General features: G+C 74.7%; 40 protein-coding genes. 22 read left to right on the top strand and 18 right to left on the bottom strand.

Features of this window, described 5'->3' with window-relative positions:
- Positions 1-136 precede the first annotated feature (136 nt).
- Together nhaA and ACFVS0_RS05840 are read right to left on the bottom strand one after the other, a co-directional pair.
- The gene (gene nhaA, locus ACFVS0_RS05835) at positions 137-1,492 is read right to left on the bottom strand and encodes a Na+/H+ antiporter NhaA (protein WP_430585012.1); all 1,356 of its coding nucleotides are present in this window, start codon (positions 1,490-1,492) and stop codon (positions 137-139) included.
- Positions 1,493-1,561: 69 nt separating this feature from the next.
- The gene (locus ACFVS0_RS05840) at positions 1,562-2,134 is read right to left on the bottom strand and encodes a DUF1697 domain-containing protein (protein WP_430587428.1); all 573 of its coding nucleotides are present in this window, start codon (positions 2,132-2,134) and stop codon (positions 1,562-1,564) included.
- Positions 2,135-2,392: 258 nt separating this feature from the next.
- Here ACFVS0_RS05840 and ACFVS0_RS05845 point away from each other — a divergent pair, with 258 nt between their 5' ends.
- Entirely contained in the window at positions 2,393-3,769 is a 1,377-nt protein-coding gene (locus tag ACFVS0_RS05845; RefSeq protein ID WP_430549618.1) for a PhoH family protein, read from the top strand.
- A 21-nt stretch (positions 3,770-3,790) separates the two neighbouring features.
- On the opposite strand, the gene ACFVS0_RS05850 is transcribed toward ACFVS0_RS05845, so the two are convergent.
- Complete coding sequence (locus tag ACFVS0_RS05850; protein WP_430587429.1) at positions 3,791-5,128, bottom strand: FUSC family protein; 1,338 nt, start codon at positions 5,126-5,128, stop codon at positions 3,791-3,793.
- A gap of 69 nt (positions 5,129-5,197) precedes the next feature.
- On the opposite strand from ACFVS0_RS05850, the gene ACFVS0_RS05855 reads away from it, so the two are divergent.
- Positions 5,198-5,686 carry a MarR family winged helix-turn-helix transcriptional regulator gene (locus ACFVS0_RS05855; protein WP_430587430.1) on the top strand — a complete coding sequence of 163 codons (489 nt, stop codon included), beginning with the start codon at positions 5,198-5,200 and terminating at the stop codon, positions 5,684-5,686.
- Positions 5,687-5,902: 216 nt separating this feature from the next.
- Here ACFVS0_RS05855 and ACFVS0_RS05860 read toward each other — a convergent pair whose 3' ends face one another.
- A complete protein-coding gene (locus ACFVS0_RS05860; RefSeq protein WP_430587431.1) occupies positions 5,903-7,339 on the bottom strand; it encodes a class II fumarate hydratase in 1,437 nt (478 codons plus the stop codon).
- Between the two features lie 118 nt (positions 7,340-7,457).
- Here ACFVS0_RS05860 and ACFVS0_RS05865 point away from each other — a divergent pair, with 118 nt between their 5' ends.
- Positions 7,458-8,027: a DUF1697 domain-containing protein gene (locus ACFVS0_RS05865; RefSeq protein ID WP_430587432.1), complete on the top strand. Its 570-nt coding sequence runs from the start codon at positions 7,458-7,460 to the stop codon at positions 8,025-8,027.
- Positions 8,028-8,065: 38 nt separating this feature from the next.
- Here the strand turns inward: ACFVS0_RS05865 and ACFVS0_RS05870 are convergent, their stop codons facing one another.
- From ACFVS0_RS05870 to ACFVS0_RS05880, 3 genes are read right to left on the bottom strand one after another with little or no spacing between them, the layout of a single operon-like run.
- Positions 8,066-8,707 (bottom strand): carbonic anhydrase, encoded by a 642-nt coding sequence (locus tag ACFVS0_RS05870; protein WP_430549623.1) that lies wholly within the window; start codon positions 8,705-8,707, stop codon positions 8,066-8,068.
- Positions 8,704-9,696, bottom strand: coding sequence for a carbohydrate kinase (locus ACFVS0_RS05875; protein ID WP_430587433.1), 993 nt, complete (start codon positions 9,694-9,696; stop codon positions 8,704-8,706). The genes ACFVS0_RS05870 and ACFVS0_RS05875 overlap by 4 nt, the downstream gene beginning before the upstream one ends.
- Positions 9,693-9,965: an exodeoxyribonuclease VII small subunit gene (locus tag ACFVS0_RS05880; RefSeq protein WP_430587434.1), complete on the bottom strand. Its 273-nt coding sequence runs from the start codon at positions 9,963-9,965 to the stop codon at positions 9,693-9,695. Before ACFVS0_RS05880 ends, ACFVS0_RS05875 begins: the two co-directional genes overlap by 4 nt.
- A gap of 102 nt (positions 9,966-10,067) precedes the next feature.
- On the opposite strand from ACFVS0_RS05880, the gene ACFVS0_RS05885 reads away from it, so the two are divergent.
- On the top strand, positions 10,068-11,687 hold the full coding sequence (locus tag ACFVS0_RS05885; protein WP_430563858.1) for an ABC-F family ATP-binding cassette domain-containing protein: 1,620 nt from the start codon (positions 10,068-10,070) through the stop codon (positions 11,685-11,687).
- Positions 11,688-11,712: 25 nt separating this feature from the next.
- On the opposite strand, the gene ACFVS0_RS05890 is transcribed toward ACFVS0_RS05885, so the two are convergent.
- Positions 11,713-12,864 carry an epoxide hydrolase family protein gene (locus tag ACFVS0_RS05890; RefSeq protein WP_430587435.1) on the bottom strand — a complete coding sequence of 384 codons (1,152 nt, stop codon included), beginning with the start codon at positions 12,862-12,864 and terminating at the stop codon, positions 11,713-11,715.
- A 61-nt stretch (positions 12,865-12,925) separates the two neighbouring features.
- Here ACFVS0_RS05890 and ACFVS0_RS05895 point away from each other — a divergent pair, with 61 nt between their 5' ends.
- Positions 12,926-13,888, top strand: coding sequence for a helix-turn-helix transcriptional regulator (locus tag ACFVS0_RS05895; protein ID WP_430549628.1), 963 nt, complete (start codon positions 12,926-12,928; stop codon positions 13,886-13,888).
- On the opposite strand, the gene xseA is transcribed toward ACFVS0_RS05895, so the two are convergent.
- A complete protein-coding gene (gene xseA / locus ACFVS0_RS05900) occupies positions 13,854-15,158 on the bottom strand; it encodes an exodeoxyribonuclease VII large subunit (protein WP_430549629.1) in 1,305 nt (434 codons plus the stop codon). The two genes, ACFVS0_RS05895 and xseA, sit on opposite strands and share 35 nt — an antisense overlap.
- An 83-nt stretch (positions 15,159-15,241) precedes the next feature.
- Here xseA and ACFVS0_RS05905 point away from each other — a divergent pair, with 83 nt between their 5' ends.
- Positions 15,242-16,285: a 4-hydroxy-3-methylbut-2-enyl diphosphate reductase gene (locus ACFVS0_RS05905; RefSeq protein ID WP_430549630.1), complete on the top strand. Its 1,044-nt coding sequence runs from the start codon at positions 15,242-15,244 to the stop codon at positions 16,283-16,285.
- Between the two features lie 18 nt (positions 16,286-16,303).
- Here the strand turns inward: ACFVS0_RS05905 and rmuC are convergent, their stop codons facing one another.
- A complete protein-coding gene (gene rmuC / locus ACFVS0_RS05910; protein ID WP_430587436.1) occupies positions 16,304-17,881 on the bottom strand; it encodes a DNA recombination protein RmuC in 1,578 nt (525 codons plus the stop codon).
- Between the two features lie 72 nt (positions 17,882-17,953).
- Between rmuC and ACFVS0_RS05915 the strand changes: the two genes are divergently transcribed.
- The 7 genes from ACFVS0_RS05915 (at position 17,954) to ACFVS0_RS05945 (ending at position 25,175) form a co-directional block, all read left to right on the top strand.
- Positions 17,954-18,778, top strand: coding sequence for an ABC transporter ATP-binding protein (locus ACFVS0_RS05915; RefSeq protein ID WP_430549632.1), 825 nt, complete (start codon positions 17,954-17,956; stop codon positions 18,776-18,778).
- Positions 18,748-20,349, top strand: a complete 1,602-nt coding sequence (locus tag ACFVS0_RS05920) for a hypothetical protein (RefSeq protein WP_430587437.1) — start codon at positions 18,748-18,750, stop codon at positions 20,347-20,349. Before ACFVS0_RS05915 ends, ACFVS0_RS05920 begins: the two co-directional genes overlap by 31 nt.
- Before the next feature lie 79 nt (positions 20,350-20,428).
- The gene (locus tag ACFVS0_RS05925; protein ID WP_430563863.1) at positions 20,429-21,469 is read left to right on the top strand and encodes a GNAT family N-acetyltransferase; all 1,041 of its coding nucleotides are present in this window, start codon (positions 20,429-20,431) and stop codon (positions 21,467-21,469) included.
- 29 nt (positions 21,470-21,498) lie between these two features.
- Positions 21,499-22,299: a DinB family protein gene (locus ACFVS0_RS05930; protein WP_430585022.1), complete on the top strand. Its 801-nt coding sequence runs from the start codon at positions 21,499-21,501 to the stop codon at positions 22,297-22,299.
- A 25-nt stretch (positions 22,300-22,324) separates the two neighbouring features.
- Positions 22,325-23,410 carry a redox-regulated ATPase YchF gene (ychF, locus tag ACFVS0_RS05935; RefSeq protein ID WP_430549636.1) on the top strand — a complete coding sequence of 362 codons (1,086 nt, stop codon included), beginning with the start codon at positions 22,325-22,327 and terminating at the stop codon, positions 23,408-23,410.
- Between the two features lie 631 nt (positions 23,411-24,041).
- Positions 24,042-24,509, top strand: a complete 468-nt coding sequence (locus ACFVS0_RS05940; protein ID WP_430587438.1) for a hypothetical protein — start codon at positions 24,042-24,044, stop codon at positions 24,507-24,509.
- 240 nt (positions 24,510-24,749) lie between these two features.
- The gene (locus tag ACFVS0_RS05945; protein ID WP_430587439.1) at positions 24,750-25,175 is read left to right on the top strand and encodes a hypothetical protein; all 426 of its coding nucleotides are present in this window, start codon (positions 24,750-24,752) and stop codon (positions 25,173-25,175) included.
- Between the two features lie 26 nt (positions 25,176-25,201).
- Here ACFVS0_RS05945 and ACFVS0_RS05950 read toward each other — a convergent pair whose 3' ends face one another.
- Together ACFVS0_RS05950 and ACFVS0_RS05955 are read right to left on the bottom strand one after the other, a co-directional pair.
- Positions 25,202-25,543: a YciI family protein gene (locus ACFVS0_RS05950; RefSeq protein WP_430587440.1), complete on the bottom strand. Its 342-nt coding sequence runs from the start codon at positions 25,541-25,543 to the stop codon at positions 25,202-25,204.
- A 43-nt stretch (positions 25,544-25,586) separates the two neighbouring features.
- On the bottom strand, positions 25,587-26,219 hold the full coding sequence (locus tag ACFVS0_RS05955) for an ArsR/SmtB family transcription factor (RefSeq protein ID WP_430585023.1): 633 nt from the start codon (positions 26,217-26,219) through the stop codon (positions 25,587-25,589).
- A 72-nt stretch (positions 26,220-26,291) separates the two neighbouring features.
- Between ACFVS0_RS05955 and ACFVS0_RS05960 the strand changes: the two genes are divergently transcribed.
- Complete coding sequence (locus ACFVS0_RS05960) at positions 26,292-26,861, top strand: dienelactone hydrolase family protein (RefSeq protein ID WP_430563866.1); 570 nt, start codon at positions 26,292-26,294, stop codon at positions 26,859-26,861.
- Positions 26,862-26,898: 37 nt separating this feature from the next.
- On the opposite strand, the gene ACFVS0_RS05965 is transcribed toward ACFVS0_RS05960, so the two are convergent.
- From ACFVS0_RS05965 to ACFVS0_RS05985, 5 genes are all read right to left on the bottom strand, one after another.
- Positions 26,899-27,975 (bottom strand): LacI family DNA-binding transcriptional regulator, encoded by a 1,077-nt coding sequence (locus ACFVS0_RS05965; protein WP_430587441.1) that lies wholly within the window; start codon positions 27,973-27,975, stop codon positions 26,899-26,901.
- A 61-nt stretch (positions 27,976-28,036) separates the two neighbouring features.
- Positions 28,037-29,338, bottom strand: a complete 1,302-nt coding sequence (locus tag ACFVS0_RS05970) for an MFS transporter (protein WP_430587442.1) — start codon at positions 29,336-29,338, stop codon at positions 28,037-28,039.
- Between the two features lie 8 nt (positions 29,339-29,346).
- Positions 29,347-29,679 carry a hypothetical protein gene (locus ACFVS0_RS05975; protein WP_430587443.1) on the bottom strand — a complete coding sequence of 111 codons (333 nt, stop codon included), beginning with the start codon at positions 29,677-29,679 and terminating at the stop codon, positions 29,347-29,349.
- Positions 29,676-30,602 (bottom strand): DUF6772 family protein, encoded by a 927-nt coding sequence (locus ACFVS0_RS05980; RefSeq protein WP_430587444.1) that lies wholly within the window; start codon positions 30,600-30,602, stop codon positions 29,676-29,678. The genes ACFVS0_RS05975 and ACFVS0_RS05980 overlap by 4 nt, the downstream gene beginning before the upstream one ends.
- A gap of 123 nt (positions 30,603-30,725) precedes the next feature.
- Positions 30,726-32,345 carry an alcohol dehydrogenase catalytic domain-containing protein gene (locus ACFVS0_RS05985; RefSeq protein ID WP_430587445.1) on the bottom strand — a complete coding sequence of 540 codons (1,620 nt, stop codon included), beginning with the start codon at positions 32,343-32,345 and terminating at the stop codon, positions 30,726-30,728.
- A gap of 131 nt (positions 32,346-32,476) precedes the next feature.
- Between ACFVS0_RS05985 and ACFVS0_RS05990 the strand changes: the two genes are divergently transcribed.
- From ACFVS0_RS05990 to ACFVS0_RS06000, 3 genes are all read left to right on the top strand, one after another.
- Positions 32,477-32,896, top strand: coding sequence for an oxidoreductase (locus tag ACFVS0_RS05990; RefSeq protein ID WP_430587446.1), 420 nt, complete (start codon positions 32,477-32,479; stop codon positions 32,894-32,896).
- A 34-nt stretch (positions 32,897-32,930) separates the two neighbouring features.
- On the top strand, positions 32,931-33,386 hold the full coding sequence (locus ACFVS0_RS05995; RefSeq protein ID WP_430563869.1) for an SRPBCC family protein: 456 nt from the start codon (positions 32,931-32,933) through the stop codon (positions 33,384-33,386).
- A gap of 80 nt (positions 33,387-33,466) precedes the next feature.
- Positions 33,467-34,234, top strand: coding sequence for a phosphatase PAP2 family protein (locus ACFVS0_RS06000; RefSeq protein WP_430587447.1), 768 nt, complete (start codon positions 33,467-33,469; stop codon positions 34,232-34,234).
- Positions 34,235-34,262: 28 nt separating this feature from the next.
- Here ACFVS0_RS06000 and ACFVS0_RS06005 read toward each other — a convergent pair whose 3' ends face one another.
- Positions 34,263-34,961: a LysE family translocator gene (locus ACFVS0_RS06005; protein ID WP_430585027.1), complete on the bottom strand. Its 699-nt coding sequence runs from the start codon at positions 34,959-34,961 to the stop codon at positions 34,263-34,265.
- Positions 34,962-35,070: 109 nt separating this feature from the next.
- On the opposite strand from ACFVS0_RS06005, the gene ACFVS0_RS06010 reads away from it, so the two are divergent.
- The 5 genes from ACFVS0_RS06010 to ACFVS0_RS06030 all read left to right on the top strand — a co-directional run.
- Positions 35,071-35,502 (top strand): GNAT family N-acetyltransferase, encoded by a 432-nt coding sequence (locus ACFVS0_RS06010; RefSeq protein ID WP_430587448.1) that lies wholly within the window; start codon positions 35,071-35,073, stop codon positions 35,500-35,502.
- A 144-nt stretch (positions 35,503-35,646) separates the two neighbouring features.
- Positions 35,647-36,456, top strand: a complete 810-nt coding sequence (locus ACFVS0_RS06015; RefSeq protein ID WP_430549646.1) for a GNAT family N-acetyltransferase — start codon at positions 35,647-35,649, stop codon at positions 36,454-36,456.
- A 10-nt stretch (positions 36,457-36,466) separates the two neighbouring features.
- Positions 36,467-36,682, top strand: coding sequence for a hypothetical protein (locus ACFVS0_RS06020; RefSeq protein ID WP_430549647.1), 216 nt, complete (start codon positions 36,467-36,469; stop codon positions 36,680-36,682).
- A gap of 37 nt (positions 36,683-36,719) precedes the next feature.
- Positions 36,720-39,692, top strand: a complete 2,973-nt coding sequence (locus ACFVS0_RS06025; RefSeq protein ID WP_430587449.1) for an FtsX-like permease family protein — start codon at positions 36,720-36,722, stop codon at positions 39,690-39,692.
- Positions 39,692-41,039 (top strand): FtsX-like permease family protein (locus ACFVS0_RS06030; protein WP_430587450.1); only part of this gene is annotated, 1,348 nt, incomplete at its 3' end. The genes ACFVS0_RS06025 and ACFVS0_RS06030, both read left to right, overlap by 1 nt.

Below are 41,039 nucleotides of genomic sequence, written 5' to 3' on the forward strand. Positions count from 1 at the left end.
ACGTCCGGGTCCTTCCGCGGTCGTCGCCCCGCACCCGTGCCGTGGATGGCGTGGGGGGCAGCCGTTGGGGGGGGGGGGGAGCTGGCGCGGGGGGGGGGCACCGAGCCGGGGGCCCTTCCCCGCGCCGCGGCCGCCCTCAGTGCTCCCTGCGGTCCTTCTCGTCCCCGATGAAGTCGGCGACGGCGTCGTCGACGCCGTCGAGGTTCATGTCGGAGGTGCGGGCCCGCCGGGCGTCCCAGCGCAGGGTGAGGGCGCCGAGCACCGCGGCGATCACCGACCCCAGCAGGATGGCGGCCTTGGCGCCCTCCGTGTGCTCCGACGCGTGCCCGAACGACAGCTCGGACACGAGCAGCGCCACCGTGAACCCGATGCCGGCGAGGAAGCCGACGGGCAGCAGGTCGCGCACGCCGATGCCCTGCGCGAGCCGGAGCGGGGTGAGGCGCGTGACCAGCGCCGTCGTGCCCAGCACCCCGATCAGCTTGCCCACCACGAGCCCGACGGTGATCGCCGGGACCACCGGCTGCCCGAGGATCTCGGTGACGCCGCCGCCGTCGACCAGGTCCACGCCGGCCGCGAAGAACGCGAAGACCGGCAGCGCGACGCCCTGCGACCACGGCTTGACCGCCCGCTCGTAGCGGTGCGTGCGCGGGACCGCCTCGCCGTGGGTGGGCCGGGCCGCCACCGTGAAGCCCATGAGCACGCCGGCCACGGTCGCGTGCACCCCGGAGGCGTGCATGAACGCCCAGGCCACCGCGAAGAGCGGCACGAGCATCCACCAGTACGGCCGCCGGGACCGGACGACCAGCCCGAACACCACGATCACGGCGAGCGAGGCGGCGAGGTAGCCGAAGTTCAGGGACTCCGTGTAGAAGACGGCGATGACGATGATCGCGAGCAGGTCGTCGACCACCGCGAGGGTGAGCAGGAACGTGCGCACCGCGGCGGGCAGGCCCTTGCCGAACACGGCCAGCACGCCGAGCGCGAAGGCGATGTCGGTGGCCGTGGGGATGGCCCACCCCTGGAGAGCTCCGGGCTCGCCCAGCGCGACGACGATCACCGAGTAGAGGACGGCGGGCACCGCCATGCCCCCGACGGCGGCGAGCATCGGCACACCCGCCTCCTTCGGGCTGCGGAGGCTGCCGGCGACGAACTCGTGCTTGAGCTCCACGCCGACGACGAAGAAGAAGATCGCGAGCAGGCCGTCCGCCGCCCACTCCGCGACCGTGAGGTCGAGGTGCACGGACAGCGGCCCCAGCCGGTCGAAGCCGAGCACCGCCTCGGACAGGGCGAAGTACCACTCGCGCCACGGGGCGTTCGCGCAGATCAGGGCGAGGAGGGCGGCGCCGATGAGGAGCGCCCCGCCCGTGGTCTCGCGGGAGGCGAAGCGGCGGAGCCGGGTGCCGAGGGGCTGGGTGGCGGTCTCGGAGGTCAGGGTTCTTTCTCCTGTCCGGTCGTGGGGTCGCTGGTCTCCCGGCGTTGCAGCCGGTGCCACCGACCAGACTTCCCGGCTCACCCGCGGGCCAGCCTAACGTCCGTGGCGGGTGCCCGGCCCCGGCGTCCGTCAGGTCGCCTCGCGGGCCATCCCGACCAGCTTGGTCAGGGTGTTCCAGTTCCGGGCGGTGGTCCAGGTACCGGCGGCCTTGTCGATCGCCGCCGGGGTGAGCTTCGACCGGCCGATGCCCGCCACGTAGTCCACGTAGAGCACGCCGTCGACGACGGCGAACCGCTCGGGCCGGCCCTCGGCGAGCCGGGCGAGGGCGTCGGCGTCCACGGGTGCGGGGGAGACGTGCACCTGCACCTGGGCCGGGTGGTCCGCGACGGCGTCCGGGAACGGGTCGGCGGCGAGGAACGCCGCCACGCGCTCCGCCGTCAGGGCGACGGCGCGCAGGTCGCCACCGAGCTGCGCGGCGAGCGCGGCGGTGACGCGCTCGGCGACGTCGGCGTCGTCCGCCGGCCCCACCGCGACCAGGTTCCCGCTGTTGGCGTAGGTGCGGGCGTCGGTGAGGCCCGACGTGGCGGCGGCGTCGCGCAGGTCGGCGGAGCTCACGCGGCGCGAGCCGCCGACGTTCACGCCGCGCAGCAGCACGACCCAGGCGGTCGGGTCGTCGGTGGGCTTGGAGGGGTTCGGGGTCACGGCTCCATGGTGCTCGCCCTGCCCGCGTGCGTCGCGGCGGGGTCCGGGGCGTGAACGCCGGGTGACAACTTCCCGACCCGCCGACGTGGGGGTGGTGGCGCGAATCACAGCGTCGTAGTTTGGCGGCAGGGACGGTGTCCAGCCGTCCTCGGGGAGGCCAGCCGATGGGGTTCACGCTCCGTGCGGGAGGGCCGGCTCCGGTCCGGCGCCGCGCGGCGCCCCCGGGGCGGCCGCCCGTCCACCTGGAGGGAGCTCGCCGTGGCCCGAACTGCACCCGTCCCTGAGCGCGACACCGTCGACGCCGTCGACCCGGACGGCACCGCCCCGCGCACGTTCGTCGTCGACACGTCCGTGCTGTTGTCCGACCCTCGGGCGATCCACCGCTTCGCCGAGCACGACGTCGTCCTGCCGGTCGTCGTCATCACGGAGCTGGAGGCCAAGCGGCACCACGCCGAGCTCGGCTACTTCGCCCGCAGCGCGCTGCGGATGCTCGACGACCTGCGCCTCAAGCACGGCCGCCTCGACGCCGCCATCCCCGTCGGCGACGCCGGCGGCACGCTCCGCGTGGAGCTCAACCACACCGACCCGCAGGTGCTGCCCGCCGGGTTCCGGCTGGGCGACAACGACACCCGGATCCTGTCCGTGGCGGCCAACCTCGCGGCCGAGGGGCGCGACGTCACCGTCGTCTCCAAGGACCTGCCGATGCGGGTCAAGGCGTCGGCGGTCGGCCTGCGCGCGGAGGAGTACCGCCACGAGCTCGCCGTCGACTCCGGCTGGACCGGGATGCGCGAGATCGACGTCGCCGACGAGCAGGTGGGCACCCTGTACGAGGGGGGCGAGGTGGAGCTGGCCGCCCTCGACCCGGAGGTGGTCGAGGCCGCGTCGCCGCTGCTGTGCCACACCGGGCTGGTGATCCACTCGCCGGGCGGCTCCGCCCTCGGGCGCGTGACGCCCGACAAGACGGTGCGGCTCGTCCGCGGCGACCAGGACGTCTTCGGCGTGCACGGTCGTTCCGCCGAGCAGCGCATCGCCATCGACCTGCTGCTCGACCCCGAGGTGGGGATCCTGTCGCTGGGCGGGCGCGCCGGCACCGGCAAGTCGGCGCTGGCGCTGTGCGCCGGGCTGGAGGCGGTGCTCGAGCGCCGGCAGCACCGCAAGGTCATCGTGTTCCGCCCGCTGTACGCCGTGGGCGGTCAGGAGCTCGGCTACCTGCCCGGGTCCGAGTCCGAGAAGATGAACCCCTGGGCCCAGGCCGTGTACGACACGCTCGGCGCGCTCGTCTCGCCCGACGTCGTCGACGAGGTGATCGACCGCGAGATGCTCGAGGTGCTGCCGCTGACGCACATCCGCGGTCGGTCGCTGCACGACGCGTTCGTCATCGTCGACGAGGCCCAGTCCCTGGAGCGCAACGTGCTCCTCACGGTGCTGTCGCGCATCGGGCAGGACTCGCGCGTGGTCCTCACGCACGACGTCGCGCAGCGCGACAACCTGCGGGTCGGGCGGCACGACGGCGTCGCGGCCGTGATCGAGGCGATGAAGGGCCACCCGCTGTTCGCGCACGTGACGCTGACGCGCTCCGAGCGGTCGCCCGTCGCGGCGCTGGTCACCGAGATGCTGGAGTCGCTGGAGATCTGACGGGGCGCGCCGCGCCGCCGGTCAGGCCTTTGCCGGCATCGCCGGCCGGCGGCGCGGGTGCACCAGGACGACGGCGAGCACGCCGACGACGGCGCCGAGCACGGTGTCGAGGGCGCGCGAGGCCGCGATCCCCGCGGGGTCGACGGACCCGCCGAGCGAGGTCATCAGCAGGGCCATCGGGGTGATGGTGAGCATCGCCAGGCCGTAGTGACGCCCGACGACGACCTCCGTGACGACCTGCAGCACCACGACGACGACGCAGGTCGCGGCGAACGACAGGTGCGCCGCGAGGAGCGGCCAGGCGAGCAGGGCCCCCAGCACGGTGCCGCCCCCGCGCTGCAGCGCGCGGACCACGGCGTGGCGGGTGCTCGCCCCCTGCAGCGTGGCCGTGGCGCCGAGCTGCGCCCACGCGGGATGGCTCAGGCCGGCGGCGAGCGTGCCCGCACCGGCGACGACGCTCGCCAGCACCACGCGGACGCCCGCGAGCCGCCAGCCGGGGACGCGCCATCCCGCGCGGACGTCGTCGCGCAGACGGCGGCGCGCCGGCAGCGCGTCGGCGGGCGCGGCCGAGGTGCTCGGCGCGGCGGCGGACGGCGCGTCCAGCGCCGCGGCGACCGCGGCCAGCTCGGCGGCGAGCACCCGCGCGGTGTCGCGGGTGCGCCGGGAGGAGAGGTCGTCCGCCAGCACGTCGCCGGCACGGGCCACAGCGGCCGACGCGGCCCGCGCGACCTCCGGGGCGTCGGGGCCGGCGTCGAGCGACCTCCGCACCGCGTCCGCCGCCCGACGGACGGCCAGGCGCGCCGGTGCGCTCGGGCGCACGAGCCAGCCGCTCATCCCGACGACCCATGCCACGGCGGCGCCGAGGGCGAACGCGACGCCCCGTTCGCCGACGTCGCTCCAGGCCAGGGGGCCGACCATGCCGCCCGCCGCGGCGAAGACGACGATGCTCGCCCCGGGAGGCCCGGTGCGGACCAGGGTGCACAGGGCCGTCGTCGCGCCGGCGACGAGCGCCACCACCGCGAGGACCACGAGCACGGGGGCGCCCGCGGCGGTGAGGGAGGCCGTAAGCAGGAAGGCCACGACGAACACGGCGGCGACGCCGGCCAGCAGCGACGCGCGGCGCCGGTACGGCTCGTACCGCCCGTACAGGATGACGAGCGCCCCGAGAGACGCGAAGGCCGCCAGGTCGGTGCGCCCCACGGCGGCGCTGAGCGCGAGGACGACGGCGGCCGCGGCGCCCACGCGCAGCGCGGCCGCGAGCGTCGCGTCGGCGGGGTTGACGCGGAGCGCGGAGCGCAGGTGCGCGGGGTCGAGCACGTCGCGGGCGCTCGTCAGGACGGGGGAGGAGGTGGGAGGCATTGCCGACCATGATAGTTCACAGGTAAATCATCATGGAAGGAGTAGCGGTGTGACCTCTATCCTGTCGCCGTGGACTACATCGAGCGCGTGCGCGCGCAGTGGGCCGAGCGGTTGCCCGGTGTCGACACGTCCCCGGCCGACGTCGGCGCGCGGGTGCGCCGGATCGCCGCCCTGCTGGAGGTCGAGGTGTCCGGGGACCTCGCGACTCGCGACGTCACGCGTGCCGAGCTCGACGTCCTCACGGCGCTGCGGCGCTCCGGCCGCCCGCTGCGGGCGGGCGAGATCACCACGATGACGGGGTCGCCGGGCGCGTCGATCACCAAGCGCCTCGACCGGCTGGAGCGGGCCGGGCTGGTGGAGCGTGCCGTGCACGAGCGCGACAAGCGGGGCGTGCTGGTGGCGCTGACCGTGGAGGGGGAGGAGCTCGTCGACGAGCTGTTCCCGCGGCAGATCGAGCACGAGCGCGCGGCCCTGGTGGACCTGTCCGAGGCGGAGCGTGCCGAGCTCGGCCGCCTGCTCGCCGTCGTGCTGCGCCGGCTGGACCCGCGCGACTACTGAGCCACCACCCGGTCGTCCGGCGTGACGACGTGCTGTGCGGGGAGGCGCCGCACGTCTCAGGTGGAACCCCCCAGCCCCGCGCCCCGAGGGGCGCCTCCCCGCGTACGCCGACAGTAGCAGGTGAGGTTAGCCTTACCAACCCTGAGTCCAGGTTGCGGGAGGACGACGACGGCGGCAGCCCCGCTCTCCGGGACTGCCGCCGTCGTCGTGCTCGGGTCAGGCCTGCGGGGGCCGCGTCATCGACAGGACGTCGAGGGCCGAGTCGAGCTGGGCCTCCGTGACCTCGCCGCGCTCCACGAAGCCGAGGTCGATCACGGCCTCGCGCACCGTGAGGCCCTGCTTGACCGAGTGCTTCGCGACCTTGGCCGCGGCCTCGTAACCGATCACGCGGTTGAGCGGCGTGACGATCGACGGCGAGGACTCGGCGAACGCGCGGGCCCGGTCCACGTTGGCGGTGATGCCGGAGACCGTCTTGTCGGCGAGCGCGCGCGACGCGTTGGCGAGCAGGCGGATCGACTCCAGCACGCCCTGCGCGATCACCGGGATCTGCACGTTGAGCTCGAACGAGCCGCTCGCGCCCGCCCAGGCGACGGTGGCGTCGTTGCCGATCACGCGGGCCGCCACCATGAGCACGGCCTCCGGGATCACCGGGTTGACCTTGCCCGGCATGATCGACGAGCCCGGCTGGAGGTCGGGGATCGCGATCTCGCCCAGGCCGGTGTTCGGGCCCGAGCCCATCCAGCGCAGGTCGTTGCAGATCTTGGTGACCGACACGGCGATGGTGCGCAGCGCGCCCGAGAGCTCGACGAGACCGTCGCGCGCCGACTGCGCCTCGAAGTGGTCGCGCGCCTCCGTCAGCGGCAGGCCCGTGTCCTCGCGGAGCAGCTCGATGACGCGCTGCGGGAAGCCGGCAGGCGTGTTGATGCCGGTGCCGACCGCGGTGCCGCCCAGCGGGACCTCGGCCGCGCGGGGCAGCGCCGCCTCGACGCGCTCGACGCCGTAGCGGATCGCGGCGGCGTACCCGCCGAACTCCTGGCCGAGCGTGACCGGGGTGGCGTCCATGAGGTGCGTGCGGCCGGACTTCACGACGGTCGCGAACTCGTCGGACTTGGCGGCCAGCGCGTCGGCCAGGTGCTTCAGCGCCGGGACCAGGTCGTGGATCGCGCCGGCGGTGGCGGCGACGTGCACCGACGTCGGGAAGACGTCGTTGGAGGACTGCGAGGCGTTGACGTGGTCGTTCGGGTGCACGTCCTTGCCGAGCGCGCGCGTGGCCAGCGTGGCCAGCACCTCGTTGGTGTTCATGTTCGACGACGTGCCCGAGCCGGTCTGGAAGACGTCGACGGGGAAGTGCGCGTCGTGCGCGCCCGAGGCGACCTCGTCGGCCGCGGCGACGATGGCGTCCGCGACGTCCTGGTCGAGCACGCCCAGCTCGGCGTTCGCCCGCGCGGCGGCCTTCTTGACGCGCGCCAGGGCCTCGATGTGCCCGCGCTCGAGGGGGGTGCCGGAGATCGGGAAGTTCTCCACGGCCCGCTGCGTCTGCGCGCGGTAGAGCGCGTGCGCGGGGACGCGCACCTCGCCCATCGTGTCGTGCTCGATGCGGTACTCGGTCTCGCCCGCGCCGGACGCGCCGGGGACGACGGTGTCGGAAGTCATGCCTCTATCGTGCCGCACCCGCGCGGGCGTTCCGTCGTGAGCCGGATCACTCAGACGCGGTGCGGTCGTCGGGGCGGTCGTCGGTGCGGTCGTCGGTGCGGCGCGGGAGGATCGCGGGGTGACGTTCACCCACGTGGTGCTCTACCGCGCGATGAACCTCGGACACCGCGGCAGCCCGGTGCGCACCGAGCTGGAGGCCGCGCTGCTGGACGCGGGCGCGCGGTCGGTGCGGTCGTTCCAGACCAACGGCACCGTGCTGCTCGACCCGGGGGAGCCCGACGGGGGCGGCGACCCCTCCGCGGCCGAGCGGGTGGTGCGGGCCGCCGCCCCGCGGCTTGCCGAGCGGTCCGGCTATGCGCACCCCGCGCTGGTGCGCCCGCTCGACGACGTGGCGGCGGCGATCGACGGCGACCCGTTCGCGCTCACCCGCGACGAGCGGACGTATCGGGACACCCTGACCTTCGTGGACGGCGGGGAGCCGCTGACCGTCGACCTGCCCTGGACGGACCCGCGCGACCTGCTCGACCTCGTCGCCGCCCGACCGGGCGTGGTGCTCGCCGTCGTGCGGGGCGGCCCGGGGACGGGCGGCGACCCGAACTCCGTCGTCGAGCGGCTCACCGGCGGGGTCGCCACGACACGCACCCTCGGCACCGTGCGGCGGCTGCTGGCGGCCGCCGCACGGGCCTGAGCGGGCGGGGCCACCCGCTCGTCACGGTCAGGCGGAGGTCAGGCGGCGGCCGGCTGCTCGCCGACCTCGCCGTCGACCGCCACGAGGCGCGCGCTGCCGTCGTCCAGGTCGTAGACGACGCCGACCACGGCCAGGCGACCCTCGTCGACGGCCGTGCCGATCGCGGCCGAGTAGCCGCGCAGCAGCGCGACGGTGTGCTTGACGTGCTCCGTGCGCAGCACGTCCGGGTCGATCGGCCCGGTGACGCCCTGTCGGCTGGTGAGCTCCGCCACCGACGGGATGACCTTGTCGACCACGGCGCGCACGAACCCCGGGGGCTGCTCGCCGGTCGCGAGGGTGTGCGCCGTCGCCGCGACGGCGCCGCACGAGTCGTGCCCCAGCACCACCACGAGCGGCGTGTGCAGCACCTCCGTGCCGTACTCGATGGAGCCGAGCACGGTCGTGTCCACCACGTGGCCGGCGGTGCGCACCACGAAGACGTCGCCCAGGCCCTGGTCGAAGATGATCTCGGCCGCCACCCGGGAGTCGGAGCACCCGAAGATCACCGTGTGCGGGTGCTGCACCGTGCGCAGCTCGTGGCGGCGGACGGCGTCCTGGTCGGGGTGCTCCGGCTCGTCGCGGACGAAGCGGCCGTTGCCGGCCCGCAGGCGGGTCCAGGCCTCGGTGGGGGTCAGGGTCATGAGTGCTCCTCTGCTCCGTGCTCGTCTGTTCCGCGCTCGTCAGTTCCGTGCTCGCCGACCCGCACGCGATCCGGCCCGATGAGATCGTGCGGCCACGGCGGGTTCGCGCCGGCCCGGGAGACGGTCACGGCGGCCACGGCCACGGCGCGCACGAGCATCCGTGCCGTCGCCGCGCGGTCGATGGCGCGCAGCGCGTCCCTCCGGGCCGCGCCCAGCAGGTCCGCGCCCCACAGCCAGTCCAGGAGGGCGCCCATGAACGAGTCGCCCGCACCGACGGTGTCGACCACGTCGACCCGCGGGGCCGCGACGGCGACCTCGCCGGCCGCCGTCACCGCCGTCGCACCCTCGCCGCCGAACGTCACCACGACGACCGCCGGCCCGGTGGCCTGCCAGGCGCGCGCGACGTCCAGCGGCTCGCGGCCCGGGTACAGCCACGCCAGGTCCTCGTCGCTGACCTTCACCACGTCCGAGAGCGCGACGATCTCCTCGACCCGCGGCCGCACGACGTCGGCGTCGCCCATGATCGCGGGCCTCGCGTTGGGGTCATAGGTCACTGTCGACGTCGCCCGGGCGACCTCCACCAGCTCCCGCACGTCGGCGTCCCCCGGCGGGAGCATCGCGGCGATGGAGCCGGTGTGCACGGCCAGCGTTTCGTCGCCGGCACCCGCGCCGGCGGGGACCTGCCAGTCGAGGTCGAACTCGTAGGTCGCGGCGCCCGCCTCGTCCAGCGTCGCCTGCGCGACGCTCGTGCGCGACGCGCCGTCGCTGCCGGGGGCCAGGACGACGCGGGACCCTGCGAGCCACGACCGGACGTCTTCGCCGCGCGTGTCCCGACCGAGCCAGGTCGCCAGCCGCACGTCACGGCCGAGGCGGCCGAGGGTGAGAGCGACGTTCGCGAGGCTGCCGCCCGGGTGCTCCTCGCTGGTCCCGTCGGGCCGGTGCACGACGTCGACCAGCGCCTCGCCCACCGCGAGGACGTGCGCGCTCACGCGTCCTCCTCCTCGTCCTCGGTGGTGGCGTCGGCAGCGGACGAGGCCGTCTGCGCCGCCGCGAGCCGCTCGCGCGCGCCGTCGAGCCACTGCTGGCAGCGCGCCGCCAGCGCCTCGCCACGCTCCCAGAGTGCGAGCGACTCCTCGAGGGGCTCGCTGCCGGCCTCCAGCCGGGCGACCACCTGGACGAGCTCGTCGCGGGCGGCTTCGTACGTCAGGGCGGAGACGTCGGCGGGCAGGTCGGGGGCACCGGGGTTCGCATCGGTCACGGGGGACAGTCAACATCACCTCGCCGACAGGCCGCCGACGTCGTCCGCGCTGCGGGCGGAAATGCCTTGCGGGCGGCCCGGCGGTCGGGCAGCGTGCGCGGCATGGGTCATCTGGAGGTGGCGCACGTCGAGCACGTGCTGCCGGACGGGCGCACGCTGCTCGACGACGTCTCGTTCCGCGTCCCCGAGGGCAGCGCCACGGCTCTCGTCGGCCCCAACGGCTCCGGGAAGACCACCCTGCTGCGCCTGCTGTCGGGCGACCTGGTACCGCAGGCGGGCTCCGTCACCGTGACGGGCGGGCTCGGCGTCATGCGGCAGTTCGTCGGCTCCGTGCGGGACGAGACGACCGTGCGCGACCTGCTCGTCGACGTCGCGCCGCCGCGGGTGCGCGACGCCGCGCGCGCCGTCGACGCTGCGGAGCTGGCGATCATGGAGGTCGACGACGAGCCCGCGCAGCTCGCCTACGCGCAGGCGCTCGCCGACTGGGCCGAGGCGCAGGGCTACGAGGCCGAGACGCTGTGGGACGTGTGCACCGTCGCCGCGCTCGGCGTCCCGTACGAGCAGGCGCGGTGGCGCGAGGTGCGCACCCTGTCCGGCGGCGAGCAGAAGCGGCTCGTCCTGGAGGCGCTGCTGCGCGGGCCGGACGAGGTGCTGCTGCTCGACGAGCCCGACAACTACCTCGACGTGCCCGGCAAGCGGTGGCTCGAGGACCAGCTGCGGGCCACCCGCAAGACCGTCCTGTTCGTCTCGCACGACCGCGAGCTGCTGGCGCGCGTCGCCGACCGCATCGTCTCCCTCGAGCCCGCGCCGTCCGGCGCCGACGCCTGGGTGCACGGCGGCGGCTTCGCCACGTTCCACGAGGCGCGGCGCGAGCGGTTCGCGCGGTTCGAGGAGCTGCGCCGGCGCTGGGACGAGAAGCACGCCCAGCTGGTGCGGCTGGTGCGCGAGCTGCGGCAGGCGGCCGCGAACAGCGACGCGATGGCGTCGCGCTACCGCGCCGCGCAGACCCGCCTGAGCAAGTTCGAGGAGGCCGGCCCGCCTCCCGAGCCCCCGCGCGAGCAGGACATCCGGATGCGCCTGCGCGGCGGCCGGACGGGGGTGCGCGCGCTGACCTGCGAGCGGCTCGGGCTCACGGGGCTCATGCAGCCGTTCGACCTGGAGGTCTTCTACGGCGAGCGGGTCGCGGTCCTCGGGTCGAACGGTTCCGGCAAGTCGCACTTCCTGCGGCTGCTCGGGGGCGACGACGTCGCGCACACGGGCGAGTGGCGCCTCGGCGCGCGCGTCGTGCCCGGCGTCTTCGCGCAGACCCACGCCCACCCGGAGCTGTTCGGGCGCACGCTCACCCAGATCCTGTGGGAGGACCACGCCCGCGACCGCGGGGCGGCGATGTCCGTGCTGCGCCGCTACGAGCTGACCGTCGCCGCGGACCGCGCGTTCGACCGCCTGTCGGGCGGGCAGCAGGCGCGGTTCCAGATCCTGCTGCTCGAGCTCGCCGGCTGCACCGCGCTGCTGCTCGACGAGCCGACGGACAACCTCGACCTGGCCAGCGCCGAGGCGCTGCAGGACGGCCTGGAGGCGTTCGACGGCACCGTCCTCGCCGTCACGCACGACCGCTGGTTCGCGCGCTCGTTCGACCGGTTCCTGGTGTTCGGCGCGGACGGCACCGTGCGCGAGACGCCCGAGCCCGTCTGGGACGAGGGGCGGGTCGCCCGCGCACGGTGACGCGCGTCGGAGGTTCGGGCGCCGGTCACGACCGGCCGCTGAAGAAGGCGCGCAGGTCCGCGGCGAGCAGCTCGGGCTCCTCCATCGCGGGGAAGTGCCCGCCCTCGGCGTGCTCCACCCACTGGTCGATCGCGCTCCAGCCGTTGAACACCTTCGCCATGAGCGGGTGCGTGTCGAACACGGACCACGCGGAGGGGACGTCGGAGGCGGAGAGCCAGTCGAGCCCGGAGTGCGACGCCTCGTAATAGAACTGGGCGCTCGACGCCCCGCTGCGGGTGAACCAGTAGAGCGACACGTTGGCCAGGAGCTGGTCGCGGTCGACGGACTCCGCAGGCGTGGGGTGCGCGGGGTTGGTCCAGGTCTGGAACTTCTCCGCGACCCAGGCGAGCTGACCGACCGGCGAGTCCGTAAGGGCCGCGCCGATCGTGTCGGGGCGGTGGTTCTGCATCTCGAAGTAGCCGTGCTCGGCGGCGTCGCGCGCGCGGACCGCGTCGATCTGCGCCACCTCGTCGTCGGTCAGCCCGTCGGGAGCGGGATACGCGGTGCCCACCATGCCGAGCGACCGGCCGTCGCTCCCGACGTGGGTGCCGATCACGCGCTGGGGGTACAGGCCCGCCAGGCGGCCGGTGGTGCCGGCCCCGATGTCGGTGCCGTGCACGGCGAACCGGTCGTACCCGAGGCGGGTCATGATCTCGGCGTAGGCCTCGGTGGTGCGCGCCACCTCCCAGCCGGTGCCGGACAGCGGCGTCGAGAAGCCGAACCCGGGCAGGGACGGGACGACGACGTGGAACGTGTCCGTGAGCAGCGGGATCAGGCGCTGGTACTCGACGAACGACCCCGGCCACCCGTGGCACAGGAGCAGCGGGATCGCGTCCGGGTCCGCGGAGCGGGCGTGCACGACGTGGAAGGTCTGGCCGTCGACGACGGTCGTGACCTGCTCGTGCGCGTTCAGGGCGGCCTCCTGCGCGCGCCAGTCGAAGTCGTCGCGCCAGTAGGCGGCCAGCTCGCGCAGGTACGGCAGGGGGATGCCGCGGCCGAAGTCCGTGCGGTCGTCGCGGCCGGGCACGGGCAGGGGCCAGCGGGTGCGGGCCAGCCGGTCGCGCAGGTCGTCGAGGTCCGCCTGCGGGACCTCGACGCGGAAGGGGACGAGGGCGGTGTCTGCGGTGTTCTCGGTCATGGCTCCACGCTCGCAGCAATCGCGGAAGACTTGCTTCCGCGATGGGTGAGATGCTCCGAACATGCTCGAGACCTCGGCCCGGCTCCTCCAGCTCCTGTCCCTGCTGCAGCTGCGGCGCGACTGGACCAGCGGAGACCTCGCCGAGCGGCTCGGGGTGAGCACCCGCACCGTGCGCACCGACGTCGGCAAGCTGCGCTCGCTCGGCTACCCCGTCGAGGCCCGGCCCGGGGTCGCCGGCGGGTACCGGCTCGCCGCCGGGTCGGCGATGCCGCCGCTGGTGCTGGACGACGACGAGGCGGTGGCGGTCGCGATCGGGCTCACCGCGGCCGCGCACGGGCCGCTCGGCGAGGGGGAGACCGCCCTCACCGCGCTCGCGAAGGTCGAGCAGGTGATGCCCGCGCACCTGCGGCGGCGCGTCGAGGCCGTCCGGGAGGCGACGAGCGTCGTGCCGGACGGGGACCCGGCGCCCGACCTGGAGGTGCTCGGTGGTGTCGCCGCCGCGATCCGGGCCGGCGAACGGCTCCGGTTCCGCTACACCACCCACGACGGTTCCGAGTCGTCCCGGCACACGGAACCGCACCGCCTGGTGCGCTGGGGGTCGCGCTGGTACCTGCTGGCCTGGGACCTCGACCGCCTGGACTGGCGCGTCTTCCGTGCCGACCGGATCGCGCTGCGCCCGCCCACCGGGTCGCGGTTCCGGCCGCGCGTCATCCCCGAGGACGTGGTGCTGCGGCACGTCGTGGCGCGGGTGGGCCGGGCGACGTGGCGCTACCGGGCCAGGATCCTCGTGCACGCATCGGCCGCGGAGGTCGTCGCGAAGGTCGGCTCCCCGCTCGAGGTGGAGGAGACCGGGCCGTCCAGCTGCCGGGTCGAGGTCGGCAGCGACGACCCCGACCGGCTCGCCCTGTGGATCACACAGCTCGGGATGGACGTCGAGGTGCTCGAGGGGGACGAGCTGGCCGCGGCGTTCGGCCGGCTCGCGGACCGGTTCAGGCGGGCTGCGCGGGTGCGGCCGTCGCGGTGACGGCGGCCTCCAGCGATCCCTCGGCGACGCGCACGTGCACCGCGTCGCCGGTCGCGACGTCGCGGGCCGCGCGCACCACGTGCCCGTCCCCGCGCTGCACGACGGCGTACCCGCGCTCGAGCGTGGCCTGCGGCGAGAGCGCGCGGACCTGGGCCTCGAGCCGCCCGACCTCGCCCGCGGCGCGCAGCAGCGCGGCGTCCAGCCGGTGGCGGGCGTGCCGCACGAGCTGGGCGATCTCGCGCTCGCGGACGTCGACCGTCGTCTGGGGCCGGGCCAGCACCGGCCGCGTCCGCAGCGCGTCGAGGCCGTGCTGCTCCCGCTCCACCCGGGCCGAGACCGCGGCGCGCATCCGCCGGCGCGCCTGGTCGAGGCGCAGCCGCTCCTCCGCGACGTCGGGCACGACCTGCTTCGCGGCGTCCGTCGGGGTCGACGCGCGGTGATCGGCGACGAGGTCCAGCAGCGGGGTGTCGGTCTCGTGCCCGATGGCGCTGACCAGCGGCGTCGTGCAGGCTGCGGCCGCCCGCACCAGGGCCTCGTTGCTGAACGGCAGCAGGTCCTCCACCGAGCCGCCGCCGCGCGCCACGACGATCACCTCGACCTCCGGCCGGGCGTCGAGATCGGCGATCGCGCCGCTCACCTCGCGCACGGCGTCGACGCCCTGCACCGCGACCTCGCGGATCTCGAACCGCACCTGCGGCCAGCGGGCGCGCGCGTTCACGACGACGTCGTGCTCGGCCTTCGACTCGCGCCCGCAGACGAGGCCCACGACGGCGGGCAGGAACGGCAGAGGGCGCTTGCGGTCGAGGTCGAACAGGCCCTCGGCCGCGAGCACGCGGCGGAGCTGGTCGATGCGTGCGAGCAGCTCGCCGACGCCCACCTGGCGCACCGCCGTCGCGCGCATCGACAGGCGGCCGGTCTTGACCCAGAACTCGGGCTTGGCCTGCACCACGACGTGGTCGCCCACCTCGGGCTTGTGGTGGAGACCCTCGTAGATCCGCGACAGCAGGTGCACGGGCAGCGAGGCCTCGGCGTCGGTGTCGCGCAGCGTGACGAACTGCATCCCCGCCCGGGGGCGGTAGGTGTGCTCCACGACCTGGCCCTCGACCCAGACCGACGACATCCTCGCGACGTAGTCCCGGATCTTCGCGGACAGCAGCCGCACCGGCCACGGGCGCTCCGCGGTCGTGTCGCGGGCGAGCTCGGGCAGGGGCTGCGGCTGGGCTGTTGTCCGGGATTCCGGCTGGGACGTGTCCGACACGCCGTCCAGCATGCCCCACGCCCCCGACGAGCTCCTCGGACGGCCGTCAGGCGCCCGTCACAGGACGTCCACACCCGCCCACCTAGACTGGCCGCGTGACTGTGACCAGCCCGGCCCCCGCCACCCCGACGACCACCAAGCGCGTGCTCCTCGCCGCGCCCCGCGGCTACTGCGCGGGGGTGGACCGTGCGGTGGTCGCGGTGGAGAAGGCGCTCGAGACGTACGGCGCGCCCGTGTACGTGCGCAAGGAGATCGTGCACAACAAGCACGTGGTCGAGACGCTGCGCGACCGCGGCGCGATCTTCGTCAACGAGACGGACGAGGTGCCCGAGGGCGCGCGGCTCGTCTTCTCCGCGCACGGCGTCTCGCCCGCGGTCCGCGCGTCCGCCGCGGCCCGCAGCCTCGACACCATCGACGCCACCTGCCCGCTGGTGACGAAGGTGCACAAGGAGGCCGTCCGGTTCGCCAAGGACGACTACGACATCCTCCTCATCGGCCACACCGGCCACGAGGAGGTCGAGGGCACCGCCGGCGAGGCGCCCGACCACGTGCAGGTCGTCAACTCCCCGGACGAGGTCGACCAGGTGCAGGTCCGCGACCCGCACAAGGTCGTCTGGATCTCGCAGACCACCCTGTCCGTGGACGAGACGATGGAGACCGTGCGCCGCCTGCGCGACCGGTTCCCCGAGATGCAGGACCCGCCCAGCGACGACATCTGCTACGCCACGCAGAACCGCCAGGTCGCGGTGAAGAAGCTGGCCCCGGAGTGCGACGTCGTCGTCGTCGTGGGCTCCGCGAACTCGTCGAACTCGGTGCGGCTGGTCGAGGTGGCGCTGCAGGCCGGCGCCCGCACCGCGTACCGGGTGGACCGCGCGACCGAGATCGAGGACGCCTGGCTCGACGGCGCGACGACGGTGGGCGTCACGTCCGGCGCGTCGGTGCCGGAGATCCTCGTGCAGGACGTCATCGCGCACCTGGACAGCCACGGCTTCGGCGCGGTCGAGGAGGTCCGCACCGCCACCGAGGACCTGATGTTCTCCCTGCCGCGCGAGCTGGCGCGCGGCCTCAAGGCCGCGGGCCACGAGGAGAAGCGCCCCCGTCGCGGCGCGCGGACCGCGCTGCCCGTCGAGCCGGCCTGACGCCGCCGGTCGCGCGGCTCAGCCGGCGGCCGACTCGCCCTTCTCCTCGGCCCCGGACGCGCGCTCGAGGTCGCGCTGCGCGGCGTCGACGAGCGACTCGACCGAGTCGTCGCGGTCCCCGTCCGCGGTCAGGGTGCCGAGGTCGACGACCAGGCCCTCCTCGACCGCCAGCAGCTCGGGCTTGGTGACCGCGCGGGTCGTGTCCTCGACCGCCTTGAGCGGCTCGATGGCCTGACCCGCGTCCACGACCTTGAGCTCGACCATCCGCCGCGCCTGCGGCAGCACGCGGGTCTCCAGCGACCCGACGAACGAGTTGTAGTGCTTGGTCGCGGCGGTCATCGACTGACCGAGCTTGGTGATGCTCTTGGTCATCGTGACGATGCGCGCGTAGAGCTCCTTGCCGGTCTGCAGCACCTTCTGCGCATCCTCGGCGATGGCGTCCTGCTGCCACGCGTACGCCACGGTGCGGAGCATGGCGACGAGGGTCATCGGGGTGGCGACGAGCACCCGCTTGCGGATCGCCGTCTCGAGCAGGTCGGGCTGGCGCTCGACCGCCGCCGCCAGGATGGGCTCGGCCGGGACGAACAGCACCACGAACTCGGGCGCCGCGTCGAACTGCGCCCAGTAGGCCTTGCCCGCCAGCACGTCCACGTGCTTGGCGAGGTCCTTGGCGTGGGCGTCGAGCTCCTTGTCGCCGTCGGCGGGGCTCTCCGCCTGCTGGGCGCGCAGGTACGCGCTGAGGGGCACCTTGGCGTCGACCACGATGTTCTTGCCACCCGCCAGGCTGACGACCAGGTCGGGGATCAGGGTGTCGCCCTCGGCCGTCGTGCGGTGCACCTGCGCCTCGAAGTCGACGTGGTCCACCATCCCGGCGGCCTCAACCACGCGCTTCAGCTGGAGCTCGCCCCACACGCCGCGCGTCTGGTTGGACCGCAGCGCCGAGACGAGGTCGCTGGTGCCGACGCGCAGCTGCGAGTTGACCGTCTCGAGCTGGCGCAGCTGCTCCGTGAGGGCCGTGTGTCCCTGGAGGCGCGCCTGCTCGGCGGTGTCGACGCGGGCGTTGACCTTGTCGAGGGTCTTGCTCATCGGGTCGAGCAGCGCGCGGATCGCCTGCTCACGCTGCGCGAGCGTCTCGTCGTTCTTCTGCGTGCTGCGCCGCAGCCGCTCGTCCGCGAGGTCGAGGAACTGCTTCTGGTTCGCCGTGAGAACGTCGTTGGCCAGCGCGCGGAACCGCTGTGCCGCGGCCTCCTGGTCGCCCTTGGCCTCGGCGAGCTGCTCCTCGAGGTGCTCGCGCACCTGGGTGAGCAGCCGGTCGGCCTGCTCGCGCGCCTCCGTCACGCGCCGGTCCGCCTCCTCGCGGGACTGCGCGCGCTGCTCCGCCAGCCGGCGCTCGCTCTCCTGCGCCGCCTGCCCGAGGCGGCTGCGCAGCTCGGCGGCGTCGCGCCGCAGGACCTCGAGCTCGCCTTGCTCCTGGACCCGCTGGAGCTCGTCGGACCGGCCCGCCCTCGCGGCGCGGGTCGCGTGCCCCAGCCACCCCACCAGCACTCCTACGCCCAGGGCGCCGAGGATGAGGATCACTGCGAGGCTCGTCGTCATGCGCCACACGGTGTCATGGGGCACCGACACGTCCCAGCCCCCACGCGGCGCTCCGCGCACTACGGTTGACCCGTGAGCGACCAGACCGGGCCGCCGCCCGCCGCCCCCGCCCCCGTCCCTCCGCCCGACCTCGCCGCCGCCCTGAGCCTGCGCGGCCTGTGGAAGCGGTTCGGCCAGAAGATCGCCGTCGCCGGCGTGGACCTCGACGTCCCGACCGGCTCGTTCTTCGGCCTCGTCGGCCCCAACGGCGCGGGCAAGACGACGTCCCTGTCGATGGCGACCGGCCTGCTGCGGCCCGACTTCGGCACCGTGCACGTCCACGGCACGGACCTGTGGGCCCGGCCCGAGGAGGCGAAGGCCGCGCTCGGCGTGCTGCCGGACGGCGTGCGGCTGTTCGACCGGCTCACCGGCGCGCAGCTCCTCACCTACGCGGGCCTGCTGCGCGGGCTCGACCGGGCCACGGTCGCGGAGCGCACCGAGGACCTGCTGCAGGCGATGGACCTCGTCGGCGACCGCGACACGTTCGTCGTCGACTACTCCGCCGGCATGACGAAGAAGATCGGCCTGGCGTCGGCGATGATCCACGCGCCGCGCGTGCTCGTGCTGGACGAGCCGTTCGAAGCGGTCGACCCCGTCAGCGCCGCGAACATCCGCGACATCCTGCACGGGTACGTGGCCGACGGCGGCACGGTCGTCGTGTCGAGCCACGTCATGGACCTGGTGCAGCGGATGTGCTCGCACGTGGCGGTCATCGCCGGCGGGCACGTGCTCGCGGCCGGCACCGTCGCCGACGTGCGCGGGGAGCAGAGCCTCGAGGACCGCTTCGTCGACCTCGTCGGCGGCCGTCGGGAGTCGGAGGGACTGGCGTGGTTGCGCAGCTCGTCCGCCTCAAGCTGACCCTCCTGGCCAACACGTTCCGCCGGAGCGTGTGGCAGACGATCGGGCTGGTGATCGGGTCTCTGTACGGGCTCGGCGTGCTGGTCCTGGTGGTGGCCGCCGCCGTGGCCGGAGGCACCGCGGACCCGGTCGTGACGGGCCACGTCGTCACCCTGGCGGGCGCGCTCGTGGTCCTCGCGTGGTGGGTCGTGCCCGTCTTCGCGTTCGGGGTCGACGCGACCCTCGACCCGCGGCGCTTCGTCACCTTCGCCATCCCGCGGCGCACGCTGCTGGCCGGGCTCGCGCTGGCGGGGCTCGTGTCGATCCCCGCGGCGGTCACGACGCTCGGCGCGCTGGGCGTCTCCTTCGCCTGGTGGCGGCAGCCGGCCGCGCTCGTCGCGGCGCTGGTCGGCGGCGTCCTCGCCACCGCGCTGTGCGTCGTGGGCTCCCGGGCGGCGACGACCGCCCTCGCGCCGCTGCTCGACTCGCGGCGGTACCGCGAGGTGCTGGCGATCGTCGCCGTGGTGCCGCTCCTGCTGATCGGGCCCGCGGTCGGCTGGCTGGCGGACGGCGTCGAGGTGACCGTGGACGGGGCCGGCGCGGACGCGCTGGGGGCGGCGATCGCACCGCTGGCCGGCGTCGTGGGCTGGACGCCGCTGGGGGCGCCGTGGGCCCTGGCCTCGGCGGTCCACGACGGCGCGTGGGCCCTCCTCGTGGCCCGGGTCGCGATCTGCCTGGCCACGCTCGCCCTCGCCTGGGTGGTGTGGGACCGCGCGCTCGCCCGCGAGCTCGTGACGCCGCACGGCGGCGGCTCGTCGGCCACGGCGGCCAAGGGTCTCGGCTGGTTCGGCCGGCTGCCCGCCACGCCGCTGGGGGCGGTCGCCGCGCGGACCGCGACCTACTGGGTGCGCGACCCCCGGTACGCCGCGTCGATCGCGATGGTGCCGCTGCTGCCGCTGGTGCTGCTCGCCGTCGGGACGACGAACGGCGCGGGCGGGGTGATCCTGCTCCTCATGGCGCCCCTGGCGGCGTGGCTGCTCGGCTTCGGCATCTCGAACGACGTCGGCTACGACAACACCGCGTTCGCGCTGCACGTCGCGACCGGTGTCCGGGGGAGGACCGACCGGTGGGGACGCGTGCTGCCCGTGCTGGTGGCGGGGCTGCCCCTGTGCGTCGCGTTCGCCGTGGTCGGGTGCGCCGTCGCCGGCCGCTGGGACGCGCTGCCCGCCATGCTCGGCCTCACGGCCGGCACGCTGGGCGCGTCGCTCGGGATCTCGAGCGCCGTGTCCGCGCGGCTCGTCTATCCCGTCCCGAAGCCGGGGGAGAGCCCGTTCAAGTCGCCGCAGGGTGCCACGATGGCGACGATGCTCGCCCAGATGGCGACGATGGGGATCATCCTCGCGGTGAGCGTGCCCACGCTCGCGCTCGCGCTGCCCGCGATCCTGCTGCCCCATGCGGCCCTCGGCTGGGCGGCGCTCGGCGTCGGGCTCGTCACCGGCGTGCTCGTGCTGCTGCTGGGCGTGCGCTGGGGCGCCCGGACCTACGACCGCCGCCTCCCCGAGCTGCTGCAGCAGGTGATGGCCTTCGGGTGACGTCCCGGCGGGCTCGCGCGGGGCTTCGTGACGAGGCGGTCATGGGGAGCTCAAGGGACCCTTTGCGACAATGGGACGCGTGACCTCCGAGAACCTCGAGCACCTGCCCCTGCCTGACGGCTGGACGACGTCGGCCCCCGACCTGGCCGACCTGCCTCGCCTCGGCGAGCTGCGCGGGGCCGTCGCGGCCCCGTTCACGGGCTCGTCGGTCGTGAACCAGGATGCTCTCGCCGCGGAGGTGGCGGGCCCGGTGTCGTGGACGCGCCGCCAGGTCGTGGCGCGCGACCCCGAGGGTGTGGTCCAGGGCTGGGCGTGGGCGCACGACCGTGCCGCGGGCCGCGTCGTCGTGGGGGTCGACGTCGACCGCGCGACCCCGGCCGCCGACGACCTGGCGGCCGCGGGCTACGCCTGGGCGGCGCGACAGGGGAGGGAGCTCGCGGCGCAGCGCGGGGTGCACCGCACCCAGCTCGACGCCGGCGCGTTCGCGGGCGACACGACCCAGCAGGGCTGGCTCGCCGCCGCCGGGTACGCCAAGGCCCGCTCGTGGCTGCAGATGTCCCGGCCCGTCGTGGCGGAGGAGGCGCACCGGGGCGTGCTGCCGGACCCGCGACCGGGCGTGACGGTGCGGCGCGTCGCGACGCACGACGACGGCATGCCCGTCGCCGAGGACCTGCAGACCGTGCACCGGGTGCTCGAGAGCGCGTTCGAGGACCACTTCAACTCCTACCGGGAGAGCTTCGGCGAGTTCCTGGTGCGGCTGCGCTCGGACCCCGGGCACCGGTGGGACCACTGGTGGCTGGCGTTCGTCTCCGACCCCCAGCGGCCCGACGCGCCGCCCGAGCCGATGGGCGCCCTCGTGGGCGCCGTCCTGCCGTCGGGCCCGTCGGGCAAGGAGGGCAGCTACATCGAGTACCTGGGCGCCGACCGGCGAGCCCGCGGGCGTGGCGTGGCGACGGCGCTGCTGTTCGCCGTCGTCCGTGACGCGGCGGCGCGGGGCCGCGACCGCGTGGGGCTCGAGGTCGACGCCGACAGCCCGACCGGCGCCGCGTCGCTGTACGAGAGCTGGGGCTGGCGCACGTCCTACGTCACCGAGTCCTGGCACCAGGACGTCGACGTCTGAGTGTCGGTGCCCGGACCTACGGTCGTCGCATGGTCAGCGCTGAGGCACGGTTCGGGCCGGACGACGAGCTCCGGGGAGCCCGGTTCGTCGAGGCCGACATGACGGGCTCGACGTTCCGCCTCGTGCAGCTCGACGGCGTGCGGTTCGACCAGAGCTTCATGCCCGGAGCCGTCATGCGCGGCGTCGACCTCACGGACGCCGACCTCGACGGCGAGATCACCGGGCTGCGGGTCAACGGTGTCGACGTCGCGCCCCTGATCGAGGCGGAGCTGAACCGGCGGTACCCGGGGCGCGAGCAGGCCCGGTCGGCGGACCTCGCCGAGCAGCGCGCGTCGCTGGACGCGGCGTTGCGCGCCTGGGACGCGCACCTCGCGCGGGCGGCGGCGCTGGCGCCCGGCGCGGTCGACGAGCCGGTCGACGGCGAGTGGTCGACGGCGCAGACGCTGCGGCACCTCGTGTTCGCCATGGACGGCTGGATCCGGTACGGGCTGCGGGGGATCGACGACCCGTTCTGGTACGCCGGTCTGCCGTTCACCGAGTACGAGCCGGAGGTGGCGGCCCTCGGGGTGGACCTGGCCGCGGCGCCGTCGCTGGAGGAGACCCTGGCGGCGCACGCCGACCGTATCGCCGAGGTGTACGCGACCTACGACGACCTCGCCGGCACGGACGTCACGGTCGACGCCCCGCGGCTCCCGCCGTGGGCGCCGGAGGGGCTCACACGCGCGGTGCACCAGAGCCTCGGCGTCGTCGCCCGGGAGCACTGGGCACACCTGCAGTTCGTCGAGCGGGACCTCACGACCCTCGAGGAGCGTGCCCGGGCGGCCCGCTGACCCCCGCCACGTAGACTCTCCCGACGTGGCACTCACCATCGGCATCGTCGGCCTGCCCAACGTCGGCAAGTCCACGCTCTTCAACGCCCTGACCCGCAACCAGGTGCTCGCGGCGAACTACCCGTTCGCGACGATCGAGCCCAACGTCGGCGTGGTCCCGCTCCCGGACCCGCGGCTGGACAAGCTCGCGGAGATCTTCGGCAGCGAGCGGATCCTGCCCGCGACGGTGTCGTTCGTCGACATCGCGGGCATCGTCAAGGGCGCCTCGGAGGGCGAGGGGCTGGGCAACAAGTTCCTCGCGAACATCCGCGAGGCGGACGCGATCTGCCAGGTCACGCGCGTGTTCGACGACGGCGACGTCGTCCGCGTCGAGGGCTCGGTGGACGCCGAGGGCGACATCGAGACCATCTCCACCGAGCTGATCCTCGCCGACCTCCAGACGCTGGAGAAGGCGCTTCCGCGGATGGAGAAGGAGGTCAAGATCAAGCGGGGCGATGCCGCGCTGTTCGCCGCCGCCACCACCGCGCAGAAGATCCTCGAGTCCGGCACGACGCTCTTCCAGGGCGCGAAGGCCGAGGGGCTCGACCTCGCCGACGTCGCGTCGCTGCAGCTGCTCACGGCCAAGCCGTTCATCTACGTGTTCAACACCGACGAGGCCGGTCTCGCCGACAAGGGCATGCAGCAGCGCCTGCGCGACCTCGTCGCCCCCGCGGACGCCGTCTTCCTCGACGCGAAGTTCGAGTCCGAGCTCGTCGAGCTCGAGGAGGACGACGCCAAGGAGATGCTCGCCGACTCCGGCCAGGAGGAGGCGGGGCTCGACCAGCTCGCGCGCGTCGGTTTCCACACGCTCGGCCTGCAGACCTACCTCACCGCCGGCCCCAAGGAGTCGCGCGCCTGGACGATCCGCAAGGGCTGGACCGCCCCGCAGGCCGCCGGCGTCATCCACACCGACTTCGAGCGCGGCTTCATCAAGGCCGAGGTCATCTCCTTCGACGACCTCGTCGAGGCGGGCTCCGTGCAGGCCGCCCGCTCCGCCGGCAAGGCGCGCGTCGAGGGCAAGGACTACGTCATGCAGGACGGCGACGTGGTGGAGTTCCGCTTCAACGTCTAAGGCCCCAAGAGGCCCTGTTCGCCCCAGGAGTCCGCAAGAGCAGCCAGCGCGAGCCCCTGAGCGGCCTTCCGGGTGCGGTCCTCGGCCGTCGGCCACAGGTGCGAGTACATCGACAGGGTGACAGTCGCGGACTTGTGACCGAGGGCGTGCTGTACCGTCACGACGTCGCAACCCAGGAGAGGCGGCATCCTGCCGGTCGAGCCATGGGGAGGGCACCCCTGGGGGGCGCTCGTCCTCGCCCCCTTTGGCATAGCGGGATCTCTCCCTGCCGTTTTCCACGAGCGCGTCGGACACCGAGGTGCGAGGCTGAGACCTCTCAGGAGCCTGTTAGGCGATGACGTAGGCTGGTGACCATGAACAGTTCTCACGCTAGCTCTGGTGCCATCGGGGCCCCCGGGACACGCGGGGACGATGGCTTGACCGACGCTGAGCGTCACGAGTACGCCCAGGATTACCTTGAGCGTGTTGCTCGGGGGTCTGACCGTGCATCGATCCAGCGAGGCCGAGCGCTGCTCGAAGCGATGGAGCGAAAGTCCGCCGGCCGGCATATCGCGCCGACGGCTCGACGCACCGCGTAGCCACCTTGCTCCCCGAGCACATCTGGCGCGACGCTGGGCCGGACGATGTCGAGTTGCTCAAGACGTTCACCTGCACTGAGCCGGAGGGGTACGCGCCTGGGGTCGGTAAGACCCATCCAGCCAAATGGGAATTGAAGGTGCAGTCGTCCTTCAGGGATGCGCGCTTCCCGCTGGTACAGGACTGTCGCATCCTCATCTACACCGACGACAGCGAGATCTCGGCTGCCTCAAGGTACGTCCGAGGCGAGGACCCCAACTCCGCCCTCATCCAGGGACTCGCGGTATCGAAGGCGCACCGTGGTTTGGGCCTCGGCAAGTACACACTCGGTCTCACCTTTGCGGCCATCCTCCGCGAGTCGTGGGTTTCCCCGATGGAGACCGTCTACGTCTGGGCGAAGGCCCACGAGATGAACGTGCACAGCCAGCGGGTCTGCGGGGAGGCGGAGATGAAGCGGCTCCCCAGTGAAGACGACCCTCCGTATCAAGTGTGGGCGATCATCCTTCCGGCGCTGGCCGGATAGACCCGGGTCCGCAGCCAGTCCGCAAGACGTTCGGTTGTTGCCGGTCCTAGTCGGTCCCCACCAACATCGAATCGGCTTGTTTCCAACGGTGCCAACACTGTCGGGCGATGCCGTTCCCCGGGTGCACGTTCCGCTTCAACGTCTGACGTCCCGTCCCGATGTCTCGGCTCACCCGCGAGGGTGAACCGCCTGCCCCCTGCGGAGGATCCCGGGGCGCGCCGGCCCGGTCAGCGTGGAGGCATGGACACGACGACCGACGCTCGCCCCCTCCTCCCGACCTTCCCGTTCTCCCGCTCGCGCAGGATCGCCGGTGGTGTCGGCGCGCTCGCGCTGGTCGGGCTGGGTGTCGCTCACACGGTCACGAACGCCGTCGGCTTCGCCTCCGACCCGGAGGCCTCCTGGCCGCTGTTCCTGATCTTCGGCACGGGGGTCAGCCTCGTGCTGTGGGTGATCGCCGTGGTCTCCTGGCGGTACTCGCGTCGTAGGGCCGGGCGAGTCGCGCGGGCCGTCGTCCTCGTCGCCGGCGTCCTCTGCTGCGTGCTGGCCGTCAACGTGCTGCGGGTGCACCCCGAGGTCGCGCTCTCTCCCGCCGGCCCCGGTCCGTGGTCCCTGGTCGCCGGACCCTCGCTCCTGGTCGCGGCGGCGCTGCCGCGGCGCCGGGGATAGGCGACGGGCAAAGGTCGGGAGCGCACTCAGACGACCCGGCGGACCTCCTGCGGCCATCCGCACGCCTCGGCGACCCGGCCGGCCCATTCCCTGGCGGTGTCGTCGTCCGCGACGTCGATGATCGTCAGGCCGCCGATGCGCTGCTCCGTCGGGGCGTACGGCCCTGCGGTGATCACGGGCGTGCCGCTGGTGGCGTCGGCGGTGGCGGCGGCGTCGTCGTCCTCGTCCACGCCGGCCGCGAACACGAGGACGCCCGCGTCCTTCATGTCGTTCACGACGGCGTTGGCGAGCGGCCCGCGCTCGGCGAACCACTCGGGGTCGTGGTCGCCCACCCACTGCTGGTTGAAGTAGATGAGGTAGTGGCTCATCGTCGCTCGTCCCGTCGCCGTCGTCGGACACCTGGGCAGGACGCTACTCCGACCGCCCTCGTCCGGCGACAGGTCCCGCGGCCGGCTCGTCGGTCGTCTCTGGTGACGGCGGGAGGCGCGGGTAGCCCGCGACCGGGTAGACGCCGACGGCGAACCCGTGCACCACGTCGCCGCGGCGGGGGAGGGCGTCGAACTCCTCCACGAGCGCCGCCATGCGCTGCCAGAACTCCTGCTTCTGCGCCTCGTCGATCCGCGCGTGCCGCAGGAAGCCCCACAGCTGTCCTTCGAGGTACGCGGGCTCGGACTCGTGCGCGGCGACCTCGAGGTCGTTGAAGTCCAGCGGTCGGTCGCCGTCGTCGCGGGCCCCCTCGGCGGTGCTCCCGAGAGCGACGTGGAACAGCCGGGCGGTCCGGCCATAGAAGGCCTCCTCGACGGCGCGGACCCGGCGCGTCCGGACCACCCGCAGCAGGCCGGCGTCGACGAGCACCTTCACGTGGTGGGCGACCGTGCTCTTGGGGCGGCCGACGGCGCCGGCGAGCTCGGTGACGCTCGCCGCGCGTTCGTGGAGCAGGCCGAGGATCGTGGTGCGGAGCGGGTTGCCGAGCGCCCGGACCTGGTCGGGGCCGGTCAGGGCGATCCGGTCCTCGAGCTCGTAGTCGGGGGTCTTGCCGTCCATGGTCGACGATACTAACGTTCTGGAACGTTCGAAGTTTCTGGATCGTGCCTGCCGGATCCTCGAGGAGGGGCCATGGCCGAGATCGTCCTGTTCCACCATTCCCAGGGGCTGACGCCGGGAGTCCGGGCGTTCGCCGACGAGCTCGCGGCTGCGGGTCACGTCGTGCACGTGCCCGACCTCTTCGACGGCCGGACCTTCGACGACGTCGAGACGGGCGTCGCCCACGCCCAGGAGCTCGGGTTCGACACGGTGATGGCCCGAGGCGTCGCCGCCGCGGAGGCGCTCCCCGCGGAGCTCGTGTACGCGGGCTTCTCGATGGGGGTCATGCCGGCGCAGCGGCTCGCCCAGACGCGGCCGGGCGCCGTCGGCGCGCTCTTCGTCGACGCGTGCCTCCCGGTCGAGGAGTTCGGGGCCTGGCCGGAAGGCCTACCGGTCCAGGTGCACGGCGGCGTGGACGACGAGTGGTTCGCGGAGGACCTGGAGTCCGCCCGCGCGCTGGCGAGCTCCGTGCCGACGGCCGAGCTCTTCCTCTACTCGGGCACGGCGCACCTGTTCGCCGACTCCTCGACGAGGGGGCACGACCCCGCGGCGGCCGCGCTGCTGCGCGAGCGCGCCCTGGCGTTCCTCGGCTCGCTGGTCTGAGGTGAGCGTGGCGACGGTCGATGCCGCGCGCCGTGCGTCACGCCCGTGTCGGGGGAGCCGCCGTGGACGCGCGCGGGTGGAGCACCGGCGGAGGGTCGGTCAGCTCGACGCGGATGCCGCCCGGGCCGCCCGACAGCAGGGTGCGCACCGCGACGGTGCCGACGTCGTGCAGGGGCAGGCTGACCGTCGTCAGTGACGGCACGAGATGCTCGCTCACCCAGGTGTCGTGGACCGCCGCCACGGAGAGGTCCGCGGGGACGCGGATCCCGTGCGCGGCGGCGGCACCGAGCATGCCGACACCGATCAGGGTGTTGCCTGCGACGACCGCGGTCGGCCGATCGGCACGTCCCTGCCAGCGGTCGAGCAGCTCCTCCAGGCCGGCGCGCCCGGCATCGGCCGTCCAGTCGGCGTGGACGCGGTCTTCCTCGCGCAGCTCGAGCCCCGCGGTGTCGAGGGCCGCCGTGATCCCTGCCTCGCGCAGGCGGCTCGTCATGGACTGGCGGGGGCCGGCGACCAACGCGACGCGGCGGTGTCCGAGCCCGAGCAGGTGCTGCGTGAGCATGCGGGTGGCGGTGGTCTCGTCGGGGTAGACCTGGGTGACGTCGTCCTGGTCGATAGGGGCGTTGACGACCACCGTCGGCAGCGCGCGGGCGATGTCGGCGATCCGGCGGTCGAACTCCCCGTGCCCGCCTTGGACGACGAGGCCGTCCACGCGACGGCCGCTCACGAGGATCGTGAACGCGTCGTCGTCCTGAAGCAGCTCGTCGACGTCGCCCAGCACGAGGAAGTAGCGGTGTCGCGCCGCCTCCTCGCGGGCACCTCGCATCAGCTCGAGGTAGATCGGGCTCGACAGGTCGTGGACCACCAGGCCGAGGAGGCCCGTGCGGCTCACGCGCAGGCTCCGCGCGCCGGCGTGGGGGACGTAGCCGAGCTGCTCGGCAGCCTCCAGGATCCGTGCCCGCGTCTCGGGAGCCGCGCGGACCGCCGGGTCGTCGTTGAGCACCCTCGACGCGAGCGGCTGGGAGACCTTGGCTGCCTTGGCGACGTCGGCGAGCCGGACGGGTCCGGTGCGGGCGCCGGGTCGCGGTTCGTCGCGCGTCGCAGGCCGGCCCATGGCTCCACTATGCCCGTCGGCGGGAAGCGGGGGCCACCTCGGCCCCCGCCTCCGCCCCTGGTCAGCGCGAGGCGCGGACCACGGTCTGCTCGTCGTCGGGGAGCACACGGGTCTCGGGCAGCAGATACATCCCGAGCGCCGCGAGGGCGAGGAGGACCAAGCAGTACAGGGCGACAAGCCAGGACGCGCCGCCCGCCGCGGTCGTGAGCCAGGCTGCGACGAACGGCAGCGTGCCGCCGACGAGCGCGCCGGTGATCTCGCGGCTGAAGGTCACGCCGGTGTAGCGGTACCTGACCTCGAAGAGCTCGGACATGAAGCCGGACTGAGCGGCGAGCATGGCGTCGTTGCAGAAGGTGAAGATCATCACCAGCGCTGCCCAGACGACGATCGGGGTGCCCGTGTCGAGCATGAAGAAGAACGGGTAGATGAGGGCGGCCGCCCCGAGGGCGCCGGCGAGGAACACCGGACGCCGTCCGACGCGGTCGCTGATCCAGCCCGCCAGGGGGATCGTGCCGAGCTTGAGGAGGTTGCCGATGAGGATGCCGGTCAGGCCGATCCAGGCCGGCGCGCCGACGCTCGTGGTGAGGTACGTGAGCGCGTACACCGACGGGAGGTAGCTGGCGACGTTCGGGCCGATGCTGGCGAGCATGGCCAGCGGGATCTTGCGACCGGCCGTCCGGAAGAGCTCGGTGACGGCGACGCGGGGAGCCTTGCCCGCCGCCTTCGACTCGGTGAACTCGGGGCTCTCGGACACGCGCAGCCGGATGATGATCCCCGCCACGCTGACGGCGATGCTCAGCAGGAACGCGACCCGCCAGCCCCAGGCGAGGAACGCCTCGGACGACAGGGTCGTGCTCAGCAGGGTCAGGACCCCCGTGGCCAGGAGCGCCCCCGCAGCGTTGCCTGCACCGGGGATCGCGGCGTTCATCCCGCGCGAGCTGCTGGCCGAGTGCTCGGCCGCCAGGAGGGTCGCGCCGGCGTACTCGCCGCCTGCCCCGAAGCCCTGCAGCACGCGCAGGGCGACGAGCAGGACCGGCGCGGCGACGCCGATCGCGGCGTAGCTGGGGACGACCCCGATGAGCGTCGAGGAGATCCCCATGAGCACGAGCGTGACGAAGAGCATCTGCCGGCGGCCGTAGCGGTCGCCGAGGTTCCCGATGATCAGACCGCCGATCGGGCGGGCGAAGAAGCCCACCGCGAACGTCGCGAACGACGCCAGGGTCGCGACCGCGGGATCCTCGGTGGGGAAGAACACCGCGGGGAACACGAGCGCGCTGGCCGTGCCGTACAGCGAGAAGTCGTACCACTCGAGCGCGGTACCGACGGTCGCGCCGATCGTCGCCCTGTTGATCCGGAACGTCATCGTTTCCCTCAACCCTTCAGTGCCAGTCGGACGGAGACGGTCGCCGGTGCCGTGGCGCCGTCGGGGCGGTGTGCTGCCCCTGCGAGGCGGAGGAACCCGCCGAAGTGGGTGACGCGCGCGAAGGCGCAGGACCCGGTCTCGATCACCGTGCCCTCGTCGAGCCATCGGACGCCGTCGGCGCCGAGCTGGACCCGGAGGCGGAGGCGGACGCCCGGCTCGGGGTCGTGCAGCTCGACGAAGAAGAGGGCCTCGTCGGCCCAGCCGCACTCGTACGGGTGGGTGGTGATCGTGGTGTCGAAGTCCTGGCGGAGCTCGACGACGGAGGAGGAGAAGGTCTTCATGCGCGCTGCCCTCCCGCCACGGAGACGACGACGGAGTCGAGGTAGAGCGACACGCGCCGGTCGGTGTCGGCCTCGACGAAGAACACGGGGTTCAGCAGCCCCTCGATGTCGTCGTAGGCGGGGGCCCAGGTCGGGTGTGCTCCCTCGGGGAAGGACAGGACCTTGCCGCCCACGCGGAGCTCCTCGTAACAGCGGCGCTCCAGGTCGACCGTGAGGGAGAACGGCGTCCAGTTGAGCTTGTCGTCCGACTCGTTGTAGATGAGGTGCTGCTCGCCGTCCTCGAACCACGTGGTCGCGACGGTCGACCCGTCGGCCCTTCGTCGGCCGAACCACTGGGGATCGATGCCGGCCTTGTGCCAGCCGTCGACCCCGAAGCTCCACTCGGAGTCGGTCACGTCCGTCGGGCTGTAGTACTGCCAGCGACGCACAGGCCTTCCGGCCACGGCGTTGACATACCGCACGCCGGGCATGTAGCGGTGCTCGCCGTCCTGCAGGTCGACGAACATCCCGAAGGCGCGCAGGTCGTTCACGCCGAGCCCGGGGCGGTCCTGCTCCACCTTGTAGGCGAAGAGCGCCTCGATGCGCAGACGCCGGACGCCGGGCGGCACCGCGAGACGCTTGATGGCCAGTCCCATCGACCCGGGGGCCGGCGGCTCGTCGGGTGCGCCGGCCGCGGCGCGGCTGGAGATCTTGAGGGAGTAGGTCCCGCTCGCCGACCCGTGGGTGCCGCCGAAGGCGAAGGTCGCCGAGCTGAGCATCGTCGGCCCCCAGTGGATCAGGTCGATGTCGTCGGAGTGCTCGCGAAAGCCGGGGGCGACGAAGTTGGGGCGCAGGTCCAGCCACCCGTTCATCCCGTCGTCGAAGTCGTCGGCCACGAGCACGCGCGGCAGCGGGTCGAAGTACCCGGTGGGAGTGAGAGTCATCGTTCGGGCCGTCCTGAGGTCCTCGTGGCGTCGTCGCCGTGAACAATCGATTTATCAGTTGTACGCGGACCTCATTCCGATGTCAATCGACGCCTGCCGCGAGAGGGCTGCGCGCCCTGCGCGTCAGGCGGAGCGGACCTCCCGGTCCGCGGCCCGCTCGAGGACGAAGTAGTAGAGCGCGCCGTCGTCGGCGGCGTCGCGTCCCGTCATCACGCCGAGGACGGCGTCGTCCGACAGGCGGGTGAAGTGGTCGATCACGGGCTGCCCGTCGTAGACCATCGACGCCGTGACGACGCCGTCGTGCTCCACCGTGCGCAGCGTGGCGCCGCCACGGGCGAGGCGCGCGTCGGCGACGAGGGTGCCGTCCGGCGTCTCGCAGACGAGGGGGGACACGTCGTCGTCGGCGCGGAAGAGCTTCCCGTACCAGCCGGTGCGGGTCAGCAGGCGCTGGGTGCGGTGCTCCGTGCTCACCCCGAAGCCGTGCCACAGCCCGCGCAGCTCGCGGGTCCGCACGGGCGGCAGCGAGCGCCACAGCGCGGGGAGGTCGGCCGCCGGGACCCGCCCGTCCCGGAGCAGGTCCACCAGGGTGACCGGGACGGCCGGGGCGGCCGGTGCGGAGGAGGTCGCCGCGTCGTCGTCCATCAGCAGCACCGGCTTGATCGTGCGCCCCGCGCGGAGGTCGTCGATCGCCGACCCGACCCGGTCGAACGGGTAGCCACGCACGAGCCGCTCGACCGGCAGGCGCCCGGCGCGCCACAGCGCGACGAGCAGCGGGACGTCCCGGGCCCCGACCGCGTCCCCCTCGATGACGCCGGTGAGCGTGCGCCCCCACAGCACCTGCGTCTGCGACACCGTGACCCGGTTCGCCCCGGCGTGCAGCGCCACGGTGGCGCACACCCCGCGCGGGGCGAGCGCGGCGAGCGCGAGGTCGATGGTCTCCTGCCGCCCGACCGTGTCGAGCACGTGCGTGGCCGCGAGCCTGCGGGTCGGCACGTCCTCCGGGGCGAAGGCGTCGCTCGCGCCGAGCTCGAGCGCCAGGGCGCGCCGGTCGGGGTCGGGGTCGCTGACCACGACTCGCCCCGCGCCGCGGTGCCGCGCCGCCATGACGCCGGCGAGCCCGGTCGTGCCGGCGCCGACGACGAGGAGCGTGTCGTCCGGGCCGGGGGCCAGCACGCGCAGGACCGTCCCGGCTCCGGTGAGGATCCCGCAGCCGAGCGGGGCCGCGACCGCCCAGGGCACGTCGTCGTCGATGCGCACCGCGTTGCTGGCGCGCGCCAGCGCGTGCGTCGCCCAGGAGGACTGGGCCATCCACCCGGTCGTCGCCGCGGCGCCGTCGGCCCGGGCGCGCGACCGCGAGCGGTAGTTGAGGTCGGCGAAGTCGTCGCAGTAGGCGGGGTGGCCGTCGACACAGGTCGGGCACCGTCCGCACGCGTCGAAGCTGAGCACGACGTGGTCGCCCGGCCGGAGCGACCCGACGCCCGGTCCGACGGACTCGACGACCCCCGCGCCCTCGTGCCCGAAGATCGCGGGGAACCGGTCGCCGGCGCCGCCCGCCATGCCGAAGAGGTCCGTGGGGCAGACGCCGGACGCGTGGACGCGGACCAGGGCCTCGCCGTCGCCCGGAGCGTCCAGCGTGACGTCCGCGAGCGTCGCGGGCCCGCCGGCCTCGCGGACGAGGGCCGCCCTCGCTGCTGTCGTCGCCACCGTGCCGGGCAGGTCGGCCAGTGCGGGCAGGTCGGGCATCAGGGGCTCCCTCACGTCGTCGTCTCGTCCGTCGTCGTGCCCGAGTGTGGCAGCGCGCCCGCCGGAAGTCACGGATCTTGTGAATGGCGATTCACACGTCGCGGCGGTCCTGCGGCGTGGATACTGGGGCGATGACCCTGTACGACGACGTCGGGGGATTCGACGTCCTGCTGGCGGTGTGCCGCCGCTGGAACGCGCTGTGCCTGGCCGACCCGGTGGCGGCGCACCCCTTCTCGCACGGCACGCTGCACCCGCAGCACGACGAGCGCCTCGCCGGGTACCTGGCCGAGGCGCTCGGCGGTCCGCGCCTGTACACCGGCGGCTACGGGGACGAGTCGACGGTGCAGCGCATGCACGCGGGCAACGGGGAGCACGAGGAGCTCGACGAGGTGTGCGTCGGGCTGTTCCGCCGGGCGCTGGACGACGTCGGCGTCGCGGCGCCCGCAGCCGCGAGGCTGGGCGACTTCTTCGAGCGGCAGACCGTCGCGATGCGCGCCTACGGAGGCAGCCGAGACGACGTGCCGGCGGGACTGCCCCTCCCGCGGGCGTGACCGCTCCCGGCTGCGGCGGGCCTACGATCGCCGGGTGCCGACGATCGTGCTGACCACCGAGATCCCGGCGTCCCCGGAGGCGTGCTTCGCGGCGAGCCTGTCGGTGGACGCGCACACGGCGTCGATGCGCCGCTCGGGGGAGCGGGCGGTGGCGGGCGTGACGTCGGGCGTGATGGGGCCCGGCGACACGGTGACCTGGCGGGCGCGCCACTTCGGCGTCCCGTTCCGCATGACGTCGCGCATCAGCGCCCACGACGCGCCGCACTGGTTCGTCGACGAGCAGGTGGCCGGGCCGTTCCGCCGCTGGTGGCACGAGCACCGGTTCGAGGCGGCGCCCGGCGGTACCCGGATGACGGACACGGTGGAGTTCGCCGCTCCGGCGGGGCCGTTGGGGAGGCTGGTGGAGCGGCTGGTGCTCACCCGGTACATGACGCGCCTGCTGCGCACCCGCAACGCGTGGCTCGTGTCGGCGCTCGCGCCACGCGCCTGACCAGGCCGGACGGAGAGCGTGCGGCACACCACACGCGCTCGACCAGGTGATGTCCAGCCGGGCTGCTTACCCTGTGCGCGATGTTGCTCCAGGCTCCCACCGCGCCCGCGCGCGCCCTCGACGCCTCGCGCGCCGGTACCCGGGCGGTGCGTGACCGGCGGTCGGAGGAGCCGCTCGGCGGCCTGACGTCGGCGCCCGCCCTCCTCGCGGGGCTGGTCGTGGTGACGCTCCTGGCGGCCGGCCCGTTCCGGGGGGTCGACGAGGACGCGCACGGGTACTGGGCCAGGGCGCTGACGCCGGGGCTGCAGCCCTTCATCCAGCACGTGCTCGACCCGATCGCCGGGCAGGCGGTGTGCCTGCCGGTGCTGCTGGCCGTCGCGGTCACCCTCTCGTGGCGGCACCGCACGTGGCGTCCGCTGTGGTGCGCGGCCATGGCCGAGCTGGCGTTCTACGGGGGAGTGGGGCTGCTCAAGGTGGTGCTCGCGCGGCCGGCGCCCACGACGGACGACGCCGACCTGTTCGAGGGCGGGCTGCGTCAGCTCGGCTGGAGCGGCATCAGCTTCCCGTCGGGCCACGCCGCCGAGGCGGTGCTGATCTACGGCACCGCCGTCTACCTCGTCGGGCGCTGGACGACCGTGTCGTCGCGCACGATGACGACGCTGCGGCTCGGCGTCGGGCTGGTCGCGCTCAACGCGGTCGCCGTGTCCTACTACCTCGGCTGGCACTGGATCAGCGACCTGGTGGGCGGGCTGCTCGTCGGCGGTCTGCTGCTGCGCCTGCTGGTCGAGGCGGACCGGCGTGGCTGGTGGCTGCGCCCCCGGCGCGCCGTCGTCGCCCGGCACCTCTGAGCGCCGCTCCTGCGTCCGACCGCGACGGTCAGACCATGACCGCGGCGCCGGCCAGCGCCAGGTAGATCCCGCCGGAGGCGCGGCCCAGCCGGCGCCGGGCGCGCTCCGACGCGCGCAACCGCCACGACATCCGGTCGGCGAGCAGGGCGTACGTGGAGTCCACCAGGGCGGCGAGGCCGACGAAGAGCCCTCCGAGGAGCGCCAGCTGCGGCGCGACGGCGCCGCGCGCCGGGTCGGCGAACTGCGGGAGGAAGGCCAGGAAGAACAGGGCGGTCTTGGGGTTGAGGACGTCCACGAGGACGCCGTCCGCGAAGAGCCGCCAGCGGCGCGGCGACGCCGGTGCGGCGTCCTCGCCGGTGTCGTCTCCCGGGGACGTGGCGCGCGCCCGGGCCGCGCGCAGCTCGCGGACCCCGAGCCACACCAGGTAGGCGGCGCCGGTCCACCGCACCGCGTCGAACAGCGCGGGCGACCGCGCCAGCAGGGCCGCCAGCCCCGCCGCGGTGGCCGCCACGTGCAGCGCTGCGCCGGTCTCCAGGCCCGCCATCGACCACAGCCCGGCGCGTCGTCCGTGGGCGGTGGTGCGCGCCACGACGTACACGACGGACGGGCCGGGGACGGCGAGCATCGCGAGGGAGGCGGCGAGGAAGCCGAGCAGCGCGGATCCGCTCGGCAGCAGTGTGCCCGCCGCTTCTGCGGCCTGCATCGTCGGCGTCGGTCCCGGGGTCATGGCGGGTAGGGAAGGGCGCGATGGTTGCCGCGTGACACTTTCGACGTGGGTGCAATGTGGAGCCCGGCCCGGCTCGCCCCCGGCCCTGCGCGGCACGACGATGGTGGGCATGACGCGTTGGACGGTCGTCCAGGTCACCGACCCCGCGGAGCTCGTCGCGGCGTCGCACCTGTTCGACGGCCCGGTCTCGCTCGCGGGCGCGACGGACACGCTGCGGCGCCCCGGCCACGTCGTGCTGCTGGCGCGCGCGGCCGGTGGGCGCGACGTCGGGTTCGTGTCGGGGGTGGAGATGCGGCACCCCGACAAGGACGCGGAGCTGTTCCTGTACGAGCTGGGTGTCGACGCGGCGTGGCGCCGGCAGGGGGTGGCGACCGCGCTGCTCGCGGCGTTGCGGGACGCGGCCCTCGCCCGCGGCTGCCGGGCCATGTGGACCGGCACCGAGGCGGACAACGACGCGGCGCTCGCCGCCTACCGCGGGGCGGGCGCGGAGATCGACGACGGGTCCGTCTTCGTGGTCTGGGACGACCTGGCCGCGGAGTGAGGCCCGGGCGACGGCCGGGCAGCGCTCCGACGGCGAACCGTCGCGCCGCCGACCCCGGGTCCGGCGCGGCAACGGCGTGACCGGTCGGTACGGCACGATGAAAACCGTTGCCCCGCCGTGCTGCGCTCTGGAAGGGTGTCCGCCGTGAACGCACCAGCCGCCGACCTCGACGTCGCGCGCCTCCTCGCCGCCTACGACGACCAGCTGCGGACCGACGCCGAGACGCCGAGCGCCGTCGCCGTGACCCGCCTCGGTCCGCTGCGCCTCGTCACGTTCGCGGGTGGCCGCGGCTTCGTCACCTACCGCGACCTGGGCGGCGCCGACGCCGCGACCGTCCGCGGGTTCGTGGCCGCCGCCCTCGCCCACTTCCGCGACGACGCCACGGTCACGAACGCCGAGTGGAAGACCCGCGGCCACGACGTCGCACCGGGCCTGCACGAGGCGCTGGTCGACCACGGCTTCGTGCCCCAGGAACCGGAGTCGATCATGATCGGCGACGCGCGGCTCCTCGTCGCGGACGTCCCGCTGCCGGCCGGCGTCTCCCTGCGCCGCGTCACCGCCGAGGCGGACGTGCGCGCGATGTCCGCGATGGCGGACGAGGTCTTCGGCGACGACCCGGCCACGTCGGGGCACGCCGAGCAGATCCTGCGGCGGCAGGAGCGCGACCCCGAGATGGAGCTGTGGGTGGCCGAGGCGGACGGGCGGGTGATCAGCGCCGGCCGCCTCGAGCCGGTGCCCGGGACCGCGTTCGCCGGCCTGTGGGGCGGCTCGACCCGACCCGAGTGGCGGGGCCGCGGCATCTACCGCGCGCTGACCGCGGCGCGCGCCCGGTCCGCCGTCGAGCGCGGCAAGACGTACCTGCACAGCGACTCGACAGAGTTCTCCCGGCCCATCCTGGAGCGCTCCGGCCTGGTCAAGGTGTCCACCACCACGCCCTACGAGTGGCGTCGCTGAGGGGGACCCCGTGGGCCTCGAGGACGACCCGTTCGACCACCGGGTCACCAAGGACGGCAAGGTCCTGGTGAGCCGCGGCGGCCGCCCGGTCGTCACGGTCGCGGGGGCGCGCGCCGCCCGCCTGGCCGCGCTGCTCGGCCGCGACCCCGAGACCGACCAGGAGCTGCTGGCCCGCGCGACGGGCAACTACCGGCGCGGCAACGAGAAGCGCGGGCACCGCCCGTGACCGCGTCCCGCGTACCGGACGCCGTGGGGGCGGGTCGGTGAGCCGCGCCCGGCTGCTGGTGCGCCGCACGGGCGCGCGACGCGGGCTGCTGGTCCTCGTCGCGCTGCTGGTCGCCACCGTCGCGGCGGCGCTCGGCACCGCCGTCGGAGCGGTCCGCGCCGCCGAGGTGGACGTCGTCCACGACGGGCTGACCCGGGGCGGCGTCCCGGCGGAGGTGCAGGTGACCACCCGCCTCGCCCCGGAGGCCGACGCGGCGGCGCAGGACGCGGCGCTTCGCGGCGACGTCGACGCGCTCTTCGCGCCCGCGCCGTACGACCTGGTCCGCGAGGAGGTGCCCGACGACGACTCCGACGACCCGTTCGTGCGCTGGACGCTCACGCCGGACGTGGCCGCCACCGCCACCGCCGACCTCGCGGTCCTCGCCGCCGGGTCCGAGGCGCTCCTCGACACGGTCCTCGCCGACGACGCCGTCGCCGTGCGCGGCGCGACGGTGACCGGGGACCTGGGGGAGCGGGCGGCCGCCGCGTCGGTCGCTGCCGCCGCGGCGTCGGCCGTGGCCCTCGTCCCGATGCTCGTGCTCGCGCTCGCCGGCACGGTCGCCGTCGCGCAGGTGGCGCGCCTGCTCGCGGGCACGCGGGCGGCGGAGGTGCACCTCCTGGTCTCGCGCGGGGCGTCGGCGGCCCAGCTGACGGCCGCGGCGGCGGCCGAGGCGGCGCTCGTCGTCGTGGGTGGGGCGGCCGCGGGTGCCGGAGCGGCGGCGGCCGTGCTGGCGGCCCAGGGCACGCCCGGCGGGTCCCTCGCGGGGACGCTGGCGCCCGCGGCCCTGGCGACGGCGGCGGGGGCGCTGCTCCTCCTGGTGACGGTCGGCGGCCTGCAGGCCCGTGCCGCCGCGGCGCTGCGGGTGACCGACCGGTCGGGTCGCACGCGACGGGCCGCCACGTGGGGGAGCGTCGTGCTGGTCGTCGTGGCCGCCGGGCTCACCACGTGGCTGCTGCGGCGGTACGGCTCGCCCCTGGTCCCCACGCCCGACGGCGGCCAGACCGACCCCGCCGCCGCCGCGGCGCCCGCGCTCGTGCTCGCGGCTGCGGCCGTCGTGGCGGTGGCGCTGCTCGGTCCGCTGTCGGGGGCCTGGGCGGCGTTCACCGCGCGCCGCCCGGGCACCCGGGTGCTCGCGGCGCGGCAGGTGGCGCGGCGGCTCGCGGTCACGGCGGTGCCCGTCGTCCTGGTGGTGGTGGCCGCGGGGAGCGTGGTGCTCGCGTCCGCGTACGCCGGGACCGGTCAGCACCTGCGGGAGGCGACCGCCGGCGTCGCCGCGGGCAGCGACGTGCGCGTCGTCGCGACGGAGGGGACGCCCGGGCCCGCCGCGACGTACGCGGCGCTGCCGGGCGCGACGGACGCCGCCCCCGTGCGGGTGTCCGAGGCGGTCGTGGACGGCGTCCCCCTGTCCACCACGGCCGTCCCGCCCGACCGGGTCGCGTCGGTGGCACGCGGGCCGCACGGGCAGAGCGGCATCGACGAGATCGCGGCGGCGCTGGAGGGTCCGGGCCCCTACGCGGACAACCCGGAGCTCCCGGCCGGCACCACCGGGCTGGTGCTGCACGTCACCGGGCAGTACTACGTCGTGGACGACGCGGCCACGGCAGAGGCGGCCACGGGCGCGGCGGGCGGCGAGCCGGCCACCTGGGCGTCCCTCGAGGAGGCGACCGCGTCGGCGCCGTCCGAGCGGGGGCGGCTCCTCGTGCTCGAGGACTCGACGATCACCCTCCGGCTCTGGCTCGCCGACGCGGACGGACAGGTCGTCGGCGTCGACGTCGAGGAGCTGGACGTGGACCTCGACGGCGACCCCGGCGGTGGGCGGGCCGACACCCGCCCGATCGGCCCCGCCGAGAGCGCGGTCGAGCTCCGGGCCGACGTGCCGCCGGCCCCTGCCGCCGCCGACGGCGCGCCGGGGACGTGGACCGTCGTCGCGCTCGACACCCGGCTGCCGGGCTCGCCGAGCGCGCTCACCACGCTGCGGCTCTCCGTGGACGGGCTGGACGCCAGCACCGACGAGGGCGCGACGACGGAGGTCGACGTCGCCGGCGCCGACTGGGCGCCCGCCCGCGACGACCCGGCGGCGAACGTCGCCTTCGGCGCCCGACCGGGCACGGGCCTGAGCTTCGCGGCCCAGGCCGACCACGAGGCGACGCCCTCGCCGTTCCGCGCCATGGTGGCGGGCTCGGGGAGCGAGCCGGCCCCCGCCGTCCTGTCCCAGGACCTGGCCGGCCTGCTCGACCTCACCGCGGGGGACACGACGGAGGTCCCGCTGGGCGAGGGCGGGCGGCTGTCCGTGCGGGTGGTCGACGTCGTGGACGTCGTGCCGGGCTCCCTGCACCAGGGTGCGGCGATGGTGGGTCTCGCCGACCTCCAGGCCGCGTCCCTGCGCCTCGCCACGGTGGTCCCCGAGGCCGCCGAGGCGTGGATCCGTGCGGCACCCGGCGCCGACGTCGACCGGCTGGCGGCGGCCGCCCGGGACGCCGCCGGGACGGCACCGGTCCAGGTCACGACGTCGACCGGGTCGGAGGGGTCCGACGCCGCGGGGCCGGTGCGCCAGGCGTTCGCGGTCGCCGCGCTCGCGGCCGTGGCGCTCGCCCTCGTCGGCGTGGGCGCGGTGAGCGTCGCCGGTGTGCGGGAGCGGCGCGGCGAGGTCGCGGTGCTCCGCGCGGTCGGCCTGCCGCCCCGGGCGCAGGGGGCGAGCCGCGCCACGGAGCTCGCCGTCGTCGCGGCCGCCGCGCTGGCCGCGGGGCTCCTGGCCGGGTGGGCGCTCGCGGCCGCCACCGTGCCCGGCCTGGCCGCGGCCACGCTCACCGGGTTCGCCGTCGTGCCGACGCCGGACACCGCGTTCGCGCCCACGGCCGCGCTCGTGCCCGGGGTCCTGCTGGTCGCGGGCCTGGCCGCCGTCGCGCTGGCCGTGCGGGCCGCGGTCACCGCCCAGGCGCGCGACGGCGGCTACCGGGAGGAGGTGCGCTGATGCTGTGGCTGCTGCTGCGCCGCCACCTGCGCTCGGCGTGGGGGACGGCGCTCGTCCTCGCCCTGGTGACCGTCCTCGCGGCCGGCGCCGCCACCGCCGCCACCCGTGCGATCGCCGAGATGCGCTCGGCGCAGGTCACCTACGCCACCGAGCAGCTCTCGCCCCAGCGCCGGGACGTCAGCTCCCGGGCGTCGGTGGTGCCCGGCGGGGGCGTGTCCGCCGCCGACATGGTGATGACCGAGCCCGAGACCGCGCCGGCCGTCCCGCCGGAGCCCACGTGGGACGAGTTCCTCGCGGGCATGGTCCGGCTGCGGGACGGCCTGCCGCAGCCGCTGCGCGACGTGCTCGGCGAGCCGTCGTTCGCCGTCTCCTCGCGGGAGACGCGGACCGAGCAGGTGCCCGGCTCGGGGATCGAGGTCCCGCAGGTCGTCATGCGGGCGTCGGCGCGGATGTCGGAGGACCTGCGGCTGGTCGAGGGCGAGTGGCCCGTCGCGACGCCGGTGCGCACCACGTTCAACGGCCCCGAGGGCGACGAGCCCGTGCAGGTGGTCCTGTCACGCCCGGCCGCCCGGACCCTCGGATGGGAGCTCGGCGGCACCTACGCCGTCGACGTGTGGAAGTTCCCGCCGCTGCGCGTCGTCGGGCTCACCGAGCCCGTGGACCCCGACGCGAGCACCTGGTACCACCAGCCGTTCGGGCGTGACGCCCAGCTGAGCGTCACGCCGAACGGGGCCACCATCGCGACGGCCGCCGTGTACGTCGACCCGGCGATGATCGGCTCCCTCGCCTTCCGGGAGGTGCAGACCGAGCTCTGGTACCCCGTCGCCGTCGAGGGCATCAGGTCGGACGACGTCGCCGCGCTCGCGGCCCAGGTGCGCGGGCTCACCCACGAGACGCTCGAGGTGCTCCCGGACGACCCGGTGACGCTCCAGGCGCGCACCGCCCTCTCCGACGTGCTCGACGAGCTGATGAGCGAGCGCGTGACGACCGACGCCCTTCTCGCCGTGCTGGTCGTGGGCCCGCTCGGGGCGCTCGGCGCGGTCGTGGTGCTGGCGGCGCGGCTCGTCGTCGAGCGACGCCGGTCGGCGCTCGCGGTGCTGCTCGCACGCGGCGCGACCGGCACCCGGCTGCGGCTGCTCACGGCGACCGAGGGCCTCGCCGTCAGCCTGCCGGCCGCGGTCGTCGGCGTCCTGCTCGGCCTCCTGGTCCGGCCGGGGGCCGTGACCGGGACCCAGCTGCTGTGGGCCGCCGCGGCGGCGCTGGGGGCGGCGGGGGGGGGGGGCAACCCGGGGACAGGGGGGGTTCCGAGGCCCCGGGGGGACTCCCCCTCTTGGGGGCGTCTCCCCT

Source organism: Isoptericola sp. NPDC058082 (assembly GCF_042885055.1).
Taxonomy (GTDB): Bacteria; Actinomycetota; Actinomycetes; order Actinomycetales; family Cellulomonadaceae; genus Isoptericola.

Bases quoted from the DNA above. Each gene is read 5' to 3' on its own strand.
- ACFVS0_RS05960 (WP_430563866.1), top strand. From the start codon at position 26,292: ATGGCCGAGATCGTCCTGTTCCACCATTCCCAGGGGCTGACGCCGGGA.
- ACFVS0_RS05955 (WP_430585023.1), bottom strand. From the start codon at position 26,219: ATGGACGGCAAGACCCCCGACTACGAGCTCGAGGACCGGATCGCCCTG.
- ACFVS0_RS05895 (WP_430549628.1), top strand. From the start codon at position 12,926: ATGCTCGAGACCTCGGCCCGGCTCCTCCAGCTCCTGTCCCTGCTGCAG.
- ACFVS0_RS05975 (WP_430587443.1), bottom strand. From the start codon at position 29,679: ATGAAGACCTTCTCCTCCTCCGTCGTCGAGCTCCGCCAGGACTTCGAC.
- ACFVS0_RS05950 (WP_430587440.1), bottom strand. From the start codon at position 25,543: ATGAGCCACTACCTCATCTACTTCAACCAGCAGTGGGTGGGCGACCAC.
- rmuC (WP_430587436.1), bottom strand. From the start codon at position 17,881: ATGACGACGAGCCTCGCAGTGATCCTCATCCTCGGCGCCCTGGGCGTA.
- ACFVS0_RS05885 (WP_430563858.1), top strand. From the start codon at position 10,068: ATGGGTCATCTGGAGGTGGCGCACGTCGAGCACGTGCTGCCGGACGGG.
- ACFVS0_RS05870 (WP_430549623.1), bottom strand. From the start codon at position 8,707: ATGACCCTGACCCCCACCGAGGCCTGGACCCGCCTGCGGGCCGGCAAC.
- ACFVS0_RS06005 (WP_430585027.1), bottom strand. From the start codon at position 34,961: ATGACCCCGGGACCGACGCCGACGATGCAGGCCGCAGAAGCGGCGGGC.
- ACFVS0_RS05965 (WP_430587441.1), bottom strand. From the start codon at position 27,975: ATGGGCCGGCCTGCGACGCGCGACGAACCGCGACCCGGCGCCCGCACC.
- xseA (WP_430549629.1), bottom strand. From the start codon at position 15,158: ATGCTGGACGGCGTGTCGGACACGTCCCAGCCGGAATCCCGGACAACA.
- ACFVS0_RS05860 (WP_430587431.1), bottom strand. From the start codon at position 7,339: ATGACTTCCGACACCGTCGTCCCCGGCGCGTCCGGCGCGGGCGAGACC.
- ACFVS0_RS05945 (WP_430587439.1), top strand. From the start codon at position 24,750: ATGGACACGACGACCGACGCTCGCCCCCTCCTCCCGACCTTCCCGTTC.
- ACFVS0_RS05990 (WP_430587446.1), top strand. From the start codon at position 32,477: ATGACCCTGTACGACGACGTCGGGGGATTCGACGTCCTGCTGGCGGTG.
- ACFVS0_RS05980 (WP_430587444.1), bottom strand. From the start codon at position 30,602: ATGACTCTCACTCCCACCGGGTACTTCGACCCGCTGCCGCGCGTGCTC.
- ACFVS0_RS05985 (WP_430587445.1), bottom strand. From the start codon at position 32,345: ATGCCCGACCTGCCCGCACTGGCCGACCTGCCCGGCACGGTGGCGACG.
- ACFVS0_RS05890 (WP_430587435.1), bottom strand. From the start codon at position 12,864: ATGACCGAGAACACCGCAGACACCGCCCTCGTCCCCTTCCGCGTCGAG.
- ACFVS0_RS05970 (WP_430587442.1), bottom strand. From the start codon at position 29,338: ATGACGTTCCGGATCAACAGGGCGACGATCGGCGCGACCGTCGGTACC.
- ACFVS0_RS05850 (WP_430587429.1), bottom strand. From the start codon at position 5,128: ATGCCTCCCACCTCCTCCCCCGTCCTGACGAGCGCCCGCGACGTGCTC.
- ACFVS0_RS06010 (WP_430587448.1), top strand. From the start codon at position 35,071: ATGACGCGTTGGACGGTCGTCCAGGTCACCGACCCCGCGGAGCTCGTC.
- ACFVS0_RS05930 (WP_430585022.1), top strand. From the start codon at position 21,499: ATGGTCAGCGCTGAGGCACGGTTCGGGCCGGACGACGAGCTCCGGGGA.
- ACFVS0_RS06000 (WP_430587447.1), top strand. From the start codon at position 33,467: ATGTTGCTCCAGGCTCCCACCGCGCCCGCGCGCGCCCTCGACGCCTCG.